This is a genomic window from Kitasatospora sp. NPDC098652 (assembly GCF_044760155.1).
Taxonomy (GTDB): domain Bacteria; phylum Actinomycetota; class Actinomycetes; order Streptomycetales; family Streptomycetaceae; genus Kitasatospora.
The window spans coordinates 220389-278059 of record NZ_JBIWAQ010000012.1; the positions used below are offsets into that span (position 1 = coordinate 220389).

Genomic DNA, 57671 nt, shown 5'->3' on the forward strand with positions numbered 1-57671 from the left:
CCGGGTGGGTTTAACCAGTTGGGGGGGGGGGCGGGTCCCCCGCCCCGGGCCCCCCCCCCCACCCCCCCCCCGCCCCCCCCTCCGCCGGGGGGGGGGGGCCCCCCCCCCCCCCCCCCGCCACGCCTCCTGCGCAGGAAGTCGGCCGAACCGACTTCCTGCGCAGACCCCAGACGGGCCAGGCTCATCCGTAGCGGGATTGCATAGTCATCCCGCAACTGGGGCCGAAATTGGCCGGGCCGCCGGAACCGGAGCCCATCAAGGCCCTCCATCCCGCCAAAATTGGCCGGGGCCGCCGGAACCAGAAAGCGATATCCACCGCCTTGCCATGAGCGGAGTGATAGCAGGCGCCGTCAGGATTGATCAATCCTCTTTTCGCTGCAGGGAATGCAAGCACGGAAACATGGGGCCGGCCTTCGAGATGATCTCGAAGGCCGGCCTACTGCGGAACGACTCGATCAGCGAGGACGAGTACCCCGAATCAGATGTGTCCCTGCGACGTGAAGGTCCGGTCGCTCTACAGCCGTCAGACGTCCCAGGAGGCCACGGTCGGCTCCGGCCACTCTGCAGCCATAGCCGCAAGGTCCGCCGGAAGCAGGGCAACCAGCAAGGCCCGACCGTTAGCAACGGCCTTCAACGCGGCTTCCTGGGCTTCGTCCTTGGTGTCGAACATGCCGTCCCCCACCGTTTCGTTGTGGGGCGGCTCGCCGACCTCCCCAACCCACTGCGACGCGCCCGGCCACACCCGGACGTGGGTGAGCCGGGACGGCTCCGGGAGCCCCGCGATACCTCGAGCTGCGGCTTCCTTGATCACATCTTCGATGGTCATGCTTGGGCTCTCCTCATCTCGGCCAGTGCGGCGTGCAGTCGTGCAGAGCGGACCACGCGTCAATCGCCGACTCACGTCCGGTCGCGGCCTTGAGCCGGGCGTTCGCCCGGCTCGCGACCTCGCCCTGGTCCACTCTCGCCCGAGGCGAAGCCTTCGTAGAGCGTCGTTGGTCATCTGAGGCCCGTCTCTGCGGTGCCGTCGGTGAGGGCCAGACAGCCTATTGAGCTGCCTTGCGTCTGCCTACAGGATCGCCCTGTCCCTACCCGGCCCGCAGGCGTTTGATGGTTTCTCAGTCGCCCGGGGTGACGGGCCAGGATTCCGGTGGTACTGCCTGACGAGCCCGGGTTCGGGCGCCAATGCGGATGGTCCAGGTGGTATGCGGCACGAAGGGCTCCTCCCGGGTTTCCGACATACAGTTGGAAACCGGGCGCGTTCGAGGCGGGTAGCATCTGGTCAACATCTCACCAGATGCCGGGAGTTGGCGTATGAGCACACTGGTGGTGGGGTCGCGGGCCAGTCACCTGGCGCGGGCCCAGGTCAGGGAGTTCCTGGCGCCGCTGCGGGAGCGCTTCCCCGACGTGGTCTTCCGGCAGCGGGTGATCACGGAAGCCGGTGACCAGGACCGCAGGTCCGCTCTCAGGGACGTGTCGGAGCGCGGCGGCGGCTCGGCGTTCTCCGTGAACCAGGTGGACGCACTGTTGTCCGGCGAGGTCGACGTGATCGTGCACTCGCTCAAGGACCTGCCGACCGCGAACCCGCCCGGCCTGATCCTCCTGCCCCCACCCACCCGCGCCGACGTGCACGACGCCCTGTGCGGCAGCACCCTCGCCGACCTCCCGCCCGGCGGCAGGATCGGCACGTCAGCGTCGCGCCGGATCGCCCAACTGCTGTACCTGCGCCCGGACCTGGTGCCGGTGGAGATCCGGGGTAACGTCCCGACCCGGCTCGGCAAGCTCACGACGCAGCGGTTGGACGCGGTGGTCCTGGCAGCTGCCGGGATCAAGCGGCTCGGCCGCGGCGAGGAGATCAGCGAGATCCTGCCGATCGGGCAGTTCCCACCATCGCCCGGCCAGGGCGCCCTGGGCATCCAGATCAGGGACGACAACGAGCTGGCCCGCCAGATCCTGGCCGGGTCCGGTGACCCGGTGACCGACGCCGAAGTGCGGGCCGAGCGGGCGATGCTGGCCGAGCTCCACGGCGGATGCTCGGTGCCGGTCGGCGCGTTCGGCAAGGCCGACAGCGACGTGCTGACCCTGCACGGGCAGGTCACCTCCGTGGACGGCAGGCGGCAGGTGGAGGCCCGGCTCTCCGGCCCGCTGTGCGAGCCGGAGAAGCTGGGCATGCAGGTGGCCGGCCTCCTGCTGGACCAGGGCGCGGAGGCCATCCTCGCGGAGGCCCGACCCGCCGCTTAGGCCCGCAGGCGGGCCAGGCCAAGGGCCGCGTAGGTGATGATCCGCTCGGCCCCGGCCCGCTTGAGCATGGTGAACACCTCCAGCAGCGGACGGAAGTCCCTGCGTCCGGCGGCCGGGTCGAACGGAGCGAGGTGCGTGTACTCGCCGGAGACGGAGAACGGCATCAGCGGCGCCTGGGTGCGGCGCTTGAGCCTGGCGAGGATGTCCACCGACAGCATCCCGGGCTCCAGCAGCAGCATGTCCGCCCCCTCGCCCAGGAAGGCGAGGCCGGTGTCGACGGCGCTCGCTGGGCTGCGAGGGCTGATCTGGAAGGGGCGACGGGCACCGGAGGCCGGCGTGGCCCGCATGGTGGTGCGGTAGCCCTCGTAGAGGGCAGAGTCCAGGATCAGGTGCGGCATGGTCGCCACGTCGCGGTGACCGGCCTCGTCCAGGGCCTGGCGCACGGTCCAGATCGTGCCCCTGGTCATGGCCGCCGGGCCGACGATGTCGGCGCCCGCCCCTGCCTGGATGACAGCTTGGGCTGCGGTCAGAACGGCAGTCGCGCCGAGGTCGATCCGCCCGTTCACGGTCAGGTGGCATTCGCCGGTGTCGGTGTGCCCGCACAGGCAGTTCTCCGTCATCACGGCCATGCCGGGCTCGGTGTCCTTGACGGCTCGGATGGCCCGCACCATCAGGGAGTCCAGCGCGACGGCGCCGGAAGCCTGCGGGTTCCGCTCCAGGCTGTTGGCGAACACCTTCACCGATCGGATGCCGACGGCGGCCAGGTCTCGTACGGCCTGTGGGATCTCGGCGACGGTGACGGTCGGCATCGGCCGGTCGGCCTCCTCGCCGTCCTCCCGGACAAGCAGGACCATGCTCAGGTCGGACGCGGTGAGCTCGGGGCCCTCCAGGAAACTGCGGACGGCCGGGCGGCCGTGGAGCCGGCCAGTGGTGGCGTGTGCGGCGGTGTGCTGGGTGGTGGTCATCTCGTCCTCTCGATCCGTGGTGCGCGGCGCCAGCCGGGAGTGCTGCACAGGAAGTCGGTGGGGTCGACTTCTGGTGCTTACGCGGTAGTGGCGGCGTGGGTGGCCGCACGGCTGCGGCAGTGGGTGAGGGCGGTTCTGATACGGGGGTCGGGGGCGGGTTCGGCGGTGAGGAGTTCGCCGGCGGTGACGAGGGTGGTCCAGTAGCGGGCGGGGTCGCCGGTGCTGGGCAGGGGGCGGGTGGCGGCGAGGGAGAGGTAGGCGGCGGTGAGGTTGCCGGTGGTGAACCAGCGGGCGAGGCCGTGCTGGTGGCCGGCGCGGATGCCGCCCATGGCGTCGATGGCGGCCAGGAAGTGCTCGACGACGGCGAGTTCGGTGGCGGTGAGGGGCTTGGGGATGTCGAAGACGCCGAGGGCTTCGAGGAGTTCGCCGGTGTCGGCCTCGGTGCCCGGGCGGGGGTTGGCGAGGAGGGCGTCGTAGCACTCGTTGAGGCGGATGGTGGCCTCGGCGTGGGGGATGGCGAGGGCGAGGCAGACGGCGCGCGCGGCGGGCAGGGGTTCGCCGGTGCGGCGGGCCAGGATCGCGTAGGTCTCGGCGGGGGTGTGGCCGCGGTCGAGGGTGTGCCGGGCGAGGGCGGGGAGCGGAGGCAGCATCGAAGGGCGCGCTCTCAGACGGTGAGAAGGGAAGGGGCGATCAGGGCCCAGACGAACTTGCCGATCCCGCCCGCCAGGGGGCAGCAACCCCAGCGCTCGGCCAGCTCGTTGACGAGGAACAGCCCACGCCCGTCCTCGTCGCACGGGGTGGCGGAAAGGACGGAGGGCCGCCCGGCCCCGGCGTCGTGCACCTCGATCCGCAAACGCCCGTTGGCGACGGCGAACCGGACCTCGATCAGGCAGTCGTCGGGCGCGCCGGAGTGCTGGACGGCATTCGCGAAGAGCTCCCCGAGGAGCAGCTCGCCGACGTCGCGGTAGCGGTCGCCGAAGGGCAGGCCCGCAAGATACGCACGGAGCAAGTACCGCGCCAGGGAGGTGGATTCGGCACGGGAGTCGAGGCGAGCGGCGAACGCACGGGGGCGACAGGAGGCGAGCATGGGTGTACCTCAGGGGCAGGCAGGGCCAAAGGTGCGCCACTGCTGGTGATTGACCGATGACGAACAGTCAACCTTCCTGCCCCATCGTCGGCTATGGTCGAGCCGAGTCGGGAAGTTGAAACCCTTGAAACCTGCCCGCAAGGGGGAACTGTCGTGCGATCCGACCGTGAACCGAACCGCAAGCTCGCTTCGCTGATGACCGAAGCCGCCTGGGGCAACGGCGAGTTGGCGCGAGCGGTCAACCGGACCGGCACAGAGATCGGACAACGGCTCACGTACGACGCCTCGGCCGTTTCACACTGGCTCGGCGGCACTTCACCGGCCGCGAAGGCCCTGCCGGTGGTCCTGGAGGCACTCGCACGGAGGCTCAAGCGGCCGATCACCGCCGTCGAGGCGGGATTTCGAAACATGCCTACCACCGTTGACGAGTCGACGGATACGGTGGCAGGGCTGATCGATCTGGGGAGCCTCGATATGGACCCATCCCGGCGCGGAGTTCTCACAGCCAGTCTGTACTCGGTGGCTCTCACCATCCCGGGCTGGCCTGACCTGGTGGGCCGCTTCGAGAAGTTGCGGACCACCCCACACCTGCGGATCGGCATGGCCGAGGTCCAGTCGGTCGCCGCCATGACCGAGCGGATCAGCGACCTGGACGACCAGTTCGGTGGCCGAATGGCCCGACCGATGGCCGCTTCGTTCCTGGTCAACACGATCGCCCCGTACCTCCAGGCGGATGCCACCGAGCACGTCCGCGAGGCGATGCTCTCGGCTGCGGCCGACCACTGCTACCTGACCGGCTACATGGCGATGGACGAGCGTCACGATGCCCTGGCTCAGCGCTACTACATGAAGGCCCTGGAGCTGGCCGGGCACGCGGGCGACCACCTCACGTACTGCACCACCCTGCGCGGCATGAGTGTTCAGGCCGTCGACCTCGGCCACGGCAGTACCGCCCTGCGACTCGCAGACGCCGCCTCGGCCGCCTCCCCGCAGGCCGGACCCCGCATGAGGGCCTTCCTCGCCGGCCAGCAGGCGCATGCCCTCGCCCAGACCGGCGACCGCGCCGGTGCACTCGCCATGCTCCGCGAAGCCGAGGTCGCCATGGAGCAGGCGGAGTCCAAGGCCAAGGCCCACGGCTCCTACGACCCCGCCTCGCTCTCGTACCACGTCGCCCAGGTCAACTACGAACTCGGGAACCGAGACGGAGCGATCCGCGCGCTCCAGCACTCCGAGAAGGTCCGGCCCGCCGTGTACCGCCGGGCCCGCGTACGCCACGGTTCGATGCTCGCCGAATGGCAGCTCGAAGCCGGCCGACTGGAGGAAGCAGTCCAGAACTGGAATCGCGCCCTGGACGACTACCCGGCCGTCCAGTCCGGCCGGGCAGACGACCGCTTCCGCTCGATGCTCGCCGCAACTCGACCGCACCGTCGCAACCCCCACGTGCGCGATCTCCTCGAACGCGCCCGCCCCATGGCGACCAGCCGCCGGATCTGACCAGCGGCACGGGCCACGGCCGGCGGATTTCACGACGCTTGGCACTCCGCGTAGTTGATATGCTACTTTCCGCATCATCAACAGAACAGAGAAGACCCCGGCGGTGGTGGAACACCCCGGGGTCCGGCACAGGAGCTAGCTCTCCCAATGCAGATTCATCGTAGCGCCCATGCGCGCTGTTTCACCGTACTTCCGAACGGCCTTCTCCAGGACCGTCGCCTCAGCTACACCGCCCGAGGCCTGCTCGCGGACCTGCTCTCCCGTCCCGACGGCTGGCGCGAGGACGGGCGGCGCATGGCCGACAGCAGCCCGCAGGGGCGGGGCGCCGTCCGCCGGGCGCTCAATGAGCTCAAGGAAGCCGGGTACTACCGGGCCGAGACGGTCCGGATGCCCGACGGCACGCTCCGCACCGACGTGCACGTGTACGACACTCCGCAGCGCCCGGCGTCACCGAGTGTCCGCTTCTCGGACCCCGGTGAGCCCGAGACCGGTCCGCCTGACAGCCCTGTAGTAAAGAACCCGGGAGAAGTACCCACCCTCCCCGCCCAGTTGACGCGAGCGGACGAGCAGACCCGCAGGGCGGTAGCCGCACTCTTCCGCGCCATCCGCCCCGAACCCCGGCTGCGCCTCGGCGAGGCCGAGGCGCAGCAGCTGGCACCGCTCGTCGTCCAGTGGCTGGAACGCGGCAGCACGGCGGCCGAGTTGGCCCACGCCCTGCTCCCCGGCCTGCCCTCGCCGCTGCACTCCCCGATGGCGATCCTGCGCGACCGGCTCCAACGCAAGCTGCCACCCCCGCGGACGGCATCCCCGCCCCCGTCCTACGCCGAGTGCGCCAAGTGCCACGATCCGGTGCCCCGCCCCGGCATCTGCCGCCCGTGCGCAGGACTAGGCACCACCAGAACCGTCGCGGTCGGCCACGGCGCCGCCACCACACCCAGCGGCGCCGCCCGGGCCCGCGCGGCGTTGCGCGGGCACCGGGGTGCCGCCGTAGTGGGCGGTCAGGCGGTCAGGTGCACTTGATGTCGCGGTTGGCCACGGCCATCCCGGCGACCTTGCCGCCGTCCACGGTGAACTCGTACTTCCAGCCCTGCTGGCCCTCGACCGGCAGCTCGTACTTGCCGCTCTTGGCCAGCTGGAGGCCCTTGCCGCCGTACGCCCGCTGGAGGTCGTCCACGGAGGAGCCGACGCCGATGCCCTCGGCGGTCTTCGCCTCGGCCGGGGCGACCAGTTCGCGCAGGCCGGTGGCGGCGAAGGAGGCCCGGCCGGTGGCCAGGAAGGCCTTGTCCCTGGTCTCGCGGGCCGTCCACATGTCCACGATGGACTGGGTGGCGTCCGCCATCAGTTGGGCGGTGGCGGCCGAGTCCTTGGCGGCGGCGGCCGAACCGGCGGCGGCCGCGGCGGCATCCTTCGCGGAGGCCCCGGGCGGCAGCGTGCCCGCCGGGGCGGGGGACTTGCCCCGGGCCGCGTCCGCCTTGGCGTTGAGGTCCTTGTAGCGGGCCTCGGTGGCCGCCTCGGCGTCCATCCGGGTCTTGTCCGGTGCCGGGCCGCCCTTGTAGACGAAGTCGGTGCAGCCGTCGAGCAGCGAGACGGGCGCCGTCTCCAGCGCGCCGGTGGCCAGTCCGGCGTCCTTCGCCATCGCCGGCTTGAGGCCGCGGTAGCCGGCCGCCGAGAAGGCCTCCGGCCCCTTGGAGGTCGGCGCCGCCGAGGCCGTGGCGGCGGAGTCGGCCTTCGCCGTGTCCTTCTTGTCGCCCTTGTCGTCGTTGCCGCAGGCCGCCGCTCCGGCGACCAGCAGCACCACCGAGACGCCCACGCCCACCGCGCGGATCCGTCCCCGGTTCTTCCCCATGTCGTGCCCCCCTGAGTCGTTCGTGGATCACCGTACCGAAGCTGCGCCCACGACCCACAATCGGTTTCCAGGGCATACGGAAGGGCATGCGGCAGAGCGCGGACGGGCCCGCGTCCGAGGACGCGGGCCCTTCCGGAACAGCCGTCCGTCAGCGCATCGAACCGGTGCGCAGCAGAGTGCGGATGACGCGCATCGCGACCGAGAGGCTGGACAGCTCGTAGTTGTCCGAACCCCTTATGTCGTCGAGGGTGGCCCTGGCGCGGTTCAGCAGGGTGGAGTTGAGCTCCGCCCAGGCGGTGTAGCGCTCCTCGGGGGTGGCGCCCTCGGGGCCGCAGGCCAGGATGTCGGCGGTCAGCGCCGCGTGCGCCGCGAAGAGGTCCTCGCGGATCGCGGCCCGGGCCATCGACGACCAGCGGTCGGTGCGGGGCAGGTCGATGATGCGGTCGAGCAGGTGCGAGATCTGCAGGCGGTCGCCCAGGTCGTAGTACAGCTCGGCGACCTCGGCGACGTCCTTGCCGGAGCGGTCCGCGACCTCGGTGATGTCCAGGGTCGGGAAGACCGAGGACAGCCCGGCGATCCGGGTGGCCAACGCGTCCGGCACGCCGGCGGCGGCGAGCTCGCCCTGGATCTTCTCGAACCAGGCCAGGTCCTCGCCACGGAGCGGCTTGGGCAGCGAGCCCCAGACCTGGTTGATCCGGTCGTGGAAGAACTCGATGGTGCCGGCGATGTCGAGCGGCTGGCGGCGGTTGTTGAGCATCCACCGGGTGGCGCGCTCGACCAGGCGCCGCGAGTGCAGCCGCATCTTGGTCTGGGTCCGGGCCGGGACCTTGTTGTCCAGGCCCTCGATCTCGGACCAGATCTCCTCCAGGCCGAAGACGGCCCGCGCGGCGGTGTGCGTCCGGGCGATCTCCTCGTAGGTCGCGCCGGTCTCCTCCTTCAGGCGGAAGGCGAAGGTGCAGCCACCGCGGTTGATCGTGTCGTTGACGATCAGCGTGGTGATGATCTCGCGGCGCAGCGCGTGGTTGTCGATCGCGTCGGCGAACCTCGCCCGCAGCGCGCTCGGGAAGTACTCGTGCAGCGCGGTGCGGAAGAACGGGTCGTCCGGCAGGTCGGTGGCGAGCAGCTCGTCGGCCAGGATGATCTTGGTGTAGGCGAGCAGCACCGACAGCTCGGGCTGGGAGAGCCCGCGGCCGCTCTGCTGGCGCTCGCGGATCTGGCGCTCGGTGGGCAGGAACTCCAGCCCGCGGTCGAGCCGGCCGGCCGCCTCGAAGCGGTTGATCATCCGGGCGTGGACGTTGACCATGCTGTGCGCCTGGGCGACGGCGTTGGCCAGCACGACGTTCTGCGCGTAGTTGTTGCGCAGCACCAGGTGGCCGACCTCGTCGGTCATCTCGGCGAGCAGGGCGTTGCGCTGCTTGACCGTCATGTCGCCCTCGGCGACGACCTGGTTGAGCAGGATCTTGATGTTGACCTCGTGGTCCGAGGTGTCCACACCGGCCGAGTTGTCGATGGCATCGGTGTTGATCCAGCCGCCGGTGCCCTCGGGGCCGCCGGTGGCCGCGTACTCGATGCGGCCGAGCTGGGTGCAGCCGAGGTTGCCGCCCTCGCCGATGACCCGGGCCCGGACCTGCTCGCCGTTGACCCGGATGGCGTCGTTGGCCTTGTCGCCGACCTCGGCGTTGGACTCGGTGGAGGCCTTGACGTAGGTGCCGATGCCGCCGTTCCAGAACAGGTCGACCGGCGCCTGGAGGATGGCCTTCATCAGCTCGGCCGGGGTGAGGCGGGTCTCCTGGATGCCCAGGGCGGCCCGGACCTGCGCGCTGACCTGGATCGACTTGGCGCTGCGCGGGAACACGCCGCCGCCGGCCGAGATCAGCGACTTGTCGTAGTCGTCCCAGGAGCTGCGCGGCAGGTCGAACAGGCGGCGGCGCTCGGCGTACGAGACGGCCGCGTCCGGGCTCGGGTCCAGGAAGATGTGGCGGTGGTCGAAGGCCGCCACCAGCCGGATGTGCTCGCTGAGCAGCATGCCGTTGCCGAAGACGTCACCGGACATGTCGCCGATGCCGACGACGGTGAAGTCCTCGGTCTGGGTGTCGTGGCCCAGCTCGCGGAAGTTGCGCTTGACCGACTCCCAGGCGCCGCGGGCGGTGATGCCCATGCCCTTGTGGTCGTAGCCGGCCGAGCCGCCGGAGGCGAAGGCGTCGCCCAGCCAGAAGCCGTACGACTCCGCGACGCCGTTGGCGATGTCGGAGAAGGTCGCGGTGCCCTTGTCGGCGGCGACGACCAGGTAGGTGTCGTCCTCGTCGTGGCGGACCACGTCGGCCGGGTGGACGACCTCGCCGGCCACCAGGTTGTCGGTGATGTCGAGCAGCGCCGAGATGAAGGTCTTGTACGAGGAGACGCCCTCGGCCAGCCAGGCGTCGCGGTCCACCGACGGGTCCGGCAGCTGCTTGGCGACGAAGCCGCCCTTGGCGCCGACCGGGACGATGACGGTGTTCTTGACCATCTGGGCCTTGACCAGGCCGAGGATCTCGGTGCGGAAGTCCTCGCGCCGGTCGGACCAGCGCAGACCGCCGCGGGCGACCTTGCCGAAGCGCAGGTGCACGCCCTCGACCTGCGGCGAGTACACCCAGATCTCGAACGCCGGGCGCGGGGCCGGGAGGTCCGGGATGGCCTGCGGGTCGAACTTCATCGACACGTAGGAGTGCCACTCGCCGGAGCCGTCGTGCTGGAAGAAGTTGGTCCGCAGGGTGGCCTTGATGAGGTGCAGGAAGGAGCGCAGGATGCGGTCCTCGTCCAGCGAGGCGACCTCGTCGAGCGCGCCGGACAGCTCCTCCAGGATGCCCTCGGTCAGCTCCAGGGCGCCGGAGCGGTGGCTGGGGCTGAGCCGGGCCTCGAACAGGTTGACCAGCAGGCGGGTGGTGTGGGTGTTGTTGCGGAGCGCGTCCTCCATGTAGTCCTGGGAGAACGTGGAGCCCGCCTGGCGCAGGTACTTGGCGTAGGCGCGCAGCACCATCGCCTGGCGCCAGTTCAGCCCGGCGGTGAGGACCAGCTCGTTGAAGCCGTCGTTCTCGGCCTTGCCGGTCCAGGTCGCCGCGAAGGTCTCCTGGAAGCGCTCGCGGGCCTCGTCGGTGAGCTCGGTGGCCTCGCGCAGCTTGAGGCCGAAGTCGTACACCCACGCGGTGGTGCCGTCGGAGCGGCGCAGCGCGTACGGGTGCTCGTCCAGGACCTCGACGCCCAGGCGCTGGAGCACCGGCAGGACCTCGGTGAGCGAGATCGGGCCGCCGACCCGGTAGATCTTGAAGCGGCGCTCGTCGTCGCCCGCGCCGACCGGCTGGTACAGGTTGAGGCGGAAGTCGCCCGCGCCGTGCAGCGACTCGATCTGCTTGATGTCCGAGACGGCGGTGCGCGGCGGGAAGTCGGCGCGGTAGCCGTCGGGGAAGGCGTTGGCGTACTTGTGGCCGAGCTCGGCGGCCTTCTCCTCGCCCAGCTCGATGTGCAGCTGGTCGTGGAAGCCGTCCATCCAGAACCGGGCGGCCTCGGCCAGGCGGTTCTCGATCCGCTCGATGTCGGAGTCGGTGAGCCGGGGCAGCTCGGTGCCGGGGGCGACCCGGACGACGAAGTGCAGGCGGGTCAGCACCGACTCGGTGGCGTACACCGTGTAGTCGATGGTGGCGCCGTTCAGCTCTTCCTTGAGGATGTCGGTGAGCAGCAGCCGGATGCGCGTGGTGTAGCGGTCGCGCGGCAGGTAGATGAAGGCGGAGAAGTAGCGCCCGTACTCGTCCTGGCGCAGGAAGAGCCGCAGCTTACGGCGTTCCTGCAGGTAGAGCACGCTGGTGGCGATGGAGAGCACTTCGGCGGCCGAGGTCTGGAAGATCTCGTCGCGCGGGAAGGTCTCCATGATCTGGAGCAGGTCGCGGCCGTCGTGGCTCTCGCTGGAGAAGCCGGACGCGTCCAGCACCTCCTGGACCTTGCGGCGCACGACCGGGATGCGGGTGACCGACTCGGTGTAGGCGGCGGAGGAGAACAGGCCGAGGAAGCGGCGCTCGCCGATGGGCTCGCCGGCGGCGTTGAACTTCTTCACGCCGACGTAGTCGAGGTAGGCCGGGCGGTGCACGGTGGAGCGGCTGTTGGCCTTGGTCAGGACGAGCAGCTTCTTCTCGTGGGCCTTGGCGCGGACCGGGGCGGAGAGCCGGCCGAAGGCCTCGGAGACCGAGTGGTGGCGGTCGTCGTGGCTGCGCGGGTCGGAGCGCAGGATGCCGAGGCCGGTCCCGGCGACGGCCTTGAGGACCTCCTCGCCCTCGTGCTCGACCAGGTCGTACTCGCGGTAGCCGAGGAAGGTGAAGTGGTCGTCGGCGAGCCAGCGCATCAGCTCCCAGGCCTCGCCGACCTCCTGCTCGGGCAGCTCGGCCGGGGGCTGCTCGGCCAGCTCGTCGGCCAGGCGCAGCGCGCTGTCGCGCATCTTGCCCCAGTCCTCGACGACCTCGCGGACGTCGCCGAGCACGCGGCGCAGGTTGGTCTCGATGGTGCGCAGGTCGTCGCGGTCGGTCTCGCGGTCGATCTCGACGTGCATCCACGACTCGACGGTCGCGTCGGCGGGCCACTCGGTGCCGGCGGCCTGGCTGCGGGAGCAGGCGTCGACGTCCAGGATCTCCAGCAGCTTGCCGGTGATGTCACGGCGGACGACCAGCTGGGGGTGGACGACGAGGTGGATCGCGCGGTCCTGGCGGGAGAGCTCGTTGGTGACGGAGTCGACCAGGAAGGGCATGTCGTCGGTGACGACCTCGACCACGGTGTGGCCGCAGGACCAGCCGTTCTCCTCGACCGAGGGGGTGTGGACCCGCACCTCGGCGGTGCCCTGGGGGCGCTTGAGCCCCAGGCGGTAGTGGGAGGCGGCCGCGCCGTACACGTCGACCGGGTCGAGGTCGACCAGGTCCTCGGGCGCGGTGTGGAGGTAGTAGTGGTGCAGGTACGCGGTCAGAGCGCCGTTGCTCAGACCCTCCCCCGGCGCCGCTCCCCCCACCTGGCTGTTCTCAGCGGCTGCGGCTGCCTTCTTGAGCAGTTCGGCCTTGGCTGCGTCCAGCTTGGTCTGCATGACTTCTTGGCTCCTGTCGCGCGCCGTTGCGTGACTCGGTGGTGTGTGGGTGTACACCGACGGGTCGCTCGCAATCCTGCCGCACCGTCCGACTGAAAGGGGCTCATGGCACGCATGAAACGTCCTCCCAGCGGGTAGGACGACACGTTCGTCCTGCAAGCCACCCGACGACGCCAGCCAGCCTAACCGGATCAATCGAAGGTGCACAGGGACAGGGAGGCGCAAACCCGCAGGATGTCGGGTCCGTCCTGGACACCATGTCCAAACCGGAGCGCCGTGTTCGCTTTCAGCCCATATGCGGGTAACCGTGCCGGGTGGGCGCGACGAAGGTCTCCTTGATCGCCCGGGCCGAGGTCCAGCGCAGCAGGTTCTGGGCGGCGCCCGCCTTGTCGTTGGTCCCGGAGGCCCGGGAGCCGCCGAAGGGCTGCTGGCCGACCACCGCGCCGGTGGGCTTGTCGTTGATGTAGAAGTTCCCGGCGGCGAAGCGCAGCTCCTCCACGGCCTGGGCGATGGCGTAGCGGTCCTGGGCGATCACCGCGCCGGTGAGGCCGTACGGGGCGCCCGCGTCGACCCGGCCGAGCACGTCGTCCCAGCGGGAGTCCTCGTAGACGTGGACCGCCAGGATCGGCCCGAAGTACTCGGTGCGGAAGATCTCGCCCCGGTGGTCCGAGGAGACCAGCACGGTCGGCCGGACGAACCAGCCGATCGCGTCGTCGTACTGGCCGCCGGCCACCAGCTCGACGGTCGGGTCGGCCTTCGCCCGCTCGATCGCGGTGCGGTTCTTCTCGAAGGCGCGCTTGTCGATCAGGGCGCCCATGAAGTTCGACAGGTCGGTGACGTCGCCCACCGTGAGGGCGTCCACCTCGGCCAGGAAGTCGTCCTTGATCCTTAGCCAGAGGCTGCGCGGCAGGTACGCGCGGGAGAGCGCCGAGCACTTCTGGCCCTGGTACTCGAAGGCGCCGCGGACCATCGCGGTCCGCAGGATGTCCGGGTCGGCCGAGCGGTGGGCCAGCAGGAAGTCCTTGCCGCCGGTCTCACCGACGATCCTCGGGTACGTGCGGTAGCCGCCGATGTTCGCGCCGATGCTCTGCCAGAGCGACTGGAAGGTGGCGGTCGAGCCGGTGAAGTGCAGCCCGGCGAAGGCCGGGTCGGCGAGCACCACCGGGGAGACCTGGAGGCCGTCGCCGGTGACCAGGTTGATCACCCCGGGCGGCAGGCCGGCCGCCTCCAGCAGCCGCATCAGGTGGTACGCGGCCAGGGTCTGGGTCGGCGCGGGCTTCCAGACCACGGTGTTGCCCATCAGCGCGGGGGCGGTGGGCAGGTTCCCGGCGATCGCGGTGAAGTTGAACGGGGTGACCGCGTAGACGAAACCTTCCAGCGGGCGGTGGTCGACCCGGTTCCACACCCCCGGGGACGAGACCGGCTGCTCCGCCAGGACCTGCCGGGCGAACCCGACGTTGAACCGCCAGAAGTCGATCAGCTCGCAGGCGGAGTCGATCTCGGCCTGCTGCACGGTCTTGGACTGGCCGAGCATGGTCGCCGCGTTGAGCGTGTCCCGCCACGGCCCGGCCAGCAGATCGGCGGCCCGCAGGAAGACCGCGGCCCGGTCGTCGAAGGAGAGCGAGCGCCACTGCCGCCCAGCCGCCAGCGCCGCGTCCACCGCCGCCCGGGCGTCCTCCCGGGTGGCGTTGCCGAGCACGCCCAGCTTGGCGGCGTGGTGGTGCGGCTGGACGACCTCGATCCGCTCGCCGCCGCCGAACCGCTGCTCACCGCCGATGGTCATCGGCAGCGGGATCTGCTCGGCCGCCAGCTCGTCCAGCCGCCGGACCAGCCGGTCCCGCTCCGGACTGCCGGGCGCGTACGTCCGCACCGGCTCGTTGACCGGGGTCGGCACCTCGGTGACTGCGTCGATGGGCATGGCGGCTCCGTCCTGGCGGCTGGGGTTCGACTCCAGCCTGACCAGGGCCGGGCGGTTCCGCCCGTCCAGACACGCCAACGGCGGACGTGGCGCCCACCACGTCCGCCGGCCCGGCGGCTCGGCCCGACTGCCGGCCCGGCGGCTCGACCGGCTCCCCTCAGCCCGCCAGTTGGCCCGCCAGCTCGACCGCCTCGGCCAGGCTGTCCACCACCGGCACGCCGACCGGCTCCAGCTTCTCCCGGGTGTGCGAGCCCCCGGTGTACAGCACCGCGTGGGCCCCCGCCTGCAGCGCCGCCAGGGCGTCGTCCGCGGCGTCGCCGATCAGCACCGTACGGGCCGGGTCGACCCGCTCGCCGAGCTCGGCCAGGTGCCTGGTCAGCTGCTGCGCCTTCTGGCCGCCGGAGGGGCCGCTGCGGCCGTCCACCCGCAGGAAGCTGCCGGTCAGGCCGAAGGCGTCGACCAGCGGGACGAGCTTCTCGTGCTCGTACATCGACAGCAGGGACTGGCTGTGCCCGGCCGCCCGCCAGGCCGCCAGCAGCTCGGGCACACCCTCGGTCAGGCCGCAGGCCGGGCTGAGCTCGACGTAGCGCTCGTGGAAGGCGTCGTCCAGTTTCAGCCACTCCTCCGTGGAGGGCATCCGACCGAGCAGCCGCTCGTAGAACCGGGGGATCGGGATCTCGTACTGCTCGCGGTACTGCTGCAGGGTCATCGGCTCGACGCCGATGGTCGCGAACGCGGCGTTGCTCGCGCCGAGGACGGCGTCCATGTCGTGGAAGAGCGTGCCGTTCCAGTCCCAAACGATGTGAGTGCGCACGGGGTCAAACGGTAACCCGATGTCGATGTCGAGCGGCACCAAAGAGTGCAGTAGTGCATGATTTATTGCAGTCCTTTCTGCAGTGCCGCACGAAACATTGCAGCAGGCCGTAGATCGTCACTGTGAGCAACACCGCCCGTCGGGGTCCGGCCGGTGCGGAGTCGGCTGGACAGGCTCACTTTGATCTCCTTGGCCTGTGGATAGTCTTCGCTGGCCGACCGCTCACCAGCCGCCATGCCGTGACTCTGCGAGAGCTCCGTGACTCCCGGGCTTCGCGGCCATTTGGAGCGCCCAGCACTGAATTGCGATGCTTGTGTGCCGTGAATCCTCCAGCGGATGCAGGACATCTGCCTCTACTTCGTGCCGCAATGCGGTCGGCCACCGAGATGCCACGCCGGTTACCTTCAGTGCCCCTCCCGATGGCCGGCGAGTCGCTTCTCAGCTGGCTGGACTACATGGCTCTGGACTGGGGGCTTCCTCGAGGGCGGGTCGCCGAATTGGTCGGCCTGCTGCACGAGGGAGGGAACCCGCGCGATCTGCTGCCCTCCGGTCTGCTGATGTTCGGAATCGGCGCCGATGCAGCCTCCCGGGTAGCAGCCGCAACTGGACTGACGGCAGCAGAGATTGATGGAATGACCCTGAGTCGCCACTTCGGAGTGTCGGTTGGGCTCGGCCCGGCTCCCCTGAACGTGGAGAAGTGGACGGCTCTCAACGACCCGGGCCGCGTCGCCGTGCGCTTCGACCGTGCGAGCATCACGGCATACTGCTCCGACGATGAGTGGGTGCATCCGGGCTCGGTGAACATCTGCCCACGCTGCCTGGTCGAGGACTGGGGACGATGGCCGTCCTCCTGGTATCTCCCATGGGTGTTTCTCTGCCCGAAACACCGCTGTTACCTCGTATCTCAATGCCCGGGATGCGGCTCCCAGTTCGAGCCGTTCCGCTTGGGGTTCGGCAAGGGCCTATGCGGTCAGTCGCTGAGAGTCGACGGCCAACCTCAACGCGGCCGAGGCTGTGACGTGGAAATTGACCATCTGCCAGTTCTCCTCGTTGAGGACGCAGAGCTACTCGCACTGCAGAGGCGGCTCTTGGCCCTCCTCACGCCGGACGAGGAGAGCCAGGCTGACGCTCACCAGATCTTCTGCGACCTTTGGGCAATGGCGTTCCTCGTGTTGTACACCGGGAGTCCCGGTGTCCTCACTGGCGCGGACCGCTCGGTACAGAAGGCGTTCCGCAAGCTGTGCTCTGCGTTCGACGAGCCTGGACGCCGCCGGCGGCAGAACACCGATGAAGCTCAGGGAATCCACGACCCGCTGCTTTTCGCGGCCTTGTTCCGGATCGCCGCGAAGGTCGTCTTTGCGGATGATCCTCATGGTGTCGCTCTTGCCCTGGGGTTGCTGCAACGCCGGGCGACAGCTGCACGTCAGGCCAGGTGGCCTTACCCGCGCTGGGCGGTGGCCCGGTCTGCAGCGGGCCCTCGGCTGAGTCGTGTCATGCAGGCCGTGGTGAACCCACGGGAGTTCGCTGCGGACCAGGTATCGCGCGCTGAGGTCGGCCTGGACACCGCACCCTGATGCGAGCCGACCCCCGGATGAGACGGTCCAGCATCGCGGTAGTGGGCCAACGGCAGATGGGGCCCGGCGGCACAACGTTGTGCCGCCGGGCCCCGTCGGGTCGTGATGGGTCAGGCGGTGTTCGGGTAGATGGTCCAACGCTGGTTGGCGTGACCAGCTGTGCAGTCCCAGATGTCCAGGGCCGTGCTGTTGGCGTCGTTCCAGCCGGGCAGTTCTATGCAGCGCTTGGCGGTGGGGTTGTAGATGGTGCCGTCTGCCTGCAGGGTCCAGACCTGGCCGGTGGCGCCGCTGCAGTCCGTGATGACGACCTGGGTGCCGTTGGCGGTGGCGTTGTCCTTGGTCGAGACGCAGCGTCCGCCGGTGCGCAGGGTGCCGTCGGCGGCGAAGGTGAACTTCTGGCTGGCCCCGTTCCAGCAGTCGTAGAACCTGAGGTTGGTGCCGTTGCTGGCGCCCCAGTTGTCGAAGCAGCGGTTCGGGTTCTGTACGGAGTTGATGTTGTAGCTGACCGGGGTCGGGGCGGGCAGTTTGCGCGGGGTGCCGAAGCGGGGCAGGCTGGCCTCGGGCGCGGTGCCCAGGTATTGGGTGAGAGCACCCGTCGTGTCGGTGACGATGAGGTCGGGGTTGCCGTCGCCGTTGACGTCGCCAGGGGAGTCCACGACGGGGTAGGCGGCGGAGCTGAAACCGCCGGGCAGCAGCGCGTTGGTGGTCGGGCTGGTCCACTGCTGGCTGCTGTTGTTGAGGCAGTCCCAGAGGATGAGGTGGTTGCCGGGATTGTTCTGGCCGCCGGGGACGGCGAGGCAGCGGCTGGACTGGGGGTTCTGCAGGGTGCCGGGGTAGGGGCCGTCGACCCACTTCTGGGCGGCGGTTCCGTTGCAGTCCCACAGCTGGATGTTGGTGCCGTCGGCGGTGTCGCCGTTCTTGACGTCCAGGCACTTGCCGAGAACGTGGAGGGTGCCGTCGCTGCCTCGGGTGAAGGACTGGCCGCTGATGCCGAGGCAGTCCCACAGCTGGGCAGGCGTGCCGTTGTCCGTGTACGCGCCGTTGATGTCAGCGCACATGTTCGCGCCGGCCGCGTTCTTAACGGCGGAGACCAGCGTCTTATGGGTGGGTACGTGCAGGGATTTCGTCGCCGGGATTCCGTTGTTGAGGGGCATCGCCAGGGTGGTGATCGCGCCGGTGGTGGTGTCACGTACCCAGAGCGTGGGGACGCCTGCGATCACGCCGGGGGACAGCAGGGTGAAGCCGCCCCAGTCCTCGTTGTCGCCGCCAAGGTCGACGCCGTCGCCGAGCGGGCAGCCCCCGACGGAGCTTCCTGGGTAGAAGCGCAGGTGGCCGCTTTCGATCGTGATGACGTTGGGTCGGCCAGCACTGTTCGGCGTGGCGCTGAGGGCCGTCATCTGGTCGACGTGGTCCCAGGTGCCGCTGAGGCCCTTGGGGCACGTGCCGCTGTTGCCGATCTGCATGACGCCCGAACGGTCGCTGAAGTGGCCCGGTGTGCCAGCGGGCACGCGGGTGGAGTCGTTGAAGTAGACGTAGAAGTGCTTGGTGCCCTTGTTGTAGGCGAACAGGTCATCGACGCTGTTCTGACTCACCGACCCGCGGTGGGCGATCAGGTAGTTGCTCCAGCTGTCCTGCTCGGGACTCTGGGCCCTGGTGGAAGCAGTGCCGGGCTGGGCGGTGAAGTCACTATTACCCGGCAGCAGGGTCAACGAGCCGTCGGCGGCAGGGACCAGATAGTCGGGGGTACCGTCGAAGTCGACGTCACCGGCGACGACCTTCGTGGCCTGGTTCCAGGGCGCGAAGAAGTCGTAGGTCGCGGCCTGGGGCTGGGTGTTGCCGGCGTTGTCGGTGGCGCGCACGTACAGGCGGTGGGTGCCCCACTGGTCGGGGTTGAGGTTGATGGGGATGTCCGCGTAGGCGTTGCCGTTGGCGTCGACGCCAGCGACGGGCTGGGCCTTGTATCCAGTCGGTGGGATGTTGTCGTCCAGGTTGTACTGGAACTCGCGCACGCCGCTGGCCAGGCAGGTGCCGCGGGTGCAGCCGCCGGGGACCGGGTCGGTGCTGGTGACTCGGATGGTGGTGCCCTGGTCGCCGGCGTGGCCGGTGGCCTTGATGCCGCTGCCGATCGGGGGGAAGGCGGTGGAGGGCGCTATGTTGGCGAGGGTAGGCGGGGTCAGGTCGACGTTGAAGTAGCAGTAGGCGGTGCCCGCGCTGCCCAGCAGGCCGTCGGTGGCCCACGCGTTCCAGCCGTACTGGTGCCCGTCGGCGGCCGCGAAGCCGATGTTGGCGTTGCCCCAGCCGGCTCCGTTGATGGTCTGGCTCGTCGGGAAGCCGCCTCCGCCGGGATTGCCGTTGGCGTCGGCGGTCATGTTGTCCCAGATGTGGAAGCCGACGTTGATGTTGGTGCCCGGCATCGGGGTGGAGGCGTAGGCGTGCAGGGTGATGTCGGAGGCGCCGTTGCCCAGCGGTACGGTTCGCCCGATCCAGCCCGGCTGACCGCTGCCGCAGGCGTAGCCGTTCGGGTTGATCGGCATCGGGCTGGTGTACATCGAGTCGGGGGTGTTCGGTGGCAGGTCGTACTTGGCGACGACGAACGGGTTGGGGTTGAACCGCATGAAGTGGTCGATGCCAATGGAGCGGGTCTCGTCGCCGAACAGGCCGACGGTCAGCGGCCGTCCCTCCTGGACCACCTGGCGCACCGCGCCGGTGACGTCGAAGTCGACGCCCTGGTAGCCGCAGGTGCCGTACGCGCTCTTGGGCCACTTGGTCTCGCCGTCCTGGCGCACGCCGGGCTGGTTGTTCCAGTTGGTTCCGCCGTCGAACCCCCAGGTCCATTTGAGGGTGACTGGGGCGGTGGCGTTGCAGTCCCAGGCGGCACCGTAGGTCTCGGAGAAGTAGGCCCTGGCGCTGTCGATGTACATCTGCGGGGTCAGGGCCCCGGTGCCGAACTCGTAGAACGAGCGCTCCATGCCGTAGCAGTTGGTCCGGTAGTGCTGGTAGCCGACGCCCTGGCCGTTGTCCTGGGCGACGTCGTACTGCGGGGTACCGGCGCAGCCTTCCATGACCTGCGCGAAGTGGTTGGCGTTCATGGTGGGGGCCGGCTGGAAGGTCGGGTCGATGAACAGCGGCCAGACGGTGCCGTTCCCGGCCATCAGGTCCGTGTCCGGGGTCAGGGTGATCTTGCCGTCGGTCGCACCGACAGGGATCGGCTTGACGTGTGCTCCGCGGCCCGGGCCGTCCGTGGACGATGCGTCCGGGCTGGACAGTGGGGAGCCCGAGGAGGGAGCGAGCGAGCCGGCGCGCGGCGCGGCAACAGTCGTTTTCTTGGCCGGAGCTGTGGTTGGTGCCCCCGACTCTGTTGCCGCCGAGTCCCACATGAGGGGAAAGGGGGCCCGAAACGCCGGTGTGCCGTCCTGGCCGGTTGCGGTCAGGTTGCCCTGGGGATCGGCGGAGACGGTGAGGCCCTTGGCAGTGGTACCGAAGCTGAGGGTTTTGAGCGCTGGGTTGGCGGCGGCGTTCGCGTCCTTGACGACCAGGACCTCACGGACGGCGCCCTGGTCGGACACGTCGACCCGCAGGTCCACTCCGGGCAGCACTCCTGGGTAGGTGGCGGTGCTGCCGGTCACGGCCGGGGCGGGCAGCGCGACCGGGAAGGTCAGCGCGAGGATGCGGCCGTGACTGTCCGTCATTGTTGCCAGCGGGCCCGTGCCGCCACCGGAAAGGGACACCAGCGACGGAGTGGCGCTCGGTGAGTAGGTCCCGTCCGGGCTGCGGTTGAGGCTTGCGTCGACCGGGGTCCACGTGCCGTCCTGCTTCTTCACACGCGCCGGCCGGAGGTGGGACGTGACGGTGAGCTTGCCGTCGGGTTCGGCGACGGTAAGCGATGTCTCGGTGGTCAGGGCGTCGATCGTGACCGCTTTGCCGGTTTTCTTCGCCGTCAACCGGGCTGCCTGAATGGCGGTGCCCGGGGTGATCTCGGCCGACTTCGGAGCGTCCGCAGCGGACTGGCCCGGAGGGGCCGCGAACGGCCGGTCGTCGGCCGCCGCGATTCCCGGCGTGGTCACGAGCAGGGCGAGCGCGCATAGGGCAGCGAGACGTCTCGTCAGCCTCCGAGGAGCTGACGACGGGGCGGGAAGGAGTTCCCCCATGGTGTGTCAATCACTTTCAGACAGGGCTGAATCCCCACGAACGGCTATGTGATGCGTCACGTTTGCCGCTGCGAGGTGTGGTCTTTGTCCTTTTCTGGTGCGGTATCTGACAGGACATTGCTTGACTGTACGCAATGCAGTCAGGTTGCGCGTAGCCGAACGCTATTGCGTCGATTAGCGCGCTGACAATACGGTGCCCGCCGTCCTTCATGGACTTGATCTGACTACGTATCGACACAGGTCAGCCCAATTCGGATAAAGGAACGCAAGGATACGCATGAAACTCAGCAGGAGATGGCAAGTGGGCCGGTCGCCAGGAGCCGGTGGCCGGCGAAGTGTCCTGACAGCGGCGGCTTTGACGACCGTGATGTCGTTGGTGGTGCCGGTCGCCGACATGGGTACGGGCTTCATCGCCAGCGCCGCCGATCACGGCAAGGACAAACTTCCTGAGCTGCCGCACGTCAACGGACACAACGCTGACGGCAAGGCAAACCTGAAGGACCTCCCGCACCCGGCCGGGGCCCGCGACCTCACGACGCATTCCCCCAGCCCAGTGCGGTGGCCCAGCCAGGCCACGGCCGCAGTCGACCTGAAGGCCGAACCCGCGTTCCAGGCCGCTGGGAACAATGCCAACGGGAACAACGTCGCCGCCGTCCAAGCCGGCTTGACCCCGATCCGACTCAGCGCCGCAGCACCGGACCACGTCAGTGACAAGGCCAAAGCCGCGGTCGGAGGTGCCGCACAGATCACCCAGCCGACCTCAGTCGAAGTCAAGGTCGCCGACCGAGCCCAGACCGCGAAGGCCAACGTCGACGGCCTTCTGGTCGGACTGAAGCGTACTGACGGCGGCGGTGACGCGGCCAGCCTCAACATATCCCTCGACTACACGGCGATAGCCGACGCCTACGGGGGCGGCTGGGCCTCCCGGCTCCGCCTCGTCGCCATGCCCGCGTGCGCGCTGACCACCCCCGAACTGGCCGAGTGCCGGACTCGGCAGCCGCTCGACTCCGTCATCGACCCGGTGGCCAAGACGATCAGCGGCACCGTCGCGGTGCCGGGTGCCGGCACCGCGACGGGAGCGAAGGCCCCGCCCGGCGGGTCAGCCGCGATGAAGCTCGACTCGCTCTCCGCCGCCGCTTCCGCCCCCGCGAACGGCGGGATGGCCTTGGCCGCGGTTTCCGCACCGGGCGGTTCCCAGGGCTCTTACACCGCGACCGACTTGTCGGCAACCGGCTCGTGGTCGCAGAACGCCTCGGGCGGCTTCACCTACAGCTACCCGATCACCGCCCCGCCCTCGGTCACCGGCGCGGCGCCCGGGGTGGCCCTCTCGTACAACTCGCAGGCCGTTGACGGCGAGACCTCGGCGCGCAACTCGCAGGCCTCCTGGATCGGCGACGGCTGGTCGTACGGCCCCGGCTTCATCGAGCGCTCCTACAAGGCGTGCAAGAACGCGGGCATCGACCAGTCCGGCGACCAGTGCTGGGCCGGTTGGACCGCCACCATCTCGCTCGGCTCCCGCACGGGTGAGCTGGTGCGCGACGACAACGGCCTGTACCACCTGCAGAACGACGACGGCACCCGCATCGAACGGCTGACCGGCGCGGCCAACGGCCTGTGGCAAGGCGAGTACTTCAAGGTCACCACCACCGACGGCACCGCCTACTACTTCGGCCTCAACCATGCTCCCGGTACGACTACCGACGGAGCCACCAACAGCGCCTGGGGCGTCCCGGTCTACCATCCGAACAGCGGTGACCCCTGCTACAACGCCGCCAAGGGCAAGGACTCCCAGTGCGACCAGCAGCCCGGCTGGCGCTTCAACCTGGACTTCGTGGTGGACCCGCACGGCAACGTGCAGCGCTACGACTGGGCCACCGAGGCCAACCGCTACGCCATGGGCGCAGGCCAGGCCACCGCATCCGGCGGCACCGGTACCCTCACCGCGTACACCCGCGGCGGCTACCTCGCCCGCGTCTCCTACGGCTACCAGCTCGCCGACGCGCTCGCCGGCCGCGAGCCCTCCGCCCGGATCACCTTCGACACCGCCGAGCGGTGCGTGGTCTCCGCAGACACCTGCAAGCCGGAGAACCTCAACTCCTCGACCGCCACGAACTGGCCCGACGTCCCGTACGACCTGGCCTGCCAGGACGGATGGACCACCAGCGGGACCGGATCCAACGTCTGCCGGCCCGCGTCGCCGACGTTCTGGTCCACCAAGCGGCTCACCGCCGTCCGCACCGAGCTGCGGACCCAGAGCGGCTGGCAGCCGGTGGACAAGTACGAGCTGACGCAGGTCTTCTCGGACGCCGGCGGCATCATGGACCCGGTCACCGGCAAGACCCCAGACAAGCAGAACGTCGGGGGTCTGCAGTCCGTGATGTGGCTGTCCAAGATCCAGCACACCGCGCAGGACCCTTCCACCGGCGGCGGCGAGATCAAGCTCGACCCGACCACCTTCGCCGGCACCGAGATCGACAACCGCGTCGACGGCTCCGACACCGGCGCCCCGCCGCTTTACCGGCCGCGGATCATCGGCGTCAACACCGAGTCCGGCACCTCGATCGCGGTCACCTACCGCGACCCGGAGTGCTCGCGGACCAAGGGCACCATGCCGGCCTCGGCCGACAACAACACGATGGCCTGTTACCCGGTGTACTGGACCCCGACAGGCGCGGCCGCGCCGATCGCGGACTGGTTCAACAAGACCCTGGTCACCATGGTCACCGCCTCGGACAGCACCAAGGCCAACTCCCCGCCCCGCGAAACCTCCTACAGCTACAACGGCGCCGCGTGGCACCGGGACGACTCCGACCAGACCGACGACCAGTACCGCACCTGGAATGACTTCCGCGGCTACCGCACCGTCACCACCACCACCGGCACCGCACCCGACCCGGTCAGCCAGACCACCGTCTCCTACCTACAGGGAATGGACGGCGACTACCTCGCCGACCGGACCACCCGCCGAATCAGCAAGCCGAAGAACTCCCTCGGCGAGGAGGCCGCAGACAGCAACTGGCGCGCCGGCACACCGCAGGAGACCGCCACCTACACCCAGGCTGGCGGCACGCCCATCACCAAGCAGTTCAACGACGCCACGGTGCTTTCCCCCAGCCCGACCGCCAGCAGGACCAGAACGGCCTGGACCTCCAAGACGGGAGCCGCGGTTTCTACACTGCCGCCGCTGGAGGCACACCGCGTCACGTCGACCACCAGCCGCTCCAGCGCGCTGCTGTCCGACCAGAAGACCTGGCGCACCGGCCGAACCGTCACCACCTATGACGGCCTCGGACGACCCTCCACGGTCGACAACCAGCCCGACCTTGCAACCGGTGACGGCCGGACCTGCGCCACCACGACCTACGCGGCCGCACCGTCCGGAAACCCGATGATGCTCACCTACCCGAGCGACACCCTCACCGTCGGCGGAGACTGCAACACCACACCATCCCCCGCCACCACCATCAGTGACCGCCGGCTGATCTACGATGGCAACGTCGATCCCGCCAATCCCGGCGCGGTGAACGTGCTCGGACAGAACGGCACTGGCGTCGGCTACGTCACCGCCACCCAGAACCTGAGGGCTTACGACGCGCAAGGAAAGGCGGTCTACCAGACCGTTAGTGCCAGCTCCTTCGATGGTTACGGGCGCGTCGTTCGCAGCGTCGACGGCGCCGGGGCCGTCAACCTGACTGCGTACAGTCCTGCCACCGACGTGGTGCCGACCGAGATCACCAGCACCAACCCACTGGGCTGGACGGTGAAGAGCACAGTCTCACCGGTCCGCAGCTCGGTCACACGGATCGTCGATACCAACGGGCAGATTGCTGATTCGAGCTATGACGCGCTAGGCCGCCGCATCGCGGTCTGGATGCCGGGAAACAGCAAGGACGCGGGCAAGAAGCCGGACCGGACCTTCAGCTACGAGATCCACGGCGTCGATCCCACCCCGGCTAGCCGGGCGAACCCGCCGAGCGTCACCACGATGACGCAGCTGGACAACGGCACCTACCGGACAGACGTCACCATCTACGACGGCTTCCTGCAGCCCCGCCAAACCCAGTCCGCTCCCGCCAACGGCGCCGCCGGTCGGGTATTGGCCTCTACACGGTACGACAGCCACGGCAAGGCCACCAAGACTACCGCCGCCTGGTCCGACCCGACCGCCGGCCCTGGCACCACCCTGTTCGAGGAGGACGACAACACCGTCCCGTCCCAGACCCGGACCGTCTACGACGGGACCGGCCGAGTGGTCGCTAGCAAGCTCTTCGCCAAGGCCACTGAGCTGTGGCAGACCGTCATGGCTTACCCCGGCGCGGAGCGAATCGACACCACCCCACCTGCTGGCGGTGTCCCGACCACCGTGTACACCGACGCCCTCAGCCGGCCCACGGCCTCCGTGCAGCACGGTGGGGCGGGCATCGGCGACGTGACGACCCGCTACACCTACGACGCGCGAGGCAAGCTCACCAGCACTGCGGACAATGCCGGCAACGCCTGGACCTACGGCTACGACGTCCGCGGTAACCGGATCTCGCAGACCGACCCGGACACCGGCACCAGCACCTCTGTGTACGACGACCTCGGGCGAGTGGCGAACACCACCGACGGCCGAGGGAAGACCCTCTCGTACACCTACGACCTGCTCGGCCGCAACACCGGTCGCTACGAAGGCACCGACACCGGCGACCAGTCGAAGCTGCTCGCGTCGTTCACCTACGACACCGTAGCGAAGGGTTACCTGACCTCCTCGGCCCGCTTCGTCGGCGGCGCCGCTGGCAGTGCGTATGTGCAGAAGGTCAACGGCTATACCACCAGGTACCAGCCCATGTCCACGACCACCACGATCCCTGCCGCCGAGGGCAAGCTCGCCGGCGACTACACCCAGACCGCCTTCTACACCGACAACATCGGCCTGCTCGCCGGCTACGGCTACAACGCCGACGGTGGCCTGCCCGCCGAGAAGCTCGGGTTCGGCCGAGACCTGATGGGCGAGGTCGTCAACACAGGCACCGACAGCACCAAGCTGCTCGACCTGGCCAACTACAACCCGCTCGGCCAGCTCCTGCTATCCCAGTACGGAACGCGCGGCGAGTTGCTGCGCACGGCTCGTACGTACGACGACACCACCGGTCGGCTGACCACCAGCAGCGTCAAGCTGCAGCAGTCTGACGCCAACCCGATCTCCTCCACCAGCTACGGCTACGACCAGGCTGGAAACCCCACCAGTGCCTCCGAGCTCCAGTCCTCGGGAGGCACCGACCAGGTGACCGACACCCAGTGCTTCCGCTACGACGGCCTGGACCGTCTGACGGAGGCATGGACTGACACCTCGGGCGTGAGCGCACCGGGCGCGGGCCAGACCTCCCACTGCAACAACAACAGCGTCGGGCTCAACTCGCTGGGCGGACCGGCTCCGTACTGGCAGAGCTTCCAGTACAACCTGCTCGGCGACCGTACCCAGCAGGTCCGGCACGACCTCACCGGAGACACCTCCCGCGACATCACCCAGTCCAGCGCCTACCCGGGCAACGACCGGACCCCGGCCGCCAAGCCCAACACGCTCACCAGCGTCACCTCCCGTACCGGCACCCCGACCAGCACCCTGAGGTCGGCCATGGCGGGCACCGGCAACACCCAGCTCTGTCTCGACGCCACCGGTGCCCGCACGACCGACGGCACCGCTGTGGAGACCTGGACCTGCAACGGCACCGGCGCCCAGAAGTGGAGTAGGCCCGGTGACGGGACCCTTCGGGTACTCAGCAAGTGCGCAGTCCCGAGCAACGGCAGCGGCGGCACCGGCGTCGGCATCGTGCTGGCCACCTGCGACGGCAGCGACAACCAGAAGTGGCAGGACGGCGCCAACGGCGCTCTCGTCCACGCCGCCTCCACGCTCTGCCTGGACATCCCCGGATGGAACCAGAACCCCGGTACCCCGCTCGGGCTCTGGTACTGCACCGGCAACGTCAACCAGAACTGGCCGGCCACCGTCAACGCGCCGAGCGGCCCCTCCTACACGGCGACGCTGACACCGCAGTACGACGCGGTCGGCAGCACCACGTCCCGAGCGAGCACTGGCACCACCACCTTGCCCTCCGCTGTTCCGACGGGCGGCACTGCGCTGTGCCTGGACGCCTACGGTGCCCAGAACGCCAACGGCACGGCGGTGTGGACCTGGACCTGCAACCGCAACGCGGCGCAGGACTGGACCATCGGCACCGACGGCACCCTGCGCGTCCTCGGCGCCTGCGCCCGCCCCGTCGGCGGCACCGCCGGCTCCGGCGCCCAGATCGAACTGTGGGCCTGCGACCCGAACGACAGCAGCCAGCAGTGGCGCACCGGCACCGACGGCTCCCTCGTCCACAAGACGTCCGGCCTGTGCGTGGACCTGCCCGGAGGCAACACCAACCCGGGCACCCGCGTCGCACTGTGGACCTGCAACCGGGGTCCCAACCAGAAGTGGGGACCGGGCGGCACCCAGCCCACCGCCGGCGGCACCCAGGCCTTCACCTACAACGCCGAGGGCCGCACCGAGAGCGTCACCACACCGAGCGGGGGCGGCACCAGCACCTCCCGGTACCTGTACGACGCCGGCGGGAAGCTGCTGATCCAGGGCGGCTCCGACGGCACCGTCCTCTACCTGTTCGGCGGAGCCGAGCAGCTCACCCTGTCCGCTGACGGCACCACCGTCGCCGGCAAGCGCTACTACCAGCATCCCGACGGCACCACCGCCATCCGAACCAACAGCGGAGCCATCACCTATGAACTGACCAACCCCCAGCACAGCTCCACCCTCCAGGTCGACGCCGCCACGAAGGCCATAGCCCGGCGCGCATTCGACCCCTACGGAAACCCCCGCGGCACCGCCCCGGCCGCCTGGGCCGACAATCTGGGCTACCTCGGCAAGCCCGCCGACACAGGCAGCGGACTCGACTTGCTCGGAGCCCGCAACTACGACCCAGCCCTGGGCAGGTTCCTCACCGCCGACCCGGTCTTCGAGGCTGGCGACTCCAACCAGATGGGCGGCTACACCTACGCCTCCGACAACCCGGTGGCCAAGTCCGACCCCTCCGGCCTGATACCGCTGGGATGCGGGACGGAGGGGGCATGCTACGGCTACACGCCCGACAACGGTTGCAAGGGCGGATCCTGCGGAAGCTCGGACAACGCCGAGTGGGGCGCCGAGCACGGGCTGACTCCCAACAACGGTGGCGGATGCAAGCCGGGCGACTGCGGGACTCCGAAGCCTCCGCCGAGCTACTGGGACATTCAGTCGTACCTTCGGGTGCTGAAGAAGGCCGTTGACAAGGTCAACGCATATACTGCGAAGACGCATTGCACGGCCGCAGGGCGGACGTACCGCTGCCGATCGCAGCGTGAGATCGACGACGCAAACCAGCAGATGAGCGACGCATTCAATCAGTTCAAGTCGCTGCTCGCGGACGCTGGGAAGGTGATCGTTGGCGCAGGGGGCACAGCCTTCGGCGGTGGCTTGGCTGTGTCTGGTGCTGTGGAGTGCGGCACCGGCGCGCTCTGTGCGGCGGGCGCGCCGCAGATGGTGGGTGGCGGAGCGATAGCGTACGAGAGTGCGAACCTCGCTGCCGACGGCATCGAGGACGGAGCGCGCGACATCGGGAAGTTGTTCAGCGAGTCCGACTCCGCCACCAGCATTGGTATGGAACGGGAGATGGAACTCGTCCGCATGGTCAAGCAGGCGGATGTCGGTGGGGGCAACTCGCTTGCAGGTGAGGTCACGGAGGATGAGGCTAAGATTCTCGGCGAGGCCTGGGTCGGACCGGGGTTCCGGGAATCGAAGACTATGCCGGGTACGCTCGTTAGCGCTGACGGCCTCCGCCAGTACCGGCCACCTGCATTCAAGCCAAACCGGCCAGCGGAGTACGGTGGCCCCAGGGTCCAGGCAAACCTCGAGTACAGGTTTGCGGGCCAGGTGAGTAAAGCCTGGCAGGGCGACATCCATCTCAACATCATCGGAACGGGGACTCCGTGAGGGCAAGTATTAGGGGATACGGCAGTCCAGATGTGGATCTGGACGACTTCGTGCCAGACGACCCGGAGTGCTTCTCCTTCCTGCTGGAGCTCATCGTCGGGCCCGAGGGGGATATCGGCGGGGAGTCGCTGGGGTTTACGGTCTGCACTCCGGGCCACCTCTCTCGCCTGGTCGACAAGATCGGGACGGTCCCCGGACACGGGCTGATCATCACGAAGTCGTGCAATATTGACGAGATCATCGCATACATCGAAAGAATGGTGCTGCGACAAACCGGCGATGACTGGCGCGCTGTTGCCAAGAACCTTGGAAGAATCGGCATCATGGAATTTGACGACCCGATCTTCTGATTTGGATAATAGCGTTCGACGTCGTAAAATTCCGACTAATTCAGTCGCTGTCCATATCTCGCCGAATGACGCTGGCACCTCTAGCTCGGGATGAGCTGAGATTGCAGCAGAAGTGACAGTAGGAAGAGTGGCCGCTTCCGAGTCCGAGCCGACAGGATTGGACTCGGAAGCGGCCTTCTGATTTGACGCTCGCAATGTGCTCGGAGACTCCATGGCAGCGGCCAGCTCGTTGTGGGACAGGCACGTACGACACCAGTTTGACGCGGCCGGTAGCACCCACGCGCCGGCAGCCCGGCGGCGCCTCGTCCGCATCTCCTCCGCCAGGCCGACGAGGCGTGATCGCGGGATCGGACAGCTGGGCGGCATGGATGTCCGCAGCCAGCTCGCGCGCCTCGACCCCGAGAGGGGACCAGGTCTGGCCGACGCCCGTACTCCAATCCCCCTGGCTGGTCCGGAGCCAGCTACTGAACGCCTCACCCTCCACGGGAACGCTGGGCCCGATGGAAGCCTCTGCACATGCCGCCTCGCCCCTGACGTAGGCCTGCAGCGGCGCCGTGCTCAGTCGTCCGTGAACAACTGGTGTGGCGGCACCCCGACTGCCTGGGCCAGCGCTGGAACGCGGTCCACAGAAACGCTGTGTCGGGCGCTCTCCAGCTCGGCATAGAAGGACCGGTCCATCCCTGCGGCGGCGGCCGCGGCAGTCTGTGTCAGACCGGCTCGTTCGCGCAGTGTCCGCAGCCTGCGGCCGAACTTCAGCCTCTGCGCCGGAACACCCGTGTCGGATCTCTCGGATTCGGAACTCGCCACACCCGCACCGTAGTACAGTCCTCCACCTGTAGGAGATCTCCTACAAGATCGCTGCCTGTGTGTTCGGAGGGGACAGGTGGGGAGTTCGGTGTCGCGACTGCGGCTGCCATCGGTGCTGATTCCGCAGGCTGGGGAGTCGTTCCCGTCGTGGCTGGACCGTTTCGCGGCCGACCTCGACGTACCGACGGGTCAGGCTGCCCAGTTACTGGGCTTCGAGCTTCGCAAGAACACGCACGCCGTGAAGCCACCGTTCTTCGGCATCGCCCTGTCGGAGCGGAGCGTGGAGCGCATCCGGTCGGTGAGCGGCCTGGAGGCGGAGGAGCTCCATGCGATGCAGTTATCCGCGTTCGCCGGGGGCGCACTGGACCTCAGCGGCCTCGACTTGACGTTCGAGCGCTCGGTGCAGCCGGTCAGCCTGCGCGAGTGGGCGCTGTTCGACTCCAGCCGCGGCTGCCCACTGTGTCTTGCCGGCTCGCCGGTGTGGCCGCTGTGGTGGAGGCTGAGCCTCGCGGCGGTCTGCCCGACACACGGCGTCCTGCTCGTCGACGTGTGCCCGGGGTGCGGGGTGCGGCTGCAGCGCGGGACCGCTGGCGCCGCGCGGTCGCTGCTGACCCGCGGCCGGGCGCTTGACCCGCACCTGTGCAACGTGCGACTGCCGACCGGACAGCGGACGTCCTGGCTGTGCGACCAGGTCCTCGGCCGGATCCCGACGACGGCGGTGCCAGCCTCGCTCGTCGAGGGCCAGAAGCGGCTGCTGGAGGTGGTGGACAGCGGCCGGGCGAGGGTCGGCGGCAGCGAGGTCGCCGCCGTCGAGTACTTCGCCGCCTTCAGGTACCTGACGGCTCTCGCCCGTGTATGTGTCTCGGAAGGCGACCTTGCCCGGGTTCCGCCCGCCGTCGCGGACGTGTTCGCCGCGGACCTGGCCGAGCGACGCTGGCTACGGCCTGGCGGCTCGTCCGCGAAGCTGGGCGTCAGCCCGCCCAGCGCGGCCCACGCCGGCGCGCTGCTGGCCCTGATCGAACCGATCCTCGCAGCCCCCGACCAGGCTGCCTGTCGGCAGTTGCTCGAGCCGTGGGTGGCGGAAGTCGCCCGGCAACGGCGTGCGACGGGCAAGAACGCCCTGCTCCGGCAGATCCCGCAGCCGCCGTTCCTGGCCCGACTGATCGCGGTCGCCGCGCCGAGCGCGCCGAGGATCGTCGGGCTCCTGCCCGCCCTCGAGCGCCCCCGCTCTCTTGAGCCCCGGCACATACCCCACCTGCTCGGCGAGGCCGACTATGCCCTCCTCGCGCCGCACTTTCCACAGGCGAATCAGTCGCGTGGACGGCGCTTCGCGTCGCTGGCGCTCGCCCGGCTGGCTGGCGCGTCCACCTGGAAAGAGGCCGGCGAGAACCTCGACACCGATCCGGATCTGGCTGTGCGGCTCAGCGGGCAGTTTGCCGGACGCATTCCTGATCCTGACGCCTTCTGGCAAGACGTACGGCTCATTGCCCAGACCATCGAGGAACGCGGACTCGTCGACTACCAGCAACGGCGCCGGACGCTCTCCGACCTCACCACCGTGCCCGCCGCCGTCCTCGCGCCCGTCCTACCGCCCGGCTGCAGACCCAGCCCGGCCCGGCTGCGGCACGGCGCCGCTTGGGTCTGGCTGCACCTGACCGGCGGCGACATCCGCGACGCCCCCGCCCACGCGCCCGAGCTGTGGTCCGGATTCCAGCGCGCCTCGATCAATCGCAGCTGGGACCGCTTCGTGCTCCTCCAAGTCCCGGGCCTACCCCAGGCACTCACCGCGTGGGGACACGAGCTCCTCCGCCAGAAAGGATGCGCGTGACCACCAGGAGAACCCGGACCCTGCACCCGCTGACAGGCCACCCCGGTCCGGCTCGCGTCCGCTACTACGACGCCTCGGCCACCGAGCGGCTCGTGCCTGCGGCCGACGCCGCCTCGGTCCGGTTCGAGGACTGTCTGCCCGCACGCGACCTGCCGTCCTACCCGGGGATCCGGCACACCCCGGGCTCGTACTGGGTGACGTGCTGCGACGCCGTTCTGGACTACGAAAGCTACCTGGAATCCAAGTGGATGCGCCTGCTCGACTTCGACGACCAGGTCAAGGCCCTCGCCGCCCAGCCGTTCGTCCTCGAGGGCACCGACATGCACGGGAAGTGGACCCACGTCCCGGACCTGTTCGTCCGCCGGAGCGACGACACGGCACTCCTGGTGGACGTGAAGAACCCCCAGCACCTCGACAAGCCGCGCGTCCGGCTGCAGGCCCAGCGGACCGCTGCGGTGTGCGAGCTGATGGGCTGGGACTACGAGATGGTCGGCGAGCCCGACCCGCAGCTGTGGGCCACGGTCGAGTGGCTAGGCGGATACCGGCGGCCGTTGAACGCCACCGCTGGTCTCGTCGAACCGCTGCTGGCTCTCGCCGCCACCCCGGTCACCATCGCGGACCTCGTCAGCTTCCACACCCCGGAACTGGCCCGACCGGTCGTCTACCACCTCATGTGGCATCACCGGCTGCTCTTCGACCCCACCCGTCCACTGCGCGACCACACACAGGTATGGTCCGCTCGCCGAGAGGGCACATCGTGACACGGCACCAGCGCATCTCTGTCGAGGACTGGGTCGAGTTCGAGGACGAACGTCATCAGGTGACCGCCATCGACGGCAACCGCATCCGCCTGCGCGCCGTCACCGGCCACCGCATCACGATCATGCTGTCCGAACTCCTGACGGACCCATCCTTCCGCGCCAACGCCGCACCCCCGGCCAAGTCCGGCGACGACGAGGGCGAATCGCTCGGACTCGACCGAGGCGGCATCCTCGCCACCCTTCCGGCCGACGTCCGCACGGCCGCCCTCGAACGCGAAGCCCACCTCCTGGAGCTCACCACCGGCTACCGCTCTGGCGACCCGCTCAACCCCCAGCCCGGCGAACCCCGCTCTGCCTACGATCCCGACCTGCCAATGACCGACCGTGTCCGCAGCAAGGCCACCGAAATCGGTCTGAAGGAACGCCGCGTATGGAATCTGCTGGACGAATGGGACAGCAAGGGCCTGTGGGCGCTCGTGGACGGGCGCAAGGCCCGGATCAGGAACCCGCTGAAGAACATCGACCCACGGGTCATCCAGGCTATCCGCGAGCAGGCCACAGCCGAGGTCCTCGACAGTTCCTCGGCTGTCACCACCCGCTTCCGCCGCCGAACCCAGAACCGCCTCGACGCCGACTACGGGGCAGGCGAAGTCCCTCTGCCCAAGGACGACACCTTCCGCCGCGCCGTCAGGCTGCTGCTCGACCGCAGCCCCTCCGACCCCGCCTACCAGCGGGCCACCGCCACAACCCAGCCCGACCGCCCCTATGGCACCGTGATCGCCCACCGTCCCGGCCAGGTCGTCATGCTCGACACCACGCCCCTCGACGTCCTCGCCTGGGACGCCGCGACCGGCGCCATGACCCGCGCCGAGCTCACCGTCGCTCTCGACGTCGCCACTCGCTCGATCCTCGCCTGGCGGCTCACCCCGGTCGGCACCAAGGCTATCGACATTGGCCTGCTGCTGGCCGACGTGATGACGCCCGAGCCTATGCGCCCGGCGTGGGACGACGCCCTGCGCTATGCCATGCTCCGCATCCCCTACGAGCGCATCCTCACCGTCGACGAGCGCCTCGCCGAAGCCGCGGCCCGCCCGGTCGTCTACCCCGAGACGCTTCTGTTCGACCACGGCAAGCCGTACCAGTCCGAGGTCGTACGGCGATTCTGCCGCGCCAACAAGATCGACATCCAGGACGCCCGCAAGCTCAAGGCCACTGACAAGCCCCAGGTCGAGCGGCTCTTCGGCACGATCCGCGAGCAGTTCTCCATGCACGTCGCCGGTTACACCAGCTTCAACACCGCCCACCGCGGCCGCACTGCGGAAGAGCAGGCCCGCTGGAGCATCGACGAGATCGCCGAGTTCTTCGCGGAATACGTTGTCGCCGTCTACCAGCGCCAGTCCCACCGGGGACTCCATCTGCACGGCTTCCCCGACCTGACCGTCTCCCCCAACGAGGCCTACGCGATGGCCATCGGTGCGGCCGGCTACGTCGATTGCCCCCGCGCCCCCAGCCTCTACTACGAGCTCCTGCCCATCGTCGAACCCGGCCGCGTCATCCACTCCTACGGCATCGAACTCAACCACCTCGTCTACAACGCAGACGTCCTCTACCAGTTCCGCAAGGCCAAGTCCCCCTACCCGAACGGGCTGTGGCCCATCCGTCACGACCCCCGCAACCTGCTGCACGCCTACTTCCACAACCCCCGCGACGGCCGCTGGTACACCCTGCGGTGGACCCACGCCCTCAGCGACCTGCAACCGTTCACCGACCTGACCCTGCGCGAGGCCAAGCGCCTGCTCATCCAGCGCGGCAAGAACCCCGCCGACCAGGCCCAGATCGCCGAAGCCCTCCGGCAGCTGCAGAACCGCACCGACGCGCCGGAGACCTGGAGCAAGACCGCCCGCCGACGCTGGCAGCGCGACGACCACCGCGCCCGCGCGCAGGAAAGCGACGCCCAGCGTTCTGCCCCGGCCGTCCCCGCACCGCCCCCGGCCCAGGTCCCCGCCGCCAGGCAGAGCAGGCCGGCCACCCGGCTCCACCCCGTCCCCGCACCGGACGACGACTTCGATCTCGACCTCGACTCCATCCAGGCCGCGCCCGTCTGGAACCTGAACCCCGCTCAGGAGAACTGACCCCGTGCCGACAACCACCGCCTTCTTCGATGACAACGACGGCCCCGAGTTCTTCGAACACCCCGGGCTCTCCGAGCCCCGCACCAAGCTCGAATGGCGCGCGTACCTCAACGCCCTACCGCCGGCGAAGCCAGCCAACCTCACCCTCACGGGGTACGAGCGTCTCGACACCGAGGGCAAGACACTCCACAACAAGGCCCGCTTCGCGCACCACAGCTCCCTCGTGATCGTCCGCACCGCACAGATGGAGAGGATCCACCATCAGATGCGGCGCCGCATGCTCACCAACGCCCACCAGCCGGCCGGAGCCCGGCGAGGCATCGTCGTCGACGGCCCCGCCACCGTCGGCAAGTCCACGCTCGTCAAGATGTTCGCCGCCGACTTCGAGCACCAGCTCCGCCGCGAACACCCCGAACGGTTCGAACGCTCCTACCGCAGCGAGAGCCACACCATCGACTACACCCCGGTCGTCTACGTCAACATCCCCTCCCAGGCCACCCCCAAGGACCTCTCCGTGGCCCTCGCGGACTACATGGGCATGCCGTACCGAACGAGCGCAACCAAGAGCGCCATCACCAACCGCGTCCTGGCCGAGATGCGCCGCTGTGGCGTCCAGCTGGTTGTCATCGACGACGCACACTTCATGGACCTGTCACTCAAGGAGGGCAAGGTCGTCAACGACCATCTGAAGTACATCGCGAACCACACTGCGGCAACGTTCATCTATACCGGCGTCGACCTGAAGCACTCCGGCCTGTTCCTCGAAGGAACGGGCGGCTCCCGCGTGACACAGACCTCGGGGCGCAACGTCTTGATCCACATGCAGCCGTTCGCTCGGACAACCCGCGAGGAGAAGCAGGACTGGGTCAGCGTGATCAGTGCCATGGAGGACGCCCTCGTCCTCTACCGACACGAGCCCGGTTCCCTCAAGCGCGAATGGAGGTACCTCCACCAGCGCACCGAAGGCAACATCAGCTCCCTGGCCGAACTGATCCGCGAGTCCGCCGCCGAAGCCATCCTGACGGGGGCTGAGGCGATCAACCGGACGGTCATGAACCACATCGAGATCAACGAACATGCCCAGACCGCCTACGACAGCATCCCTCACGACGAGCCGGAGCCTCCTGCCCCGCCCCAGAACTGCCTGGATGATGACCACCGCGAGGCCAGCTGACAGCTCAGCTTGAGCGTCACGCCCCGTAGCCGCCGTTGGCAACCTCTCCTCGGCGCAGGCGGCCCCACTGCACTCTTCCCTGCGGCAACCACCCGAAATATTGCCGCAGGGAAGAGTACAGTGCCCAGCTCATCGCTGTGCCAGCTGCAATCTTTTGCGCCGCTCGACACCGATGTCGAGCGGCGCCAAAGAGTGAGGTGGCGCATGAGTCAGTGCAGCCGTTCGTGCGGTACCGCAGCGTGATCCACTTCTGTTCACGGCTCTGTTCCGCATCACCGCGCTGCGGCATCCTCCGGCTGATCCCCACCACGTCGCTGTTGCCCTCGGACCGCTGCGACACCGCACGACCGCGGCCGTGCGGCCGGCCGCACGGCCGGATGAGCTATGCCTCGCGGGCCTGCGGCACGGTGTCGGTGGGTTGCTTCGCGTGCCGGTCGAGGGCCTGGTCGAGGGCGTGGTCGAGGCGGCGACGGAGGGCACGGCCGACGGGCTTCTCGACCACGCGGTGGATCACCCAGGCCAGGAGGAGCATCGCGACGGTGGTGAGGGCGAGCCGGCCCCAGGGGCCGAGCCCGTGGGCGTGGGCGGTGAGTTCACCGGCCATGGGCAGGCCGAGGCTCTGGTGGACCAGGTAGAAGGGGTAGGTGAGCGCACCGGCGGTCATGAGCCAGCGCCAGCGGATGCGGGCGAGTGGGCCGATGGTGGCCAGGAGCAGGAGGGCCAGGAAGGCGGTCAGTGCGGCGCTGGCGACGGTCCAGGAGCAGAGCGCTTTGGACCCCCACTCCTGGTAGTGGCCGGCCAGCCGGAGGGGGAGCATGGTCAGTTCGTAGCACCAGGCGAAGCCGAGGAGTATCCAGAGCATGAGGTTCTGCCCGAAGCGGTACATGAGGTAGACCGCGATGCCGGCGACGAACAGGCCGGCGTACTGGCTGAGGACGAGGTCGTCGAGGAACTTGCTCTTCGTCTCCGAGGTGACGATCCCGGCGGTGAGCCAGATCACGCAGAACCCCATGACCCGGTGGTAGGTGGTGCCGAAGGCCAGGAGGACGGCCATGAGGAGGTAGAAGTGGGCCTCGACGGCCAGGGTCCAGGCGACGCCGTCCAGGAGGCTGGCGTGGAGGGCGTCGGGGAACATGGTCAGGTTGGCCAGGACGATCCGGGGGTGGATCACCGCGCTGACGTCGTGGGTCTGCATCGGGATCAGCGCGATCCTGGCCACGATCAGGATGAGAGCGCACCAGTAGGCCGGGTAGAGCCGGGATATTCGTGAGACGGCGAACTGTCCCGGCGTGCGCCCCCAGCCGCTCATGCAGATGACGAAGCCGCTGATGAGGAAGAAGGCCTCGACACCGAGCCAGCCGTACATCGACGCGTGGTGCAGCGGGTAGGCGAACTCCTTCGGGGACGGCCCCCACAGGGTGGGCGGGATCGCGCTCAGGTAGTGGAATCCCGCGACGGCGAGCGCGGCGATCAGCCGCATGCCGTCGACGACGGCCAACCGGGCTCCGGGCTCCCCCCGGCCGCGGCCTTCTGCCTGGGCTCCTGCCCGTGCAAGACCACCGCGGGCCCGCTGGCGGGTGGTCGGTGACATCGGCGGATGAAGCACTGGCGGGGGTCCGATCATGTCGACACGCCCGCTCTCGCCCGGGACCGCGGACGAGGGTCATGGGCGTAAGGGAACTGTGATGCCTCTCAGCCGTCGCACGGGCACGCCACCGGCGGGCTGATCAACCGGGCGCCATCTTAGAACGTCTGCCGGCGGGTCATCGGAGGCGGGGTGCACGGGGCCCCGGCGGCGGCCCTAGGCGAGCAGGGCGGGGATCTCCTGGGTCGCGTACCAGAGCAGGTCGTGGTCCTCTGCGCCGTCCACGGTGAACTGGGCGTCCTGGTCGCCCGCGTCGGCCGCGGCCACCGCCGCCACCGCGGCGGCGACGTCCTCGACCACCTCGTCGTCGGCCACGTCCGCGTGCACCGAGGCGGCTTTCGCCAGCTTCACGGGGCCGGCCAGCACCACCCGGCCGAGCGAGGCCTGGTCCTGGTACTCGTCGCCGGGGAAGGGCCGCACCGCCGAGTCGGCCACGTCCAGCGCCACCACGACCCGCCGACGCGGGGAGTCCGGGTCGGCCGCCAGCAGCCGCAGCGAGGACTGCGCGGCCCGGTTGAGCGCCGCGTACTCCAGCTCCTCCAGGTCGTCGCTGACGTACCACTCGCGCAGCGCGGGCGTCACGGCGTACGCCGCGGACTGGTCCAGGACACCGCCCTCGTGCGCCGCCGCCAGGCCGGTCAGGGTGGTGGGCACGTACACGCGCATCGGTGGCACTCTCCGGTTTCCGCGAAGCTACTCCAGCGCCCCAAGAATAAGCTCAGCCGCACCGGGCGCGATCACCTGAGCCTCACCTGTGGCCGGAACTACCGCGCCGCCCCCAGCGCCTCCCGGGCGCTGCGCAGACCGCTCTCCAGCACCGCGCCCCGGCGGGCCGGGTCCATCAGGTTCGGGCCCATCACCGCGAGGTCGGCCGGGGTCGGCGCGAGCAGCCGCACCCGGACGCCCTCGGCCCGCAGCAGCGCGGCCTCGCGCAGCAGCTGCCGGGTCACCGCGCGGCGGTAGCGGCTGACCAGCTGGGCCAGCACCCCGCGCGGGCGGTCCCGGGCCCGCCACTCGCGCAGTGCGGCCGCCGTGCCGCGGGCGGAACGCTCCGGCCGCGGGCCGAGCCGCAGGGCCATCGGGGCGAGCACGTACACCTCGTCCAGGCCGCGACCGAGCAGCAGGTCGGCGTTGGTGGCCGACCAGCAGCCGCCGTCCACGTAGGCCGAGCCGTCCAGGCGCACCGGCGCGAACCAGCCGGGGATCGCGCAGGAGGCCATCACGGCCTCGGCCACCGGGACGTCGGGGGCGTCCGGGTCGCCGAAGACCACCCGGTGGCCGCTGCGGTAGTCCACCGCGGCCACCCGCAGCGGGGCCGCTGCGGCGCTGGGCGGGACGGCGTCCGTGGCCTCGGCCGGCGCTGCCGCCGCCGAAGCCGCCGAACCCGAAGCCGAAGCCGAACCCGAAGCCGAAGCCGCGCCTGCCGCGCCTGCCGCGCCCGCCGCGCCCGCCGGGAGCGGCCAGCCGCCCGGGCCGAGCAGCCCGCGCACCAGCTCGCCGACCGGGGCCAGCGAGCCGCGGCCGTGCGGCGCCACCGCCGAGACCATGGTCAGCAGCGGGTACTCGCGCGGGTGCCGGACGGCGTCCCGCAGCAGGCCGGGCGAGCCGATCCCGGCCCGCGGCCGGGGCGGCAGCGCGCCGCCCACCGCGGTGTCGTAGTCGAAGGCCACCCCGGCCAGCGGGCCCTCGGTGATCGGCAGGCCGCGCTGGTGGTCGCGCAGCTGCTCGGGGCGCACTCCCCCGGCCAGCATCGCGGCCAGGATCGCGCCCGCCGAGGTGCCCAGCAGCACATCCGCCTCGCCCGGGCGGTGTCCGGCGGCCTCCTCGACGGCGCACAGCGCGCCGACCGTCCAGGCCGCGCCGAGCATCCCGCCGCCGCCCAGCACCAGGCCGCGCCGGGGCGCGCCCCCGGCGTCGGCGGTCCTGTCCGGCCCCGCCACCGCCCGTCTGGTCGTCCCGGCTGTCGTCATCCCGGCCGCCCGTCGTCGTCGGGTTCGGGTCAGGCTCCGATGGTGCGCGCGGACGGCCGGGCAGCGCAACGGGAGCCCGCCGCGGGGCCACCCGGTCCGCCGTACCCGGGCGTCCCCTTTCGGGCCGTACGGTCCGTCCCCGCACGTCAACCGGGTGCCGCCGGGGCGGCCGCCGGGCCCGTCGCCGCACTGGTCGACTCACCCGGATAGGTGAACTTCACGCCGACCTGGGGGCCCGCCGCAAACCCGTTGCCGCCCGGTGATCACCACCGCCAGCCTGGGCCCGTCCGTACCCGCACCACCCTTGTCCGGAGCCATCGTGACCATCAGCCCCCGCACCTGCCCGACCGCCCGGCCGACCGCCGCGCCGAGCGCCCACCAGCGCGCCCACCAGCGCGTCCACCCGACCGCGCGGGCGACCGCCCGGCCGACCGAGCGCCCGCACCATCGGGTCCGCAGCGACGCCGGCTGCGACCCGACCGGGCGCCGCCCCCGCCACCCGCGCGCCGCCTGCACCGCCGCCGGGCCCCCCGGTCCCACCCGGCCCGACGCCGGGGCGCTCGCCGCCCGGTTCGCCCACCAGCTGGTCGAGGTGCTCACCGGTGCCCGGCCCTCCGGCCAGCTGATGCGGCACACCAGCCTGGACGGCTACGGGCAGCTCGCCTCGCTGGTCCGGGCCGGCGCGCTGCGCCGCGGCGGCCCGGCCGACCGGCCCCGGCTCGGCCCGGTGCACGACCGCTCGCCCTCCCCGGACGCCGTCGAGGCCTGCGTCCGGGTCGACCTCGGCCGGCGGCACCACATGGTGGCCTTCCGACTGGAGCGGCGCGGCCCGGCCGGCCAGTGGCAGTGCACCGCCGTGGAGGCCCGGTGACGACCATGGCCCAGGACACGGCCCGGGAGACGGCGCAGGGCGCCGCCCCGGTACGGGAGCGGCGCCCTGTGCGGCGTACTACGGCCGGCTCAGGCCTTGCGGCGGCGGCCCTTGGCGGACTTGGCGGCCTTGCGACGCTCGGCGCGGGTCATCCCGTCGCCCTCGTCGTCCGGCACGACGTCCTCGAAGTCGCCCTCGATGACACCGCCGCCGACCTCGTCCGAGGGGGCCGTGTAGTGCAGCCGCTGCGGCTTCGGGGCCTCCAGGCCCTTGGCCTTGATCTCCGGGCGGGCGGCGTCCTTCTCCAGCTTGTCGAGCAGCACCTCGGCGTCCGCCACCGGCACCTCCTCGACCTGCTGCTCGACCTGGACCTCCAGGTTGAACAGGTAGGCGACGGACTCCTCCTTGATGCCCTCCATCATCGCGGTGAACATGTCGAAGCCCTCGCGCTGGTACTCGACCAGCGGGTCGCGCTGCGCCATGGCCCGCAGGCCGATGCCCTCCTGGAGGTAGTCCATCTCGTAGAGGTGCTCGCGCCAGCGGCGGTCCAGCACCGACAGCACCACGCGGCGCTCCAGTTCGCGCAGGATCTCCTCGCCGAGCTGGTCCTCGCGGGCGCCGTACTGCGCCTGGATGTCCTCCTGGACGACCTTGATCAGGAACTCCGGGGTCAGGCCGGCCGGCCCGCCGACCTCCTCCTCCAGCTCCGCCAGGTCCAGGGTGATCGGGTAGAGCTGCTTGAACGCGGTCCAGAGCTTGTCGAGGTCCCAGTCGTCCTCGAAGCCCTCGCCGGTGGCCGCCTTGACGTAGGCCTCGACGGTGTCGTCCATGAAGTGGCCGACCTGCTCCTGGAGGTCCTCGCCCTCCAGCACGCGGCGGCGCTCACCGTAGATGACCTCGCGCTGGCGGTTGAGCACCTCGTCGTACTTGAGGACGTTCTTACGGATCTCGAAGTTCTGCTGCTCGACCTGGGTCTGCGCGGAGGCGATCGCGCGGGTGACCATCTTGGACTCGATCGGCACGTCCTCGGGCACGTTGGCCATCGAGAGCACGCGCTCGACCATGCCGGCCTTGAACAGGCGCATCAGGTCGTCGCCCAGCGACAGGTAGAAGCGGGACTCACCCGGGTCGCCCTGACGGCCGGAGCGGCCGCGCAGCTGGTTGTCGATCCGGCGGGACTCGTGCCGCTCGGTGCCGAGGACGTAGAGGCCGCCGGCCTCCTTGACCTCGTCCTGCTCGGCCTTGACCGAGGCCTTGGCCTTCTCCAGCGCCTCCGGGAACGCGGCCTCGTACTCCTCCGGGTTCTCCGTGGGGGAGAGCCCGCGCTGGGCCAGCTCGGCCGCCGCCAGGTGGTCCGGGTTGCCGCCGAGCATGATGTCGGTGCCACGGCCGGCCATGTTGGTGGCCACGGTGACGGCGCCCTTGCGGCCGGCCTGGGCGACGATCTGCGCCTCGCGCTCGTGGTGCTTGGCGTTCAGCACCTCGTGCGGGATGCCGCGCTTGCGCAGCTCCTGCGACAGGTACTCGGACTTCTCGACCGACACGGTGCCGACCAGCACCGGCTGGCCCTTCTCGTGCTTCTCGGCGATGTCCTCGACCACGGCGGCGAACTTGGCCGGCTCCGACTTGTAGATCAGGTCGGGCTGGTCGATGCGCAGCGGCGTCTTGTTGGTCGGGATCGGCACCACGCCGAGCTTGTAGATCTGGTGGAACTCGGCGGCCTCGGTGGTGCCGGTACCGGTCATGCCGGAGAGCTTGTCGTACAGGCGGAAGAAGTTCTGCAGGGTGATGGTGGCCAGCGTCTGGTTCTCGTTCTGGACCTCCACCCCCTCCTTGGCCTCGATCGCCTGGTGCATGCCCTCGTTGTAGCGGCGGCCGGCCAGGATGCGGCCGGTGTGCTCGTCGACGATCATGACTTCGCCGTTCATGACGACGTAGTCCTTGTCCTTCTTGTACAGCTCCTTGGCCTTGATGGCGTTGTTCAGGAAGCCGACCAGAGGGGTGTTCACCGACTCGTAGAGGTTGTCGATGCCCAGGTAGTCCTCGACCCGGGTGACGCCCTCCTCCAGGACGCCGACGGTGCGCTTCTTCTCGTCGACCTCGTAGTCGCGGTCGATCTTGAGGCGCAGCACCAGCTTGGCGAAGTCGGCGTACCACTTGGTCGCCTGGTCCGCCGGGCCGGAGATGATCAGCGGGGTGCGGGCCTCGTCGATGAGGATCGAGTCGACCTCGTCGACCACCGCGAAGTTGTGGCCGCGCTGGACGAGTTCGTCCTTCGACCAGGCCATGTTGTCGCGCAGGTAGTCGAAGCCGAACTCGTTGTTCGTGCCGTACGTGATGTCCATCGCGTACTGGCGCTTGCGCTCGGCGGGCGTCATGTTCGCCAGGATCACGCCGACTTCGAGGCCGAGGAAGCGGTGCACCCGGCCCATCCACTCCGAGTCGCGCTCGGCGAGGTAGTCGTTGACGGTGATCAGGTGAACGCCCTTGCCGGTCAGCGCGTTCAGGTACGCGGGCAGGGTGCCGACGAGGGTCTTGCCCTCACCGGTGCGCATCTCGGCGACGTAGCCGAGGTGCAGGGCCGCGCCGCCCATGATCTGGACGTCGTAGTGCCGCTGGCCGAGCACGCGCTTGGCGGCCTCGCGGACGGTGGCGAACGCCTCGGGGAGGATGTCGTCCAGCGTCTCGCCGTCGGCGAGCCGCTGCTTGTACTCGTCGGTCAGCGCGCGCAGCTCGGCGTCGGTGAGGTTGACGAAGTCCTCTTCGATGGAGTTGACCTGGGCAGCAATCCGCTGCAGCTTGCGAAGGATCTTGCCCTCGCCGGCGCGCAGGATCTTGTCGAAGACGGACACTTGAGCGGGCTCCTTGCCTGTATTGGCACTGGACGACTGCACGGGGGGTCCACCCCACCGCACGGGCCATCGTATGCGAGGAGTCCAATGCGCCGGGAGGTGCGTCAGCACGGTATTCCCGTGTCACCCGCCCGTGCACATGGACCGATAGCACCGTCCACCGGGACAAAAGGGTCGACGGGCCGGGGAGTTGGCCCGGAATTCGGATGCCCGCATTCCTCCTACGGAGAAATAATCCACCCATGGAAGAGCCCCGGAACGAACTCGTCACCCTCTCCACCGACCGCCTGGTCCTGCGGGCCCCGCAGGAGTCCGACATCGACGCGATCTTCGCGGCCTGCCAGGACGCCGAGATCCAGCGCTGGACGGTCGTCCCGGTGCCCTACCGCCGCGAGGACGCGGAGTTCTTCGTCCGCACACTGGCGCCCGAGGGCGTGGCCAAGGACTCCGAGTTCATCTGGTGCGTGGTCGAGCGCGGGACGGGCCGGCTGGTCGGCGCCCAGGCGGTCACCCGCAAGCCGGGCGACCCGGCCGCCGCCTCGGTCGGCTGGTGGACGGTGAAGGAGCAGCGCGGCCGCGGCTACACCGTCGAGGCGGCCCGCGCGGTCGCCCGCTGGGCACTGACCGACCTCGGACTGCGCCGCCTCCAGTGGCTCGCCTACGTCGGCAACGACGGCTCGCGCGCCGTCGCCGAGCGGGTCGGCTACCGCCACGAGGGCACCCTGCGCTCGTACGCCGACCAGCGCGGGGTCTTCCAGGACGCCTGGGTCGCCTCGCTGCTTCCCGCCGACCTGGACTGACGGCCGCCGCGCCGACCCCCGGGCCGGTCCCGGCACAGGTCCCCGAGCAGGCCCCCGCGCAGGCCCCCGCGCAGGCCTCCGGGGCCCCGGCCCGCTGTCAGTGCCCCCGGCTACGCTCGCCGGCATGACCGCTGCCGCTGCCGGGCCCGCGCCCGTCACCGTCCTGGGCGCCGACGACGCCCGCCGGATCGCCCTGCGCGCCCAGGGCCTGCTGGGCGCGCCCGACCGCCGGGCCGGCGTGCGCGGAGTGCTGCGGCACCTGGGCGCCGTCCAGTTGGACACCATCTCGGTGCTGGCCCGCTCGCACGAGCTGGTGCCCTACGCCCGGCTGGGCGCGGTCGGCCGTCCGGCGGTCGAGGCGGCCTACTGGGGCGCGGGCACCACCTTCGAGTACTGGTCACACGCGGCCTGCATCCTGCCGGTCGAGGAGTGGCCGCTGTTCGCCTTCCGCCGCCGCCGCTACCGCGAGCGCGGCAACCTCTGGAGCCACCAGGTCGCGCCCGAGACGTACCGGGCGGTGCTCGACAAGCTGCGCACCGAAGGGCCGTTGACCGCCACCGAGCTGGGCGGGGCCAAGCGGACGGCCGAGTGGTGGGACTGGTCCGACACCAAGATCGCGGTGGAACGGGCGCTGGCCTTCGGCGACGTGGTCTGCACCGACCGCCGGAGCTGGAAGCGGGTCTACGCGCTGGCCGAACAGGCCGTCCCCGACGCCCTGTTCGGGCAGGACCGGTCCGACGAGGAGTGCCTGCGCACCTTGGTGGCCCAGGCCGGGTCCGCACTCGGCGTGGCCACCCGGGCCGACCTCCAGGACTACCACCGGCTGCGCGCCGAGGACTTGGACCGGGTCCTCGCGGACAGCGGGCTGGTCCCGGTCGAGGTGGCGGGCTGGGGCCCGGACGGCACCCGGGCCGCCGCCTGGGCCGATCCGGCCGCGCTGGCCACCGTCCCGCGCGGGCGCCACCGCACCACGCTGCTCTCGCCGTTCGACTCGCTGATCTGGGACCGCGCCCGCACCGAGCGGATCTTCGGCATGACGCACCGCTTGGAGGCCTACACCCCCAGGCACAAGCGGGTGCACGGCTACTTCGCGATGCCGCTGCTCACCGGCGGCCGGCTGGTCGGCCGGGTCGACCCGGCCCGGGAGGGCCGCACGCTGGTCGCCCGGCAGGTCTCGCTGACCGACGGCCCGGGCGGCGCCCGGCAGGTGGAGGCGCTCGCCGCCGCCCTGCGCGAGGCGGCCACCTGGGTCGGCTGCGACGGGGTGCGGGTCGAGGCGCTGCACGACGAACGGCTGCGCCCGACCCTGGAGAAGCTGCTGGCGCAGTAGCGCGGCGGCGGGCGCCGGTCACCCTATCTCGAGGATCTTCTCCCGCATCGCGTACACCACGGCCTCCATCCTGGAATGCAGTTGGAGCTTCTCCAGGATGTTGCGGACATGGTTCTTCACCGTGTTCTCGCTGATGAACAGCTCCTTGGCGATCTCCCGGTTGTTCATCCCGGTCGCCACCAGCTTGAGCACCTCCAGCTCCCGGTCGGTGAGCCGGGGAGCCGGGACGAGGTCCCGGTCGTCGGAGCGCCGCTGGATCATCGACTTGAACTCGGTGAGCAGCTTGGAGGCCATCGACGGGCTGATCTGCGACTGTCCGTCGGCGACCGCCCGGATCGCGGTGGCGACCTCGTCGGTGGAGATCTCCTTGAGCAGGTAGCCGGTGGCCCCCGCCTTGATGGCCTCGTAGAGGTCGGCCTCCTCGTCGCTTATCGTCAGCATGATGATCTTGGTACTGGGCGCCACGTCCTTGATCGCCGTGCAGGCCTCGATCCCGCTGCGGCGCGGCATCCGGACGTCCATCAGGATGATGTCGGGCAGCAGGTCGGCGGCCTTGAGCACGGCTTCGGCACCGTCCCCCGCCTCGCCGACGACCTTGATGTCCGGCTCCTCCGCCAGCACGATCTCCAGCCCGCGGCGGAACAACGCGTGGTCGTCCACCACCAGGACGCGGATCGGCTCACCCCGGCGCGGCGCGTACGCGGGTTCCTCCTCCGGCCCCGGCGGCAATCCGGTGACCGGTCCCCCAGCGGGCCCCAGCCCGAAGTGATCCCCCATCCGCTCCTCCCCCTTCGCGGGTCGACGTGCGCCCAATCATTCCACGCCCCGCCACCGCCGCGGTCACCCTCCGACGCCGATTCCCCCGCATCGGGTGACCCCTGGACACAACGGGCCGGCGCCCCGTTCGAACCCGTCCCACCGGCCGGTGCCCGGAACGCGTGGAACGCCCCGGAACGCCGGTGACCCCGGCGGTCGCTGCCGCCGGGGTCACCCCTCCGTGTTCAACTGCCGGGACGGTCAGTCCTCGTCGACGGACCGACCGATCGCACCGCCCGCGCCGCTGGCCACGCCGGCCGCCATGTCCGGCTGCACGTGGATGACGCCGTAGTGGTAGCCGTGCCGGCGGTAGACGACGCTCGGCAGGCCGCTGTCCTTCTCGACGAACAGGTAGAAGTCGTGGCCGACCAGCTCCATCTCGTAGAGCGCCTGGTCCAGCGCCATGGGGGCGGCCGAGTGGGTCTTCTCCCGGACCACCAGCGGGCCCTCGCCCTCCACTTCCAGGGATCCCATCATGGTCTTGCGGACGGCCCCGTTGGTCTCGCCCTCGTGCGCCGTGGTCTCGGGCAGCGCGGCCAGGGCCGCGGTCGCCTCGGCGACGCTGATGGGGGTGCGGCCGTTCGCGCCGCCCTTGTGCACCCGGCGCCGGTCCGCGGACTTGCGCAGCTGCGCGTCGAGCTTCGCCGAAGCCAGGTCGAGCGCCGCGTACGGGTCCCCGGCGGCGGCTTCGGCCCGGATCACCGGGCCCCGGGTACGGAGAGTGATCTCCACGCGGTCGGACCGGTCGGCCTGCCGCGGGTTGTGCTCCTTGGACACCTCGACGTCGAGGCTGATCACCTTGCCGTCGAACTTCTGGACCTTCTCCAGCTTCTCGGCCACGTGCTCGCGGAACCTCTTGGGCACCTCGGTCTTGCGGCCCTTGACGACGATGTCCACGCAGAACTCCGATCCCTCGTGCTGACGCCGATCCGGGTGCTACCGGACCGGACTGAGCTCCAGCTGGACCAGCCCATCCACTGCCGGCCCCCCGCTCCGCCGCCAGCGGCGGAACGACTGGCCCTCATCTCACTTCCTCCCCATCAGGGACGGTTGAAACCCCCTGGAGCCTTATCGAACACCTCACGCGGGGTTTTCGCCTCCCCGAGCGGGAAGGGGAGTACGACCCGATACTTCGGGCGACGCTGGGAGCGGGCGGTCAACTGGGAGCGGGCGGTCAAACTGTTGCACCCTGTCTACCCTCCTCGGAGTGAAGTATGGGTAAATACCTGGACAACGCCCCCCATACGGCGCATCCTTTGCTGACTCTCCGTGCCCAAGCCGCCAGGAGCAGCCGTGCCGCCGAACCCCTCGCCCGCCCGTCCGCCGTCCGTGCGGACACCGTTCGACCACGCACTGGCCGGGCTGTTGGACGTCCTGCTCCCCGCGGACTGCGCGGGCTGCGGCGCCGAGCGCACCCAGCTCTGCCCGGCCTGCCGGCACGCACTGACCGCCACCCGGCCCGGCCCCACCCTGCTGCCCTGGGCGCACGCGGCCGCACCGTACGCCGACCCGGTGCGGCAACTGCTGCTCGCCCACAAGGAACGCGGCGCGCTGCGCCTGGCCGGGCCGCTCGGCGAGGCGCTCGGACGGGCGGTGCGCTCCGCCCTGGGGCCCCGGGCCGGGGCCGCGCCGCTGCTGCTGGTCCCGATGCCCTCGGCCCGCGCGGCGGTGCGTGCCCGGGGGCACGACCCGACGCTGCGGCTGGCCGGGGCCGCCGCCCGCTCGCTGCGCCGGGCCGGACTGGATGCCCGGGCCGCGCCGCTGCTGCGGCACGCCCGCCCGGTCGCCGACCAGACCGGGCTGAACGCCGCCGAGCGACGGCGCAACCTGCACGGCGCGCTCACCGTCCTGCCGCGCGCCCGCCGGGGCCTGGCCGGCCGTCAGCCGGTGCTGGTGGACGACCTGGTGACCACCGGGGCGAGCCTGGCCGAGGCGGCCAGGGCACTGGCCGACGCCGGGCTGCCGGCCCGGGCCGCCGCCACCGTCGCGGCCACCACGGTGCACCCCGCCGGTTAGCGCCTGACGGTCCGGAGGTCAGCCCGGGTAGAAGTACGAGCGGGCCTTGTCCACCAACTGGGCTTCCCGCCACTGGTTGTTGACCAGCCGGTAGACGGTGCCCGCGGCCACCGCGAGCACCGGCGAGGGCTGGGCCAGGATGTACCCGCGGGACTCCGCCGTCGAGATCGACTGCGGGGAGGACGGCAGGCCGTTGCCGGTCTGCAGCTGACCGTCCGTGCTCTGCGAGCCGTCGGTGCTGATGTAGTACAGCTGCTGGGGGCGGTCCTGCTCCTTGCCGAGCACCAGCAGCTGGTCGGTCTCCGACCAGGACACCGAGGCGACGTCGACGAGCGAGGGGGCCGCCGGGCGGACGCCGGTGATCCGCACGGTCGGCGCCTGCGGCGTGCCGCCGTGCTCCACCCGCCCGAACATCAGTGAACTCCCGTTCACCCCGGGGGACTTGACCACCAGGGCGATCCGGGCGCCGTCCGAGGAGAGCTTCAACGCCTGCACCGTCTGCCCGGTCAGCCCGTCCACCGACGCGGTGTAGGACTTGCCGCCGCGCACCATGACCACCCGCGGGTTCTGCGGGTTGCGGTCCACCACCCAGAGGTCGCCGCGGCCGTCCCAGCTGGGCGAGGTGAAGCCGTCGTCCTTGGCGCCGGCCTTCGCCGGGGAGCTGAGCACCGGTTCGGGCATCGTCGCCGTGCCGGGCTGCAGCGGCACCGCGTAGAGCTGGTGGCCGTCGTCCGAGAGCGCGGCGGCCTGGGTGCCGTCCCGGCTGACCGCGACGGCGCCCAGGACGGGCGCCCCGGCCGCGTGCGGCTTGCCGAGCACCCCGGGCACCGGGTCCCCGGTGTGCCCGTCGTCGGCCGCCATCAGCGCGCCGTTGTCGGCGCGCTGGTAGTACTGCTGCACGGGCAGTCGCCCGGCCAGCGCGCCGGGGCCGACGGCCGGGTCGTCGGTGCGGCTGGCCGTGCAGGAGCCCCGCTGCCCGCGCAGTTCCAGCCGTTCGACCTGGCCCTTGCCCTGGTCGGCGAAGGTGTAGAAGAGCTGGGTCGCCATCCGGCGGCAGGCCACCGGGTCGGCCAGGTCGGCCCCGCCGACCTGGACGTGGGCGATCCGGCTGTCGTCGATGCTCACCTTGTCGACCGTGGTGCCGGTCGGGAAGGCCGTCCGGACCACCGGCGAGAGCCAGGTCGACGGCCCGGAGACCAGCGCCTTGGCGGCCGAGGCGAGCGGGTCGATCCGGCGGCGCAGGTAGATCGGGTCGGCTATCAGCACCTCCTGGCCGCCGTTGCCGGAGGCCGGCACCGACGGGTCGGGGGTGGTGTAGAAGAAGCGCTCGACCTGCCGGAAGCTGTTCCGGAAGTTGGTCTCGTTCATGATCACGCCGGGCGGCAGCGAATCGATCCGCCAGTCACCGTCGTGCTCCCGCACGAAGGTGAAGTCGAAGACGTTGTTGTTCTGCCCCGCCACCAGCAGGTAGGAGTGCTTGTCGTCGACCTTGGCCACCAGTTGCCCGGACACCGTCGACGAGTACTTGGTGTCGGTGTCGGCGGGCTGGTCCAGCGGGATCTTCGTGGCGGACAGCACCTGGATGCCCGCGTCCGGGTTCCAGGCCGCCGCGGCGCGCTCGGTGAGGTACTTGCGCGCGGTCTCGTACCCCTCGTCGGCGGTCACCGCGTCCAGGAACCCGGTCAGCAGCTCGCGCGGCTTGGCGCCCTTGCCGGGCGCCACCGGGAAGACCCTGGCCTGGAGGTTCTTGTCGGCCGAGCCCTGGGACAGCTCCACCTTGGTGATGCCGCCGGAGTCCGGCATGGCCGCGCAGCCGCTCGCCACCAGGGCGACGAGCACCGCGCCGGCCACCGCCACGAGCAGCGGCGCGGGGCCGGTCCTCGCACTCTCAGCCACGGACCGACGCCCGGCCACGGACCGCAGCCCGGCTGTGGACCGCAGCCCGCCCGCGGGCCGACGCCGGGGCACGGCCCTAGTGCTGTTGCTCGTCCTTCGCACGCTGCGACCCCTCCAGGTCCGTCCCGCCCGTCATGTCCGGCTCCGCCGTACGCTGCGCCACCGACGGCCGTCCGGGCGTCGGGTCCACCATGACCTGGGCGCCGATGACGCCGTAACCGGCCCCCGCCGTCCGCACGTCCGAGGGGTCCGCGCGCGGCCCCTCGGGCAGTCGGTTCCGGCCCAGTCCGGGGCCGATGTTCAGCACTCCGCCGAGCCCGCTGCCCAGCCCGTTGCCGGGCCCCTCCGGCGCCTCGGCCTGCTCCTCGGCGGCGGTCATCGCCGTGGCGCCCGCCGGGGCGATCGCCCGCCGGTACGGCGTGCCGTACGCGCCCAGGCCCCGGTTGTTGCGGGAGTCCTCCGGCTCCAGCCGGAACGGCGCCCGGTTGATCTCGCCGCCGCGGGTGCGCGGCAGGGTCAGCCGGAAGTGCGAGCCGCCGCCGGGCTCGCCCCAGGCCTGGAGCCAGCCGCCGTGCAGGTGGGCGTCCTCGACCGCGATGGACAGGCCCAGCCCGGTGCCGCCGGTGGTGCGCACCCGGGACGGGTCCGCCCGCCAGAAGCGGTGGAACACCCGGGACGCCTCGCCCGGCTTGAGTCCGATGCCGTAGTCGCGCACGCCGACCGCGACGGCGCCGTCGGCCGAGCCGAGGCGGACGACCACGTCGCGGCCCTCGCCGTGCTCCAGCGCGTTGACCACCAGGTTGCGCAGGATGCGCTCGATCCGGCGGGAGTCCACCTCGGCGAGCACGGGCTCGCCGTCACCGCGGATCACCACGGCGCTGCCCTTGGCCTCGGCCAGCGGTTCGGCGGCCTCGACCACCCGGCCGACGATCTCCCGCAGGTCGACCGGCTCGGCGTCCAGGATCGCGGCGCCGGCGTCGAAGCGGCTGATCTCCAGCAGGTCGGCGAGCAGCGACTCGAAGCGGTCCAGCTGGCCCTGGAGCAGCTCCGCCGAGCGGGCCGCCATCGGGTCCAGGTCCTCGCGGCTGTCGTAGATCAGGTCGGCGGCCATCCGGACCGTGGTCAGCGGGGTGCGCAGCTCGTGCGAGACGTCCGAGACGAAGCGCCGCTGCACCCGGGAGAGCTCCTCCAGCTGGCGGATCTGCGCCTGGAGGGCGTTGGCCATCCGGTTGAACGACTCCCCGAGGCGGGCGATGTCGTCCGTCCCGGTCACCTTCATCCGCTCTTCCAGGTGTCCGTCGGCGAGCCGCTCGGAGATGCCCGCGGCCATCCGGACCGGGGTGACCACCTGGCGCACCACGACCCAGGCGATGCCGCCCATCAGGATCACCACGAACACGCCGGCGGTCGCCAGGGTGCCGGTGATCAGGTTGAGGGTGTCGGTCTCCTGGCCGAAGGAGAACACGTAGAACAGCTGGTAGCTGGTGTCGGCCGGGCCGACGAACTGCATGCCGAGGGCCAGTCCGGGCTCGCTCTTGCCGCCGCCCTCGGGCGAGCGGTGGATCCGGGTCGGCTGGTCGAACATCTGGCCGGGCTCTTCGAAGAGCTTCGCGCGCAGGCTGTCCGGGATGCTGCTGGGCTGGATGTCGCCCGAGTAGCGCGGCGCGAAGCCGGCGCTGTCCGGCACGACCGTCCCGGTGCCGGGGGCCATCGCGATCACCGAGTAGACCGTCTGCCCGCTCGCGGCGAGGTCGTTGACCTGGCGCAGCAGCCAGGTGCCGGTCTCCCCGGTGCTCGGGTCGACGGCACCGCGCAGGGCCTGGTCCCGGGCCTCGTCGATCTTCTTCTGCTCGACCTGGAAGCCGATCCGGGCCTGGGCCCGGGCCGCGTCGATCTTGGTGTCGAGCAGGCCGGTGCGCACCTGCGCCACCACGACCACGCCCAGCACCAGGACCACCGCGATGGAGGCCAGCAGGGACACCGCGACCACGCGCAACTGGATCGACCGGCGGTACAGCGCGGTGACCCGGCGCGCCGGGCGCCTGAGCTGACGCTTCATCAGACCGAACACTCCGGACGGGCCGCGACGGCGGCGGGTGGTCGAACTCAGCACGTCCCCGCGCACGGCCCCGGCCCCGTCGGTCGCGGAACCCGACGGGGTGTCGTCAGCCCGGTCCGTCACGTCAGCTGGGTCCGGCCTTGTAGCCGACGCCGCGGACGGTCACCACGATCTCGGGGCGCTCCGGGTCCTTCTCGATCTTGGAGCGGAGGCGCTGCACGTGGACGTTGACCAGGCGGGTGTCCGCCGCGTGGCGGTAGCCCCAGACCTGCTCCAGCAGCACCTCGCGGGTGAACACCTGCCAGGGCTTGCGGGCCAGCGCGACCAGCAGGTCGAACTCCAGCGGGGTCAGCGGGATGCTGCGCCCGTCCCGCTTCACCGAGTGGCCGGCCACGTCGATCACCAGATCGCCGATGGTCAGCTGCTCGGGTGTCGGCTCCTCGGCACGGCGCAGCCGCGCGCGCACCCGGGCCACCAGTTCCTTGGGCTTGAACGGCTTGGTGACGTAGTCGTCGGCACCGGACTCCAGGCCCACCACGACGTCGACCGTGTCGGTCTTCGCGGTCAGCATGACGATCGGGACGCCGGACTCGGCCCGGATCTGCCGGCACACGTCGATGCCGTCCCGGCCGGGCAGCATCAGGTCCAGCAGGACCAGGTCGGGCTTGCTCTCCCGGAACGCGGCTAGCGCCTTGTCCCCATCCGCGACGAAAAACGGCTCAAAACCCTCACCACGCAACACGATGCCGAGCATCTCGGCCAGTGCGGAGTCGTCATCAACGACGAGGACGCGTCCCTTCATGGGTCCATCTTCTCATTACCGGATTGTGACCTGCCGCACAGCAGTGCCTTTGCTCCACAACGGCCAACTCCTCCGCCGTCGATTTCCGGCCATACCGGGCGAATAGCCCTCCTCGGAGCGCCGCCGAACTGTCCGGAACCCGCCGTCCGACCCCCCGGCGGCCCCCGTTGTCGATCAGCAACCGGATACCCCTGGGGCGTCTCCGGGCCCCATGGCACGATGGGCGCTGCGCGCGGGCGGAAGATCCGCCCGGAGCCGCGCCCAGGACGCCCCTCCGAGGAGCAGTGATGACCGACACTCCGGGCTGGGCCTCGCCCAGCTCGTCCGAGCCGCCCCGCGACGGCGCCCGGCCCCCGGTCGACGCGCCCGCCGCCGTGCCCGGGCCGTCGGCACCCCCTCAGGCCGCACCCGCCTGGGGCGCCCAGTACGGACAGCCCAACCCCGGCAGCCAGCCCTCCGGCCAGGGCCCGTACGGCTGGGAGACCACGCGCAGCCCCCGGCCCGGCGTCATCCCGCTGCGCCCGCTCAGCATCGGCGAACTGCTCGACGGCGCCGTCACCACCGTCCGCCGGAACTGGCGCACCGCGCTGACCCTCTCGCTCGGCATCGCCGTCGTCGACCAGGCCGGCACCTTCGTCGCCAAGCTGCTGGTCAAGGGCCGTACCGGCACCTCCACCCAGCTGCTCACCCTGCTCGCCGCCATGCCGCTGACGCTGCTGCTCGACGCGCTGGCCGTCGCCCTGCTCACCATCGTGGTCAGCCGCGCCGTCCTCGGCCGACCGGTGACCGCCGGCGACGCCTGGCGCGACGCCCGCCCCCGGCTGCTGCAACTGCTCGGTCTCACCGTGCTCACCACCCTGATGAGCGTCGGCGTGGTGCTGCTCGGCTTCACCCCGCTGATCGGCTACACCGCGGGCGGCTCGGGCACGCCCGGCACCACGGCCCTGCTGTTCCTCGTCGGCCTGCTGACCGTCCCGGTCGGCCTCTGGCTGCTGATCCGCTACAGCCTGGCCGCCCCCGCACTGATGCTGGAGAAGCAGGGCGTGCTGACCGCGCTCTCGCGCTCCCGCCGGCTGGCCCGCGGCTCCTGGTGGCGGATCCTCGGCATCGTCCTGCTGAGCCGGGTGCTGGCCGGGATCGTCGGAGTGACGCTGGCCATCCCGTTCAGCTTCCTCGGCCTGGTCCTCGGCTTCGGCTCCATGGAGCGGCTCGGCGACACCGCCCACGAGTCGGTCGGCATGATGGCGCTGACCGCCGTCGCCGGGATCATCGCCTCCGCCCTGACCACCCCGTTCCTGGCCGCCGTCGGCGTACTGGTCTACATCGACCAGCGGATCCGCCGCGAGGCCCTGGACATCGAGCTCGCCCGCGCCGCCGGACTGCCCGAACAGGGCGGCACCGGCTGGAGCGGCCGGGCCGACCAGACCCCCGCGAGGCGCTGAACCGGATGCCCATCTGGGGGGACAGGCTCCTCGCCGCCGGCGGCGCCCCGGTCACCGTTCCACGGGACCCGGCCCGCGACGCCGCCCGCGACGAGCTACTCAAGGCCGACTACCACAAGAACGACCCGAGCGTCCTGGAACGCGTCATCGACTGGATCTGGGACCACATCGACCGCGCCCTGGGCGGCATCTCCGGCGGGGGCACCGACGGCACCACCGGACTGGTGCTCTTCCTGATCGTCGCCGCGGTGATCGCCGCCGCCCTCTGGTGGCGCCTCGGCGCACCCAAGCGCGCCGCCCGCACCGACTACGGCGTGTACGGCGCCGACGGCCCGCGCACCGCCGCGCAGTACCGCGCGGACGCCGCCGGGCACGCCGCCGCCGGCCGCTGGACCGAGGCCGTCCGCGAGCAGATGCGCGCCCTGGTCCGGGCCCTGGAGGAGCGCACCCTGCTCGACACCCGCCCCGGCCGCACCGCCGACGAGGCCGCCGCCGAAGCCGGCCGGGCCCTGCCCGAGCAGGCCGCCGCACTGACCGCGGCCGCCCGCACCTTCGACGACATCGCCTACGGCGAGCGCACCGCCGACCAGGCCGCGTACCAGCTGCTGCTGGACCTCGACCGGGCCCTGGAACGCAGCCGCCCGGTGCTCGCCCACGCCCACGCCGCGGCCGCCGCCCCGGCACCGACCCCGACCCCGGGAGGAGCGGCATGACCAGCACCGTCCCCGCTCCCCCCGCCCCCGAACGACCCGCCGCCGAGCACCCCGCCGCCGACGCCGCACCGACCAGCCTCGCCCCCACCGGGCGCGGCCTGGCCCGCCGCGCCCGCTGGTACCTGGTCGCCCTCGCCGTCCTGCTGGTCGCCGCCGTCGGCCTCGCCGTCCTCAACACCGGCCACCGCTACCCACCGCTCGACCCCCGCTCCTACGACGCCGACGGCACCCACGCCGTGGTCGCCCTGCTCGACGGCCAGGGCGTCAGGACCGAACTGCGCACCGACCCCACGGCCCCCGCCGACGGCGCCGACACCCTGGTGCTGCCCGAACCCGACCTGCTGAGCCCCACCGAACTGCACGCCGTCGCCGCCGCCCGGCACCGGCGGCTGGTCCTCATCAACCCCGGCCCGGAGGCCCTCAGCGTGCTCGCCCCCGGCATCCGCACCTCCGACGAGGTCGGCGGCGTCCCGTTCGCGTCCGTCCGCAGCACCCACCCGAGCTGCGCCCTCCCCGAGGCCGTACGGGCCGGCAGCGCCGCGATGGGCGGCACGCTCTACACCAGCGGCAGCCGCGGCGACGGCTGCTACCCGTACCACCACGGCTACCCGCTGGTCAGCACCCCCGCCGCCCACGGCGGCGACGTCATCGTGCTCGGCAGCGGCGAGTTCCTGCAGAACGGCCACCTCGCCGACGACGGCAACGCCTCGCTCGCCCTCGGCCTGCTCGGCTCGCAGCCCCGCCTCACCTGGCACCTGCCCGACTACTCCGCGCCGGTCGCCGCGGGCACCCAGCGCAAGACCTTCGGCGACTACATCCCGAAGGGCTGGCACTGGGCCTTCTACCAACTCGCCGTCGCCGCCGTGCTCGCCGCCCTCTGGCGCGCCCGCCGACTCGGCCCGGTGGTCAGCGAGAACCTGCCCGTGGTGGTCCGCGCAGCCGAGACCACCGAGGGCCGCGCCCGCCTCTACCGGCGGGCCAAGGCCCACGGCCGCGCCGCCGAGGCGCTGCGCCGCGCCACCGCCCACCGCCTCGCCCCCGCCCTCGGCCTCCCGCTCCAGGCCGGCGCACCGGAGCCGGAGGCACTCTGCGCGGCCGTCGCCGACCGCCTCCCCGAACGACCCGCCGGGGACGTCCGGGCCCTGCTGTACGGCCCGCCCCCGACCGACGACGCCGCGCTGCTGCGGCTCGCCGACGACCTAGACGCCCTCGAAAGGCAGGTACGGAACCCGTGACCGAACAGGCAACCGCCCAGCTCCGCATCACCCCCGGCACGGCACCCGCTACCCCCGCCACCGACCCGCGCACGGCCCTGACCGCCCTGCGCGCCGAGATCGGCAAGGCCGTGGTCGGCCAGGACGCCGCCGTCACCGGCCTGGTGGTGGCCCTCCTCTGCGGCGGCCACGTGCTGCTGGAGGGCGTCCCCGGCGTCGCCAAGACGCTGCTGGTCCGCACCCTGTCCACGGCGCTCAGCCTGGGGACCAAGCGCATCCAGTTCACCCCCGACCTGATGCCCGGCGACGTCACCGGCTCGCTCGTCTACGACGCCCGCACCGCCGAGTTCTCCTTCCAGCCCGGCCCGGTCTTCACCAACCTGCTGCTCGCCGACGAGATCAACCGCACCCCGCCCAAGACCCAGGCCGCCCTGCTGGAGGCCATGGAGGAGCGGCAGGTCACCGTCGACGGCGAGCCGCGCGCACTGCCCGTCCCGTTCCTGGTCGCCGCGACCCAGAACCCGGTCGAGTACGAGGGCACCTACCCGCTGCCCGAGGCCCAGCTGGACCGCTTCCTGCTCAAGCTGATCCTCCCGCTGCCCGACCGCGACCAGGAGTTCCAGGTCCTGTCCCGGCACGCCTCCGGCTTCGACCCCAAGGACCTCGCCGCCGCCGGCGTCCGCCCGGTCGCCGGGCCCGAGCACCTGGCCGCCGCCCGCGAGCAGATCGCCAAGCTCACCGTCTCGCCCGAGATCCTGGCGTACATCGTCGACCTCTGCCGGGCCACCCGGCAGTCCCCGTCGCTGTCCATCGGCGTCTCCCCGCGCGGTGCCACCGCGCTGCTCGCCGCCTCGCGCGCCTGGGCCTGGCTGGCCGGGCGGGACTACGTCACCCCGGACGACGTCAAGGCCCTCGCCCTGCCCACGCTGCGGCACCGCGTCGCGCTGCGCGCCGAGGCCGAGATGGAGGGCGTCACCGCCGACTCCGTCATCCAGGCCGTCCTCGC

Annotated in this window: 37 protein-coding genes (1 of these 37 only partly in view); 18 read left to right on the forward strand and 19 right to left on the reverse strand. The window is 70.7% G+C overall.

Going from position 1 to position 57671, the window contains the following annotated elements:
* Positions 1–523: 523 nt before the first annotated feature.
* Positions 524–826 carry a hypothetical protein gene (locus tag ACIQWA_RS25455; protein ID WP_402486149.1) on the reverse strand — a complete coding sequence of 101 codons (303 nt, stop codon included), beginning with the start codon at positions 824–826 and terminating at the stop codon, positions 524–526.
* Positions 827–1311: 485 nt separating this feature from the next.
* Between ACIQWA_RS25455 and hemC the strand changes: the two genes are divergently transcribed.
* Positions 1312–2238 carry a hydroxymethylbilane synthase gene (hemC, locus tag ACIQWA_RS25460; protein WP_402486152.1) on the forward strand — a complete coding sequence of 309 codons (927 nt, stop codon included), beginning with the start codon at positions 1312–1314 and terminating at the stop codon, positions 2236–2238.
* Here hemC and ACIQWA_RS25465 read toward each other — a convergent pair.
* From ACIQWA_RS25465 to ACIQWA_RS25475, 3 genes are all read right to left on the reverse strand, one after another.
* Positions 2235–3203 (reverse strand): hypothetical protein, encoded by a 969-nt coding sequence (locus ACIQWA_RS25465; protein WP_402486155.1) that lies wholly within the window; start codon positions 3201–3203, stop codon positions 2235–2237. The two genes, hemC and ACIQWA_RS25465, sit on opposite strands and share 4 nt — an antisense overlap.
* A 77-nt stretch (positions 3204–3280) precedes the next feature.
* Positions 3281–3853: a hypothetical protein gene (locus tag ACIQWA_RS25470; RefSeq protein ID WP_402486158.1), complete on the reverse strand. Its 573-nt coding sequence runs from the start codon at positions 3851–3853 to the stop codon at positions 3281–3283.
* Between the two features lie 14 nt (positions 3854–3867).
* Positions 3868–4290: an ATP-binding protein gene (locus ACIQWA_RS25475; RefSeq protein ID WP_402486161.1), complete on the reverse strand. Its 423-nt coding sequence runs from the start codon at positions 4288–4290 to the stop codon at positions 3868–3870.
* 195 nt (positions 4291–4485) lie between these two features.
* On the opposite strand from ACIQWA_RS25475, the gene ACIQWA_RS25480 reads away from it, so the two are divergent.
* Together ACIQWA_RS25480 and ACIQWA_RS25485 are read left to right on the forward strand one after the other, a co-directional pair.
* Positions 4486–5784, forward strand: coding sequence for a tetratricopeptide repeat protein (locus tag ACIQWA_RS25480; RefSeq protein WP_402486249.1), 1299 nt, complete (start codon positions 4486–4488; stop codon positions 5782–5784).
* A gap of 147 nt (positions 5785–5931) precedes the next feature.
* A complete protein-coding gene (locus tag ACIQWA_RS25485; RefSeq protein ID WP_402486164.1) occupies positions 5932–6804 on the forward strand; it encodes a hypothetical protein in 873 nt (290 codons plus the stop codon).
* On the opposite strand, the gene ACIQWA_RS25490 is transcribed toward ACIQWA_RS25485, so the two are convergent.
* From ACIQWA_RS25490 to ACIQWA_RS25505, 4 genes are all read right to left on the reverse strand, one after another.
* Entirely contained in the window at positions 6791–7630 is an 840-nt protein-coding gene (locus tag ACIQWA_RS25490) for a hypothetical protein (RefSeq protein WP_402486167.1), read from the reverse strand. The two genes, ACIQWA_RS25485 and ACIQWA_RS25490, sit on opposite strands and share 14 nt — an antisense overlap.
* 148 nt (positions 7631–7778) lie before the next feature.
* A complete protein-coding gene (locus ACIQWA_RS25495) occupies positions 7779–12725 on the reverse strand; it encodes an NAD-glutamate dehydrogenase (protein WP_402486170.1) in 4947 nt (1648 codons plus the stop codon).
* 286 nt (positions 12726–13011) lie between these two features.
* Positions 13012–14637: an L-glutamate gamma-semialdehyde dehydrogenase gene (pruA, locus tag ACIQWA_RS25500; RefSeq protein WP_402486252.1), complete on the reverse strand. Its 1626-nt coding sequence runs from the start codon at positions 14635–14637 to the stop codon at positions 13012–13014.
* A 163-nt stretch (positions 14638–14800) separates the two neighbouring features.
* Positions 14801–15457: an HAD family hydrolase gene (locus tag ACIQWA_RS25505; protein WP_402486173.1), complete on the reverse strand. Its 657-nt coding sequence runs from the start codon at positions 15455–15457 to the stop codon at positions 14801–14803.
* A gap of 419 nt (positions 15458–15876) precedes the next feature.
* Between ACIQWA_RS25505 and ACIQWA_RS25510 the strand changes: the two genes are divergently transcribed.
* A complete protein-coding gene (locus tag ACIQWA_RS25510; protein ID WP_402486176.1) occupies positions 15877–17031 on the forward strand; it encodes a TniQ family protein in 1155 nt (384 codons plus the stop codon).
* Between the two features lie 110 nt (positions 17032–17141).
* Here the strand turns inward: ACIQWA_RS25510 and ACIQWA_RS25515 are convergent, their stop codons facing one another.
* Positions 17142–20720, reverse strand: coding sequence for a ricin-type beta-trefoil lectin domain protein (locus ACIQWA_RS25515; protein WP_402486179.1), 3579 nt, complete (start codon positions 20718–20720; stop codon positions 17142–17144).
* 823 nt (positions 20721–21543) lie between these two features.
* On the opposite strand from ACIQWA_RS25515, the gene ACIQWA_RS25520 reads away from it, so the two are divergent.
* Together ACIQWA_RS25520 and ACIQWA_RS25525 are read left to right on the forward strand one after the other, a co-directional pair.
* Positions 21544–29187 (forward strand): ricin-type beta-trefoil lectin domain protein, encoded by a 7644-nt coding sequence (locus tag ACIQWA_RS25520; protein WP_402486255.1) that lies wholly within the window; start codon positions 21544–21546, stop codon positions 29185–29187.
* Positions 29184–29537: an Imm8 family immunity protein gene (locus ACIQWA_RS25525; protein WP_402486182.1), complete on the forward strand. Its 354-nt coding sequence runs from the start codon at positions 29184–29186 to the stop codon at positions 29535–29537. Before ACIQWA_RS25520 ends, ACIQWA_RS25525 begins: the two co-directional genes overlap by 4 nt.
* A 558-nt stretch (positions 29538–30095) precedes the next feature.
* On the opposite strand, the gene ACIQWA_RS25530 is transcribed toward ACIQWA_RS25525, so the two are convergent.
* On the reverse strand, positions 30096–30344 hold the full coding sequence (locus tag ACIQWA_RS25530; protein ID WP_402486185.1) for a helix-turn-helix domain-containing protein: 249 nt from the start codon (positions 30342–30344) through the stop codon (positions 30096–30098).
* Positions 30345–30432: 88 nt separating this feature from the next.
* Between ACIQWA_RS25530 and ACIQWA_RS25535 the strand changes: the two genes are divergently transcribed.
* The 4 genes from ACIQWA_RS25535 to ACIQWA_RS25550 are packed head-to-tail and all read left to right on the forward strand — an operon-like array spanning position 30433 to position 36239.
* Positions 30433–32172 (forward strand): TniQ family protein, encoded by a 1740-nt coding sequence (locus ACIQWA_RS25535; protein ID WP_402486187.1) that lies wholly within the window; start codon positions 30433–30435, stop codon positions 32170–32172.
* Entirely contained in the window at positions 32169–32933 is a 765-nt protein-coding gene (locus ACIQWA_RS25540) for a TnsA-like heteromeric transposase endonuclease subunit (protein ID WP_402486190.1), read from the forward strand. Before ACIQWA_RS25535 ends, ACIQWA_RS25540 begins: the two co-directional genes overlap by 4 nt.
* On the forward strand, positions 32930–35065 hold the full coding sequence (locus tag ACIQWA_RS25545; protein WP_402486193.1) for a transposase: 2136 nt from the start codon (positions 32930–32932) through the stop codon (positions 35063–35065). Before ACIQWA_RS25540 ends, ACIQWA_RS25545 begins: the two co-directional genes overlap by 4 nt.
* 4 nt (positions 35066–35069) lie before the next feature.
* A complete protein-coding gene (locus ACIQWA_RS25550) occupies positions 35070–36239 on the forward strand; it encodes a TniB family NTP-binding protein (protein ID WP_402486196.1) in 1170 nt (389 codons plus the stop codon).
* A gap of 382 nt (positions 36240–36621) precedes the next feature.
* Here the strand turns inward: ACIQWA_RS25550 and ACIQWA_RS25555 are convergent, their stop codons facing one another.
* The 3 genes from ACIQWA_RS25555 to ACIQWA_RS25565 form a co-directional block, all read right to left on the reverse strand.
* Positions 36622–37737, reverse strand: coding sequence for an acyltransferase family protein (locus tag ACIQWA_RS25555; RefSeq protein ID WP_402486198.1), 1116 nt, complete (start codon positions 37735–37737; stop codon positions 36622–36624).
* Positions 37738–38040: 303 nt separating this feature from the next.
* A complete protein-coding gene (locus ACIQWA_RS25560) occupies positions 38041–38550 on the reverse strand; it encodes a DUF6912 family protein (RefSeq protein WP_360244526.1) in 510 nt (169 codons plus the stop codon).
* A gap of 98 nt (positions 38551–38648) precedes the next feature.
* The gene (locus tag ACIQWA_RS25565; RefSeq protein ID WP_402486202.1) at positions 38649–39854 is read right to left on the reverse strand and encodes a patatin-like phospholipase family protein; all 1206 of its coding nucleotides are present in this window, start codon (positions 39852–39854) and stop codon (positions 38649–38651) included.
* Between the two features lie 319 nt (positions 39855–40173).
* On the opposite strand from ACIQWA_RS25565, the gene ACIQWA_RS25570 reads away from it, so the two are divergent.
* Positions 40174–40725, forward strand: a complete 552-nt coding sequence (locus ACIQWA_RS25570) for an Rv3235 family protein (RefSeq protein ID WP_402486205.1) — start codon at positions 40174–40176, stop codon at positions 40723–40725.
* Between the two features lie 89 nt (positions 40726–40814).
* Here the strand turns inward: ACIQWA_RS25570 and secA are convergent, their stop codons facing one another.
* Positions 40815–43577 (reverse strand): preprotein translocase subunit SecA, encoded by a 2763-nt coding sequence (gene secA, locus ACIQWA_RS25575; RefSeq protein ID WP_360244517.1) that lies wholly within the window; start codon positions 43575–43577, stop codon positions 40815–40817.
* Between the two features lie 242 nt (positions 43578–43819).
* Between secA and ACIQWA_RS25580 the strand changes: the two genes are divergently transcribed.
* Both ACIQWA_RS25580 and ACIQWA_RS25585 read left to right on the forward strand, forming a co-directional pair.
* Entirely contained in the window at positions 43820–44377 is a 558-nt protein-coding gene (locus ACIQWA_RS25580) for a GNAT family N-acetyltransferase (RefSeq protein ID WP_402486208.1), read from the forward strand.
* 124 nt (positions 44378–44501) lie between these two features.
* A complete protein-coding gene (locus ACIQWA_RS25585) occupies positions 44502–45707 on the forward strand; it encodes a winged helix-turn-helix domain-containing protein (RefSeq protein ID WP_402486211.1) in 1206 nt (401 codons plus the stop codon).
* 18 nt (positions 45708–45725) lie between these two features.
* Here ACIQWA_RS25585 and ACIQWA_RS25590 read toward each other — a convergent pair whose 3' ends face one another.
* Both ACIQWA_RS25590 and hpf read right to left on the reverse strand, forming a co-directional pair.
* Positions 45726–46484: a response regulator gene (locus ACIQWA_RS25590; RefSeq protein ID WP_375882957.1), complete on the reverse strand. Its 759-nt coding sequence runs from the start codon at positions 46482–46484 to the stop codon at positions 45726–45728.
* A 240-nt stretch (positions 46485–46724) separates the two neighbouring features.
* Positions 46725–47420 (reverse strand): ribosome hibernation-promoting factor, HPF/YfiA family, encoded by a 696-nt coding sequence (gene hpf, locus ACIQWA_RS25595; RefSeq protein ID WP_360244504.1) that lies wholly within the window; start codon positions 47418–47420, stop codon positions 46725–46727.
* Between the two features lie 477 nt (positions 47421–47897).
* Here hpf and ACIQWA_RS25600 point away from each other — a divergent pair, with 477 nt between their 5' ends.
* The gene (locus ACIQWA_RS25600; RefSeq protein ID WP_402486258.1) at positions 47898–48539 is read left to right on the forward strand and encodes a ComF family protein; all 642 of its coding nucleotides are present in this window, start codon (positions 47898–47900) and stop codon (positions 48537–48539) included.
* An 18-nt stretch (positions 48540–48557) separates the two neighbouring features.
* Here ACIQWA_RS25600 and ACIQWA_RS25605 read toward each other — a convergent pair whose 3' ends face one another.
* From ACIQWA_RS25605 to mtrA, 3 genes are all read right to left on the reverse strand, one after another.
* Positions 48558–50435, reverse strand: coding sequence for an LpqB family beta-propeller domain-containing protein (locus ACIQWA_RS25605; protein WP_402486215.1), 1878 nt, complete (start codon positions 50433–50435; stop codon positions 48558–48560).
* Positions 50436–50511: 76 nt separating this feature from the next.
* Positions 50512–52494 (reverse strand): MtrAB system histidine kinase MtrB, encoded by a 1983-nt coding sequence (gene mtrB / locus ACIQWA_RS25610; protein WP_402486218.1) that lies wholly within the window; start codon positions 52492–52494, stop codon positions 50512–50514.
* 124 nt (positions 52495–52618) lie between these two features.
* Complete coding sequence (mtrA, locus tag ACIQWA_RS25615; RefSeq protein WP_030283937.1) at positions 52619–53296, reverse strand: MtrAB system response regulator MtrA; 678 nt, start codon at positions 53294–53296, stop codon at positions 52619–52621.
* Positions 53297–53583: 287 nt separating this feature from the next.
* On the opposite strand from mtrA, the gene ACIQWA_RS25620 reads away from it, so the two are divergent.
* The 4 genes in view from ACIQWA_RS25620 to ACIQWA_RS25635 are tightly spaced (at most 26 nt apart) and all read left to right on the forward strand, a layout consistent with a single transcriptional unit that may run on beyond the window.
* Positions 53584–54738, forward strand: a complete 1155-nt coding sequence (locus tag ACIQWA_RS25620; RefSeq protein WP_402486221.1) for a hypothetical protein — start codon at positions 53584–53586, stop codon at positions 54736–54738.
* A 5-nt stretch (positions 54739–54743) separates the two neighbouring features.
* Entirely contained in the window at positions 54744–55451 is a 708-nt protein-coding gene (locus tag ACIQWA_RS25625; RefSeq protein ID WP_402486224.1) for a DUF4129 domain-containing protein, read from the forward strand.
* Positions 55448–56686 (forward strand): DUF4350 domain-containing protein, encoded by a 1239-nt coding sequence (locus tag ACIQWA_RS25630; RefSeq protein ID WP_402486227.1) that lies wholly within the window; start codon positions 55448–55450, stop codon positions 56684–56686. The genes ACIQWA_RS25625 and ACIQWA_RS25630 overlap by 4 nt, the downstream gene beginning before the upstream one ends.
* Before the next feature lie 26 nt (positions 56687–56712).
* A protein-coding gene (locus ACIQWA_RS25635; protein ID WP_360244565.1) for a MoxR family ATPase crosses the window boundary here: on the forward strand, positions 56713–57671 show its 5' portion. It continues 22 nt past the right edge of the window; 959 of the gene's 981 nt are visible here — the first part of the coding sequence; its start codon is at positions 56713–56715; its stop codon lies beyond the right edge, outside the window.

Excerpts from the sequence above, each read along its gene's own strand:
- ACIQWA_RS25455 (WP_402486149.1), bottom strand. The coding sequence starts at position 826 with ATGACCATCGAAGATGTGATCAAGGAAGCCGCAGCTCGAGGTATCGCG.
- hemC (WP_402486152.1), top strand. The coding sequence starts at position 1,312 with ATGAGCACACTGGTGGTGGGGTCGCGGGCCAGTCACCTGGCGCGGGCC.
- ACIQWA_RS25465 (WP_402486155.1), bottom strand. The coding sequence starts at position 3,203 with ATGACCACCACCCAGCACACCGCCGCACACGCCACCACTGGCCGGCTC.
- ACIQWA_RS25470 (WP_402486158.1), bottom strand. The coding sequence starts at position 3,853 with ATGCTGCCTCCGCTCCCCGCCCTCGCCCGGCACACCCTCGACCGCGGC.
- ACIQWA_RS25475 (WP_402486161.1), bottom strand. The coding sequence starts at position 4,290 with ATGCTCGCCTCCTGTCGCCCCCGTGCGTTCGCCGCTCGCCTCGACTCC.
- ACIQWA_RS25480 (WP_402486249.1), top strand. The coding sequence starts at position 4,486 with ATGACCGAAGCCGCCTGGGGCAACGGCGAGTTGGCGCGAGCGGTCAAC.
- ACIQWA_RS25485 (WP_402486164.1), top strand. The coding sequence starts at position 5,932 with ATGCAGATTCATCGTAGCGCCCATGCGCGCTGTTTCACCGTACTTCCG.
- ACIQWA_RS25490 (WP_402486167.1), bottom strand. The coding sequence starts at position 7,630 with ATGGGGAAGAACCGGGGACGGATCCGCGCGGTGGGCGTGGGCGTCTCG.
- ACIQWA_RS25495 (WP_402486170.1), bottom strand. The coding sequence starts at position 12,725 with ATGCAGACCAAGCTGGACGCAGCCAAGGCCGAACTGCTCAAGAAGGCA.
- ACIQWA_RS25510 (WP_402486176.1), top strand. The coding sequence starts at position 15,877 with ATGGCCGGCGAGTCGCTTCTCAGCTGGCTGGACTACATGGCTCTGGAC.
- ACIQWA_RS25515 (WP_402486179.1), bottom strand. The coding sequence starts at position 20,720 with ATGACGGACAGTCACGGCCGCATCCTCGCGCTGACCTTCCCGGTCGCG.
- ACIQWA_RS25560 (WP_360244526.1), bottom strand. The coding sequence starts at position 38,550 with ATGCGCGTGTACGTGCCCACCACCCTGACCGGCCTGGCGGCGGCGCAC.
- ACIQWA_RS25565 (WP_402486202.1), bottom strand. The coding sequence starts at position 39,854 with ATGACGACAGCCGGGACGACCAGACGGGCGGTGGCGGGGCCGGACAGG.
- ACIQWA_RS25580 (WP_402486208.1), top strand. The coding sequence starts at position 43,820 with ATGGAAGAGCCCCGGAACGAACTCGTCACCCTCTCCACCGACCGCCTG.
- ACIQWA_RS25585 (WP_402486211.1), top strand. The coding sequence starts at position 44,502 with ATGACCGCTGCCGCTGCCGGGCCCGCGCCCGTCACCGTCCTGGGCGCC.
- ACIQWA_RS25590 (WP_375882957.1), bottom strand. The coding sequence starts at position 46,484 with ATGGGGGATCACTTCGGGCTGGGGCCCGCTGGGGGACCGGTCACCGGA.
- mtrB (WP_402486218.1), bottom strand. The coding sequence starts at position 52,494 with ATGAAGCGTCAGCTCAGGCGCCCGGCGCGCCGGGTCACCGCGCTGTAC.
- mtrA (WP_030283937.1), bottom strand. The coding sequence starts at position 53,296 with ATGAAGGGACGCGTCCTCGTCGTTGATGACGACTCCGCACTGGCCGAG.
- ACIQWA_RS25620 (WP_402486221.1), top strand. The coding sequence starts at position 53,584 with ATGACCGACACTCCGGGCTGGGCCTCGCCCAGCTCGTCCGAGCCGCCC.
- ACIQWA_RS25625 (WP_402486224.1), top strand. The coding sequence starts at position 54,744 with ATGCCCATCTGGGGGGACAGGCTCCTCGCCGCCGGCGGCGCCCCGGTC.
- ACIQWA_RS25630 (WP_402486227.1), top strand. The coding sequence starts at position 55,448 with ATGACCAGCACCGTCCCCGCTCCCCCCGCCCCCGAACGACCCGCCGCC.